The sequence below is a fragment of the Paenibacillus gyeongsangnamensis genome (assembly GCF_027533625.1).
GTDB lineage: Bacteria > Bacillota > Bacilli > Paenibacillales > NBRC-103111 > Paenibacillus_G > Paenibacillus_G gyeongsangnamensis.
Genome location: NZ_JAQAGZ010000002.1, coordinates 1 through 57,671 on the forward strand (window position 1 = coordinate 1; position 57,671 = coordinate 57,671).

Genomic DNA, 57,671 nt, shown 5'->3' on the forward strand with positions numbered 1-57,671 from the left:
TTGTGCTACATGGGTTTCTTTCGCTATATCGATTCCCACAATTAGGTGAGTGGTGGAAATTCGTTCGATCCGTTGATTTTGAGCGTCTGATTGTTTAAACTTCATAAAAGAGCGCCTCCTTGATGGTGTTGGGTTTAACCCGTTGACAGACCCATCATACCGAGGCGCTCCTTTTTTTTCAAAGTCCATTTCTTAGGACTAACAGGAATGTTTAGTTCAACAGATTGCCGATGATCCAGTACCTGGCGATTTCAGTAACTCATTTCACTGGACCGAAGAAGCTCCACACTATTTCCCACTTTGCTAACTTAGAATCTTTACCTGTCATTTACCACATGCACCGCGCGGCGAAATGTGCTTTAATATACCAAAGGAGTGTGATACAGTGGACATCAAATCTTTTCTATATCCCAAGAACGAGGTCTCTTACATCACGACATCCTCCAACCTGAAAGAAGCCTTAGACAAATTGGAGGCATGCCACTATACGGCCATTCCGATATTGGACGACAATGGAGTATATTTCGGAACGCTTTCTGAGGGAGATTTGTTATGGAAGATGAAGGCCACGCCCGGCCTCGATTTCGATTCGATGCACGAAATTCCCGTCGTCTCCATCGAAAAACGAATGAAAATCGAATGCGTCGCGATCGGGGCCGATTTGGACGATATGCTGACGCTGGCGGCGGATCAGAACTTCGTTCCGGTCGTAGACGACGATCGCGTCTTCCTTGGTATTATTCGCCGCAAAGATATAATCGAATATTATACCCGAAATATTACGGATTAGTTGGAGAGACCCAATCATGTGAAAATGATCGGGTCTTTCTTTTGCTGGGCAACGATATTCCTGAGCTTCCACTCTACGGATTTCCCTTAAGGCAGCTTAGATTTAAATATCCAATCGTTTTCGAATGATCTGCCGGGCGGGTCCCACTTATCTAGCTATCCCGCATTTTCAACCGAGCAGCATCGCTCTCGAATAAGTTCGTGACCTTCAACTCTCGGACATCATGATACTTTTCACCTGGATGGGCCCGATGAGTCCGCTTGGTTCCTGCTGCACAAAGGACGACAAAAAGTCACGCTGATCTTTCACCAACGTATTTGTAACTTCAATGACAAGCTTATTTTTACCCTTTTTTATCAGGCCATTGATCTCTACGCGGTATGGAGGACAGATGCGTACCCCTGCTTGCTCGCCGTTTAACCACACTTCATATTCTTTGATGAATTCGTTCAAAGAAGTCCTGATTTGGGACGTATAAAGAGCGGCGAATTCTTGAGAGGAATCCTCAAGCCCCGCTGCCGATTGGTGAAGATGATGGCGCTTACACCAAGCAGGGGAAGGACACAAGCCAGAAGGTAGCCTGCCATTAATTTGTTTTGGAACTTCATGTTTCCTCTTATCATTAAGACTGCCTTTCGTATCCAACTATTGTGCTCCATACCTAGCACTTCCTTTGTCAAACGTCTTCTCTAACTATTGTACATGCCGTGATGCATCGATGCTACCGAAGTATCTTAGGTAGAAGACGGTGATTTCAATTGTTCTCGCGTCAGCCAGTTACTACAGTCTTAAAAGACATGGTAATTGCCCCATCTTTGTATTCGTTTACATGAAAATATACTTTAGGGATATTAATTAATCAAAGGGGCATTTTTAAGTTTATACAAGGGCATTTTTATGATTTAAACTTAAAAACGACCTGTTGAATAATTTTTTTCCAAAAAATAAAAAAAGCCGCGATTTACGCGGTTATTAATGAGATATGTTCTTGTCAGCCGACACGTTAATCTGATTCTTCCATACCACACATCATAATTATTGCAGAAAGCTGAATATTATTTCAGAGAAATGTTATATGAGTGTTTTGGTCATTATAAAATTAAAATAAATAAAATCAGAATTCCGAAGAGATATTAGATAATTCTTTTTCTAATTGCTTTAAGTTAAATGCTCTTTTCAAGTAGGCTTTCATATTTTCAGGTGAATTTTGATTCTTAAATGTCTCATTAAATGTTTCAACACTAATTTCTTGAAGTAAGCCTAGATCTTCAAACGTGCACTTTTTAAGGTTATAGTCATTTTATTTGTCCTCCTTTTAATTCAATAATTTCTCTTGTTTCCCTTTTTTACAAACTCCCAGTCTTTTTCTACATTTTTTCTGACTCTTTGCAGCAGGTTAAAAATGGTTTCTACTTCACTTTCGGAGAATCCGGATAGTGCGACCCTATTGGAATAATCGTTTTCCCTTTTTATTAAAGGGTAACTAGTCTTCCCTCTCTCCGTAGGAAATAGTTTTTTAATTTTTTAGTTATATGGATCATCATTCTTTTCAATAAATCCATTAATCTCAAGTTTCTTTATAGCACGAGCAGCTGTTGTTCGGTCTACCTTTATCATTTCAGCTAACTTTTCTTGTATAATTCCTGGATTTTCACATAAAGAGATCGCCAGCAATCCGAAAAAGATAGACATCCACAGAAAGCGTCCGGCATCCACTCGATTATTCACGAATAACAATTTTAAAGCATTTCTTTATTAATTAATATGTCAATCCATGACCAAGTTTATAGATATTGCCATCGCTATCTTTATAGGCATATTCGAGCCCTTCAGGCATATATTTGTCCTTGTCATAGCCTGGTACATCATTTCTAGACACACATTTACCATTTTCATCAACCGCAATAACCGCTTCACTCGCTGGCAATGTCAATGGTAAAACACCTACTGGCCGGTAATTGCCCGCTATCACTTCAAACTGTGCCCTATAGAATGTATCGTATCCGGCGATCAAGGCATCTGCCAACGGTTCAACATTTCCAAGGATCCACGGCAAAATCACATTCACACTAACAATGACTTTTCCTCCACGAACATGAACAGTGTCAGCAACTTCCTTCAGATGATCTATACCACTCAAAGTCGTTTCTTCGTACGTAGTACCATCCAAAGCAGTTAATGTTTTATTCTCACATAATTCAAGTTCTAAAAGCCCTGGTGTCGCGGTGAAATAAGCACCGGATTTGGGATGTACAATCAAAATTGCAATGTCAGCTTCTTCATACTTCTCGGTCAACGTAAATTGACTAAGCTCTTGACATTCCTTCCTTGCCTTTTCTGTATAAGAAGCTGCACGTTCCGGTTCCTTATGGAAAACCTCCACATAAATCTTCTTACCCGCAAGAGATTCAGAGGTTAAAGGTAATGTCTGATTGGAATTTTTAAGAACGGTTACTGACTTTTTATGTGCTTCATAGGCAGCGTCCCAGTTTGCTTGATTACTTACCACTGCAGCTGCATTTTCTGGTGACACATACGTACGTTCATCAAATAGTCCTAACATAAACATTTCTGTAAGGAGCCGCACATTGGCCTCATCAATACGTTTTTCACTGATCCATCCATTTTTGATAGCTGATTTAAGATTTTCAACATCATTTGTATCAGCAACCAAATCTGTGACTGCATTAATGGCTTTAGCAAAACGTTCAGCCTCGCTCATATGTTCAACACCCCAGCACATCTTATTCGTGATGCCGCTGTCGCTATTGATATAGCCTTTGAACCCTAGTTTTTCTCTAAGAATATGTTGCATGAAATAATGATTAAAGGTAAAACCAACCTCTTCGAAAGGAATTTCTTGCCCTTCAAATTCTTGAACCACACTTTTTTTGATACTTGGGATAGAATAATACGGCATAATGGATGAAGTACCGTGTTCTACCGCTGCCTGAAACGGTGGCAGGTGATATTTTTCTAAGCTTCCTGGTGTTGGGTATAAATTCCACTTTCCTTCTTCATAATGGGGATCAAATCCATTTTCCCTTGCGCCTCCACCAGGAAAATGCTTCGTTGTCATTGCAATACTGTGGTTTCCTAGGGTCTCTCCCTGAAATCCGTCAATGATGCGGCCGATGGCATCAGCTATAAACTCTGGATCTTCCCCAAACGTACCATACGTCCGTTGCCATCTAGGATCTGTGACCACATCGGCCATATACATATAACCCTTTCTTATTCCTGTAGCATCCCACTCATCATGAGCTATTTGGGCAAATTGGCTGATAAGTGATGAATCACCGCCATTTTTTATATCTCCTTTAGCTGCTGCAGCAAGTCCTAAAGTTCCCGGCCAAGTGGAAAAAATCCCAGCTGCATCATTCATCCCAAAGACGGCTTCAGCATTTTCGTTTCTTGAATTCGATGCTATTAAACAGGGAATTCCAAGACGTGTTCCCTCACATACTTCATTCATGGTATTAATCCACTCTGCCATTTGAGCTGGACTCCAATTGTCCCTATGAATGAAGTGGCGCAAATGCATGTTTTCAATGGTATGCTTAGTCCCCCATATTTTTGAAACAGCAAAAATATTTTCACCCTTTTCAACAATAGCTTCATCCAGCACACCATCATGGCTTGTCTTACTCTTATCTTCTTGAGAAAGCCCCATCTTACGGGTATTGATCAGCATCATACCCACCTTTTCATCCAAATTCATCAATGAGACCAGGTTCTCCGCACGTTCTCTTGGACTTAAACGCCAATCTTTATAAGGCTCTAATTTCCCACTATTATTCAGATCTTTAAACTTTAACCCGTCCACTTCAATGATTTTCTTTACTCTAGCTTCTAAATTCGGTTGTTTATGACTATGTTCCATTTGAATGCCTCCTATAAAGAAAGAAATGTCGATAAACTCTTTATGTTATACAATTAATGTGAGTAGGTCTTCTTTTACTTTTATTGTTTCGTTTTTTAAAATTTTAACATCATGGTATTGATTTGAATTAGTGATGACTACAGGTGTTGTTAATGAATATCCAGCTCCTTTAATTTCTTCCATATCAAACTCAAGGAGCAAGTCCCCCTGCTGTACTTTATCACCTTGACGGACATGGGATGTGATATATTCACCGTTCAATTTCATCGTGTTTAACCCGATGAAAATTAATATTTCCGCTCCACCCTCTGACGTGACTCCTATCGCGTGTTTTGTTGGAAACAAAGTTGTTACGACTCCATCTACCGGCGAATAAACCTCACCTTTATCGGGTTCTATGGTTATTCCTTTTCCAACTGTTTCGCTAGCGAAAAGTGGATCACTGAACTTGATTAACGGAATAATTTCCCCGCTTAGCGGACTTGTAATGATTTCTTTTCTGACACTAATCAAGCCTATATTATATTTCTCCATTGAAGGCTTTTTGTTTTTATCTTCATATCCGAGTACATACGTGAGCATGCATCCCAACATTAAAGCTGTCATCGTACCGATTAAATAATATCCCATTGGTGAAAAGGCAGGGATAGATAAAAAACTGGGGAGAGAAAAAACAGTCATTTTCACTCCAAGCGCCCCATTAAATGCCCCCCCAACAGCTCCAGCCACTGCTACATATATCATCGTTTTTTTATATCGCAAAAGGATTCCATAATTAATAATTTCTGTTGTACCTGCCAATACACCAGGTACAATTCCCGAACCAACGAGAGTTCTTAAGTCCTTATCTTTCGTTTTGAATAGAACACCGAACGCCACCCCAATTTGAGCAAATGGTGCTGCTGCAGCCATCCCGATAATCGGATCATGTCCAGACGCAAGATTTGCAATGGCAATGGGGATAACTGCCCAGTGAAGACCCAAAAGAGTAAGAAAGGTCCAAACAGCTCCCAACACGGCTCCTGTCAAAAGTCCGCTTTTTGAACTTAAAAATTCGATCCCTACTCTGATGCCATCTCCGACATACAAACCTATAGGACCGAAAATAAGCACGGTTAATGGCACAATTAAAACTAACGAAATCAGCGGATTGAAAAACATTTGAATGTCTTTATAAATAACTTTTTTCAAAAATTTATCTAATCCTGCATAAATAGAAACGGCAATGAAAATCGGAAAAACGGTAGAAGAATAGCTCATTAATAAAACTGGAATTCCAATGAAATCTGTCTTTGCTACTCCTTTTGCCATTAGATCCGAGAAATGGGGTTCCAAAAGAGCGGCCCCGATGGTACCACCGACATATGCGTTGGCACCGAGTTTTATGGATAAAGTAATACCAAGAAAAACAGGAAGAAAATAAAACACGGCATGACCAGCGGCAGATAAAATGGCGTATGTACCACTTTTCGTAGATACCCATCCCAGCATTGTTAATACAGCTAATAAGGCTGATAACAAGCCTGACCCTGCCAGCACACCTAAGATAGGAGAAAAACTTCCTCCGATTACGTCTAAAATTTTGTTTATCACTGACTCGGTTTCTTCCTCTTTCTTCGCTGTCAGTTGATCATTCATCTAGTGAACTCCTTTTATTCGTTAGATCTGTTTGCATTATAAAATTATACTAAGAATGTTATACTTAAAGTCAGAATAATATTTGCACTACTGGGACGATATTAGCATAATTTAAGGAGGATAAAGATATTGGATCAGCCTCCTTAGCTAACATCATGCATTTATTGAATGACTCCGGTATGAATGATCTTGATAATCGGTAATACTGTCACTTCTGCTTTTTCCCATTCACTCACCCAATGATCCTGAATTTTTTTCCAATTTTTGTACTCGAATGATCGAGCATATGTACCAAATCCTAAGGGATCGGCATGGATTTTTTGGAGTTTTTTAAAAATAGAACTATATTCTTTTTGTAATTCGTTAGCTATCCTTCCCTCTAATTTTTCATTCGAATGGGAAGAAAGGGTGTTATGCGTGATCTCTATATTTAATTTAATGGGGATTTCAAAAGCAAAATGATTATTTTTAAACGAAGTATGAATCGCTGCTTTATTGTTTAGAATATCGAAGGTTAAACTGCGAGTCGATAAAGTCTTGTTTTCTTTTGTTTGTTCCGTCAATGCTTTTAGGGTAATAGAAAGCCCAGATGTTTCGTGCAGCAGTATGTTGAGTAATCCGCTTTGCTCAGGGGATAGTATGCCTTTATATTTTCCGTCTTTATCAAACAGTGCCGTTCCTGTAATTTTGACTAATTTATCTAACTTCACTACGGGCATAAATGGTGTTATTCCTAGGTTAGTTAATTGCCGGTGAAAATTGCGTATGGTTGTTGTAGGCGTAATATGTCTTGTTTCGCCTGTTTTAAGGAGGGTGGATAGGTAGAGCAAAGGATTCGCTCTTGGAGTATAGTGCAATAAATCAGAAACGGAACCGTCAACGAGAATGACTTTGGCATTTGTATCCATCCGAACCTCACGATGTAAACTATCCAGAAATAGATGCCATTGTTCATGCTCTGCCAGTCTTTTGCTGATCAGGATGATTTGGACTTTTCTTATGCTGCTTATTCCAGAAGGTAAAGAATTAAATTTACTTTCAGCTTCAGGAAAATTCAAGGCTTTCACACTGTATTTTATCGTTTTATCTTTGGCTTCTTTGCTAAATTGAGGTGCTTGCGTATAAACCAAAAGCTGTTCGTCCTTACTCATATCATAACCAATGATCAGATCAATCAAAACGTCTTCTAAATTTATCTGGTCCATACATCCTGAGAGTATGGAAAGAGTTAATACCAATGCCATGATTCGTCGCGCGAATGTCACACACGAGTCCTCCTTCGAACATATTGGACCGTCATCATCATCCAGAGATAAATGATTGGAGGCAAACTATAAGCAATCACATATCCGAAATTAGCCCACCAATAATTAATGTTAACTGATTCCGGAAATGAGGGTTTGTAGAAGAAGGAAATAAACAAAATGAGGAGAGTATGAAATAAAGCATGCATTCTCCTAGAGATCCCAGGCATTAACTTCCCCATTCCAAATACGGCACTCCACATAAATGTCATCCAGGTCACCGAAGCCACCATAATATAAGCTGATAAATAAAGGACATCCACTCTTTCAATAAAATTAATCTGAACCGACTTCATTAAACTGACAACGGGAAGTTGATACCGTACAATTTCTTCTGGGCTAAAATAAGCAGAAGTAAGTAACGTCACTTCGAGCAAAACGATAAGTGATAACGTGTTGGCGATGAAAATCCCCTTCATTGCCTGCTCTTTTTGATTCAGAAAGGGATATAGAATAAAAGCCGTTTCAAACCCCAAAAAACACAATAATGTAGGTGTAACCCCGTGAATAACCGGTCCCCAGCCTTCCTTTAAAACTGGAAGAAGCTGATAAAAGTGCACTTCTTTAAGAACCAGTAACAAAAGTAAAGGAAGTACGATTGAAATAAGGAAAATCACTTCGTTAAATCTGCCGAGCATGGCGATCCCGTTTTTAATTACTATATATCCTGGAATTAAGAATAGCCCGGCGACCATATAAGTGGGCGTTGCCAATAGTAACCAAGATTTAATAATGAACAGAAGTGAAAAGAAAGCAGCAAAACCCGCAAAAGAATAGTAAAGGAGTACTAAAATAGCAACTCCCATCCCACCCCATTTTCCAAGATACCTCAGAGCCAAATCGAATAAAGTATCTTCAGGATGCCGCCTCATCACTCGGATCATAAAAAAACTGGAGATCATCGCTAAAACCCAACCTAGAATAACTGAAATCCAGCCATCCGTACCGGCAGTTTCCCCTAATCTGCGAGGCAGAGACAAATTTCCAATGGTTAATTGAGCACCGTGAATTATAAAAATGAATTGAAAAAGTGAGATTTGCTTCACATTATATTTATTCATTTTGGGATATCTCCTAGAAAAACGTGTAATCCATCATTTCATTTTTTTAAAGGAAATCGGACAATGAAGTCCTTCCATTGTAATAATCGTAAGGGGGCCATTGGTTTTCCAAAGGGATTTTCTAAGGATTCTAGTGAAATCAAATGAGCAATCAGTGTTAGAAAAGCAACGATGATTCCTATGAATCCAAATAATGAAGCAACCAGCATGATCGGAAAACGAATATGCCTGAGTACGGAGGCAAAATCAAAATTAGGAATGATGTAGGATGAAATGGCAGTAATGGACACGATGATAACCATTAGGTTGCTCACAATACCAGCTTGAACAGCCGCTTGTCCAATTACAATACCTCCAACAATTCCTATGGTTTGTCCTAGAGGTTGAGGCAGACGTAACCCCGCTTCTCTTAACATTTCCATTGTCATTTCCATGATAAGTGCTTCTATAAAAGGCGGAAATGGTACTTCATTGCGATATATGCCAATGGAGAGCAGTAATTTAACCGGTATAACTTCGTAGCTAAAAGAAATGAGAGCAATGTATACTGCGGGGAGGAATAGTGTAATAAAAAAGGCAATGTATCTAAAAAACCTTAAAAAAGTAGCTACAAACCATCCGCTATTGTAATCGTCTATCGTCTTGAAAAATGTGCTGATATTAATAGGGCCAATCAAAAGGCTTGGGGACAGGTCGATTAATATTGCGTAACGACCTTCCAGAAGATGCTTTGCGGTCACATCCGGTCTTTCCGTCCTTAAAAACTGAGGAATTATGGAATATCGCTGATCTTGAATATACTCCGAAAGCTCTCCTGCGTGGTATATACCGTCCGCTTTTATTAATTTAATTCGTTCTTCCAGAACCGATAATAATTCAGGAGAGGCGACATCAGATAAGTAAAGCAAGCTGATATTTGTTTCCCCTCTTTGACCCACTTGGAATTCCTTAATGCTAAGCTCCCGTTTAGGGATGTAACGGCGAATCAAAGCGATATTTTCACTTACGGTCTCTACAAAACCTTGTTGCGACCCGGTAAGCGAATTTTCCAATTGCGGTTTCTCGATCGATCTTTTGGGCCATCCTTGTGCTTCAATAATCTTAACTTGATCTTGGCCTTCAATGAACAAAATACAATTGCCATGCAGCAAAGCTTCTTCAATCACTTTCCATTGGTCAGCCTCTTGAATTTTGCCTACTGAAATCATGGATTCGGTCCCTTCAGACAATAAAGGGCTTAGTATGTGAGTATTGATAACTTTCTTATCAATTATAGAATCAATGAAAGCAAGGGCAAATTTCGTTGCCGACATTTCGGGGGCAATCTCACGGATTACCAAGTCTGGAGCATTTCTGAACATATTTTTCAGTTCATGCAAATTTGTGGATAAATCTTGAGATGTACGCATTCTTAACCACTTCATCCTATAATTTTTTTCATTAGAGCTATTACTTAATGATTTCCATTTGCAAAAAAATTATGTAATTAGTTTTTGGACACTCCTGGATCACAATTATTCGTAATAGGGAAATCAAAATATTTTTTGTTATATTCTACTGAAGATCTAGGGAAATTATTTTATTCTCTACCAATTTAATAAGCTCGTCCATTTTATGTACCTGCCTTCGTTTATACTGAAGCATCAGAATCTCGTTCTCGATACATCGCGCCGCGAAGGTTGCCAGCTTGGTGCCTTTATCCGGACTGAAGGACTCAATAGCTTTAATTAATCCGATCGACCCGATGGAAATTAAATCCTCTAGGTCTTCTCCTGTATTATCGAATTTTTTGACGATATGAACACGAACTGATGTAAAAAAAGTAGCCCTCTTCTTTTACCGGCTTATGATATTATTGTTGTTTTGCCTTCCACCCCTGGAACAACAAAAATGAGGATGAAGCGTCGCTTCCATCCTCATTTTCATATTACCTGTTAGACCTCTTCGACATGGACTTCTAAAAGCTTAAATTTCAGCAATCACATCGATCTCCACCAGAATGTTCTCCAGCTGGCTTCCTACGGTCGTCCGAACCGGATACGGCTTGCTGAAAAATTGCTGGTAAACAGAGTTGTAAGCATCGAAGTATTTCAAATCTGACAAATGCGCTGTGACTTTAACGACGTGATCCATGGTAGCACCGGCTGCGGTCAATATATTTTGAATATTTTTCAGCACTTGCCGCGTTTGCTCCTCAATCGTTTCCGGAACTGTGCCGGTTTCCGGATTCAGTGGACCCTGGCCTGCGACATATACCCGATTACCAACTTGAATGCCTTGAGAGTAAGGGCCTACCGGTCCTGGAGCAAGCGAGGTTTGGATTTCTTTTTTCATAGTCATTACCTCCAGCGTTGGGATGGATTATGATACTGCCAAGCAAACCAGGTTATGATAGATCGCTCGGATGCTTGCGATGGAATCGTTATCGCGCGAAGGGTGGACACGATTAGTTAGTAGAATGGCAAATCGATCGAGCGAAGGATCCATAAATATACTCGTTCCTGTAAACCCCGTATGACCGTAAGCTTCGTCGGAAAACAGATCCCCTGCCGGAGAATGCCGCGCGTCTTTTCCCTGCCATCCGAGACATCGGGAAAGTAGATTAGGCGGAGTGTGTCTCCTGGACATCAGTTCAACCGTAGCCGCATGCAGCCACGTCCCTTTGGATGTTTCCCCTTTGCACAGCATGGTTCTGGCCAACTGGCTCAAATCCGAGGCAGTACCGAACAGCCCGGCGTGGCCGGCAATTCCCCCGAGGTTGACCGCGTTTTCATCATGAACCTCGCCTTGTATGATTCGATTTCTCCATTGACAGTACTCAGTAGCAGCAATGCTGTCTCGAAGTTCTGCCGGAGGATTAAACAACGTTCGGTTCATTCCGACAGGCTCCAGAACCAACTCCTTCATTGTCCGGTCCAGACGCTGAGATGTAACCGCTTCAATAATATCACCAAGTATCATAAATCCTTGGGAAGTATATTCCACACTCGTCCCAGCCTTAAACCTTAATGGGAGCTGCCTCACCGCTCGCATGAGCTTATCGCGTGTATCCGCAAAATGAAATAAAGGCTGTTGACCAGGTATCCCGCTCGTATGAGTCAGGAGCTGAAACAAGGTAATACCTGCTTTATCCGAATGACAATAGTCCGGCAAAAATCGTGAAATGGTATCATCTAAGCACAGCTCTCCGGCCTCGAACAGCTTCATGATTGCAAGGGAAACAATAGGCTTGGTAACAGATGCCAAATCGAACAAGCTTCCTTCGTGAGCCGCCGGACCATCCCAAGATAATGTTCCGACCACGCCTGAGCCTAGAATGCCTGTGGAATTTCCAAAAGCATAAACAGCGCATGAGAAAGCATGTTGTTCCCGTTTTTTTAGTAAAAAATTGTGAATGACATCCATAAGCTCACTCTCCTAAGAAACGGCGCGCAATTTGTTCATAAATACCGACCGCTTGCTCAAGCTGTGTAGTTTCAACGAACTCGTCGGGAGCATGAGCCTGTGCCAAGCTTCCCGGGCCTAAAATAACGGTTGGGATACCGGCAATGGTCACCAATTTGCTCATATCACAGCCTGCGCTAAAGCCTTTGGCTTCCTTTTTTATACCGGTGACTTCTCCAGCTGCTTCTAAAGCCACATCTACAATACGTTCCGTCGCCTTCGTTTCCGACGGAATGGTTGCGACAACGACCTCGACTGACTCGAGGTGAAAGCCGGACCGACGCTCCTGCAGCCGTTCTATCATGAGCTGCAGTTCGCGGTCAGCCTTCTCGTGAGTCTCTCCCGGGATCAGCCGACGGTCAATGATGATTTCCGCGCTGCCTGGTATCGTATTCTGACGTGTGCCGCCTTGAAAAATCGTCACTGCCGCATTTGCCGGCCCTAGCTGAGGATGGGGGGCTTTCGCCAGTTCATGGCCCAGCTGTTCATATTCCGCACAAAATGCCGCTGCGTGATGAATCGCATTGTTGCCCAAATGCGGACTGCCGGAATGAGCTGATTTTCCTTGAAAGCGCAGGCGTCTCATGTAAGTTCCCTTATGGGCGATCGCTACCTCCAATTGCGTAGGCTCTCCTACAACGGCCCCATCGGCCTGAATACCTTGATTTACAAGAAATAAGCTGCCGATTCCACCCGCTTCTTCCCCCATTACCGCCGTTAATGTCAGCTTTCCTTTCAAGCCCTCCCGCTTAGCGGAAATACGCTCCATGGCGCAGAGCATAGACACCAGACTGCCTTTAGCGTCGCACGCGCCAAGACCGAAGATTTTGCCGTTTTCCACCACGGGTGTATATGGTGAATGCGTCCAGGTTTGCCCTTGTGGATTGTTCACATCCATGTGCGTGTTAAATACAAGACGGGGGCCAGTTCCAAAATCTAGAGTGACGAGGACGTTGTCTTTGCCTGGCTCGACCTCCTGCCGAACAACTTCGGCACCAAACGATTTGGCCCATCCTTCGATCCAATCGGCTACAAGCGCGACCTCTCCCGGCGGCGTAGGCGTAGGGAGCGAAATGCATTCCAATAGTGCTTCTACCACAGTTCGAGATGCTATCATAAAATCACCCCCATAACGATGTCAAAAGCCGCTGCAAATCCTCATACGAAGCTTCCAGCTGCAGATTCGTTTCAGGAATATTTTCCTGAACGAGATAAGCTTGCTTCAAGCCGCTGCCGGTAATAACGCATACCACTCTGTCGTCCTTGCGGATCGTCCCCTGACGAACGGCTTGCCGAACGGCTGCGAGTCCTGCTGCGGAGGCAGGTTCGGCACAAATTCCGTCTTTTCCGAGCAGTTTCATCGCTTCGATGATTTCATCGTCGCTCACGGCCGCAGCAAAACCTCCGGAATCGTAAACAGCCTTGAGCACACGCTTGCCACCTTGAATTTGTGAATCTGCGGCAATGCTCTGCGCAATCGTCTTTGTCGGATCACCATGTCGATCCGCTCTTTGCTTCCCCGCTTGAAAAGCTCTGGGGATCGGGGCCGTAGCCTCCGGCTGAACGGCTACCATTCTCGGCTTTGCCTTCGTCCAACCCAGCTCGTATAGCTCCCTGTACCCTTTCCAGGCGCCCCATATTCCTCCGCCTGTTCCTACCGGATGTACCATCACGTCAGGAGCGCACCAGCCGAGCTCTTCCGCGATTTCGTACGCGTAGCTTTTCATAGCCTCATGCCGAGCAGGATTAATAAAATTAACGAATTGGTAAAGACCAAGCTCTTTGACTGCTTTTTCCAGCATGAATGTAATTTCGTCCATGCTTTTAAAATAAAGCGTGGCCGTATGCGCTCCATAAAAAGCAATCAATGCTTTCTTCAGCGGATTGGCCAAATATTCCACAAGCACCGTTGCATGAATGCCCGCACGGGATGCATATGCAGCAAACGAGGCGCCCGCATTTCCGGAGCTGTAAGTCAGCCCTCGGGTAAGTCCAAGCTGTTTGGCGAAGCTTACAGCCAGACTAAAGCCGCGGTCTTTGAAGCTACCGGTCGGCAGCAGCGTATCATTTTTAAAATACAGCTCCGTAAGCCCCAGTTCCTTGGCCGCATGAACCGACTTGATCAGCGGTGTCCCTCCCTCACCAAGCGTCACAACGCATCCGGGGGCGCTGATGGGGTAGAACTCATGCCAGCGCCAGATGGAACGTTCCCGTCCTGAGAAAAGCGCGGGGCTCAGGTCACGCTTCATACCCGGCATGTCATATTGAATTTCAAGCAGTCCGCCGCAATCCGGACAAGTATTTACCGGCTGAAGCAGCTCGAAATGATGGTGGCAGCCGTCACATTCATACTCCATGGCATAAGACCAAAGCAATTGTCTTCCTCCCTATTCTTTGCGCGTTTTCGGATCCATGTAATCGCGTACCGTATCCCCGAGCAGATTGATGGCCAGTACGACCAGCATAAGTGAAAATCCTGGGAACACGGTAATCCACCAGGCTGTGTTGATATACAATTGCCCTTGACTTAACATGCTGCCCCAGCTCGGAATGTTGGCCGGTATCCCTAGTCCAAGAAAGCTCAGGGACGACTCGGATATAATCGCTGAAGCAATCTGAAAGGTTCCGATCGTAATGATGGGAGCATATATATTAGGCAAAATATGGCGGAATAAAATCCGAGAGTCATTTGCCCCGATCGTTTGGGCGGCTACTACGAAATCGCTGGTGCGAATGCTGAGTACTTCTGAACGGATGACCCTGGCGTAAGGCACCCATCCGGTAATGCCGAGCACCAGTATTAGATTTTTCATCCCACCGCCAACCACCGCCACTATGACGAGCGCCAGCAGTATGGTCGGAAAAGCGAGTTGAATGTCGGCAAATCGCATGGCGATCTGATCTAGAAATCGGTAATACCCCGACAACAACCCGATCATGGTTCCGATCACGCCCGAGAGCACTACGGCACAAATCCCTACCATAATGGATACCCGGCTTCCATAAATCAGGCGGCTTAGCACATCACGTCCCAAGTTGTCCGTGCCCAGCAAATAACCGTCAGCATGATTAGCAAGCCAGATCGGAGCCTTCAGTCGGTACATCAGATCTTGGGCGTTTGGATCATGAGGCGCTAGCAGCGGAGCAAAAATGGCGATGAGCAGGAAGATGGCCAAAAGCAAGCCTGCGATTTGGGTGACCATATGTCCTGAACGTACTAGGCGTAACCGCTTCAATGTAAACGCCTCCTACTTGTATTGAATACGTGGATCAATGAAGACATAGCAAAGATCCACCAAAAGATTAATTAAAACGAATAAGCCTGCGAGCAAAATTACCGCCCCCTGAACAAGCGGGAAATCCCGGTTATAAATGGATTGAACGAGCAGCTGTCCAACCCCCGGCCATGCAAAAATCGTTTCCGTTACGACAGAACCGCCGAGCAGTGCACCGATTTCCAGCCCGACTACCGTGACTACAGGAAGCAGCGAATTTCGAAGCGCATGCTTGCCGATAACTGTTCGCGGAAGCAAGCCTTTGGCCCGAGCCGTGCGAATATAATCGGAATTCACCGATTGAATTAACGAAGATCGAAGCAGCCGGGTAACCAGAGCCATAAGATGCAGTCCCAATGCAACCGCAGGGAGCACAAGATGCTTCGCCCCTCCAATCCCCCCAGTGGGAAACCAGTGCAGCTCTACTGAGAACAGCAAGATGAGCAAAATACCTACCCAGAACACGGGCATCGATTGTCCAATGAGCACAAGAGTCATGATGCCGTACTCTGCGGACGAATTGCGCTTGATGGCTGATATGATCCCTGCAGGGATGGCCACAATCAACGAGAAAAGGAGCGAGGCGGTCGCGAGCTCGATGGTGGCGGGAAGCCGTTCAGCAATCAGCTTGACCGTAGGCTCCCCGTACTTCAGCGACTGACCCAAATTAAATTGCAGTAGATGGTATAAATAAATGCCGAATTGTTCAATTAACGGTTTATCGAAGCCAAGCTGCTTTCGAAGACTTTCGATTTGTGCAACCGATGCATCGGGAGGCAGCATGATCATTACCGGATCCCCAGTTAATCTTGTGATGAAAAAAACGACCGTCGCCACACCGAATAGTACAAAAATTGCGTAAAAGCATCGTCTTAAAATATAGGACAGCACAGCTCATGTCGCCCCCTTTGCAGCGGAATCATTATTTAATGGATGCTCCATACATATTCAGTACGCCAGTCGGAGAAGGAGTCCATTGAATGTTTTTACGCATACCGTAAATGCCATCCAATTGGTACAAGTAAATAAATGGCGCTTCCTCTTTCAGAAGGACTTGCAGCTTGGTGAAGGCTTCTTGGCGCACCTTTGGGTCTACCGATTGCTCTTCAGTGTCGATCAGCTTATCGGCTTCGGCATTTTTCCAGCGGTTGTATCGTCTATCGCTTTTAATGTAGGATTGAAAGTTGCTTAAAGCGTCCATCGTCCAGCCAGTATTGCCGATATAATAAAGCGGCGACGCCTTCTTTGCGGTTATATTGCCTACTAGGGTTGCGCTGTCCAATAAATTGATTTTCACATTGACGCCAACTTTGGCAAGCTGTCCGGCAATCGCCTGAACGTTGTTCGAATCGGCATTCGTCGCATCAAGCGAGATGGAGAAGCCTTGCGGATAGCCGGCCTGTGCCAGCAGCTGCTTTGCTTTGTCCGGATTATACTCATATGGCTTAATCGAAGTATCGATGCCGAAATTTTGTTTTGGAATTAATGTCGACACATGGGCGGCGTGACCGCCAAGCACGGTTTTGATCATCGTATCCACATCGATTGCGTAGTTGAGCGCCTGACGCACTTCTTTTTTGGCCAAGGGTCCGTCCTGTGTCGTATCCAGCGAAATGTAGAACGTGCGGATCCATGGATTGGAGTTCACTTGCACGGAGGATTCATTTTTTAATTGATCGGCTACGTCCGCGGAAAGCGATGCTGCGATATCGATTTCTCCTGTTTTCAAAGCAGCCACCATATCGGCCGGATTGGGGATGATGCGGAACGTGAGCTTCTTAAATTTCGGTACGCCACGCCAGTAGTCGGGATTCGCTTCCATCTCCACCCGATTGTCCTTTTGCCAGGAAACGAATTTATATGGGCCTGTGCCGATCGGATTTTTGGCAAAATTGTCGTCGCCTTTTTCCTGAATATATTTAGGCGGGACTATCACACCACCGAAAAGCGTCGTTTTATTCGGCAAGATCGGATCCGGAGCGCTAGTAACGAAATTGACCGTATAGGGATCGACGATTTCTACCGACTTCACGGTATTTAATTCGACAATCGGGGATTTCGTAGCTGGATTCAGCAGCCGCTCGATGCTGAACTTCACGGCATTCGCGTCAAATGGCTCGCCGTTCTGGAATTTAACGCCTTGCCGCAGCTTGAATTGCCACGTCGTTTCGTTGAGAGTCTTCCATTCTGTTGCCAGTCCCGGCGCCAGCTTATTGTCTGCGTCTCTGGTAACCAGCGTGTCGAACATGTTGCTAAGGATGCTCATGTCAGGAATTTTCCCTTGCTTTTGCGGGTCCATGGTGCCAGCGTCGGTATCTTGGGCAACAATTAATGAATCATTTGCCGGGGAAGTACTTTTCGTATCACTACTTGCAGTAGGTTTACTTGAGCTTGGCTGATCACCCGATGGATTGCCGGAACAGCCCGTAAAGACAAGAAACGTACTCAGTGCGATGAGAAGACTTTTCGCTTTCATTGAAAATCATCCCTCTCTTCATGATAAATTCTACCAACTAATGGCTTCGAGATACGTTAAGATACCTTTGGAAATAAACGCCGCCGGAGTTATCGTCTGATCAGGCTTTCTAATAGCCCCCGTCGAATCTTTATAGATGCGCGTATCGTTCCCCCCATTGTCCAAACGGAATAAGGTTGCCCGTTCCACCGTGTCTTTCAGACTGCACCAGTATTCCAGCCCTAAAACCTCCGCCGGTGAAGCTGTAACGGCCGTGATGACATCCATTAGCGACATGCCGCAATCCAGCAGCTTCGTCATCGTAGTCGGCAAATCGTACACAGGACCGTATACGTTGCGGATATGCGCGTCGGTACTGATGGTATATGGATGAACACCTGCTGCAATCGCCTTAAGCCCAATATCGAAGCTAAAGCTGGCCGCCCCGTGTCCGACATCCAATTTCACCCCCCTATCCAATGCTCTTTGCAGCGCCTTGCGCGGAGTACCGTCCTGATGCCATGGGTGTCCGATTTTTCCGTGATAGCAGTGGGTGACGACATCCCCTTCCCTGAGCAAATCAAGCACATCGTCAATGATCGGCGGCGCTTCTCCGATATGTACCATGACGGGCAGAGATACCTCTCTTGCGGCCAGAAGAGCCAATTGAAGCGGCTGCAAATTCATCTCGCCGACGATCGCACCGCTGGAGCGGACTTTGATTCCGCAAATAAAATCACGGTTCTCCATCACGGTTTTGACCGTACGGTCCACATTAATCAAGCTCAAATCCGCTACTTCCCGAAGATGCACCAATCCAATCGAGCTGATGTTGAGCCAGGCGCGTGTTTCCGTGCGAAACCGAGGCGCGACGTAGTCCCGAAAGCCCGGAAATGTAGCCTCGCCTGCGCTTCCCGCGTCCGCCACCAAAAGAACTCCAGTTTTCAAACCGATCGAATCCGCCGGGACACTTAAAGAAGTGACGCCGTCATACACATGCGCATGGAGATCAATCCATCCGGGACTTAAATACATTTTTGAATCCTGCGCAGGATCTATAAATTCAGTTGGTTGCAGCCTGTAACCTGTTTTGGTATGCTCCAGTAAGGCCGGGTATACCCTACGCTTTACCGGGTCAACGACATGAAGGTGGATCGGTTCATTCATTGTACTGCTCCTCCATTCTTAAAATATTTAATAAAGATGACAGGCTACTGAATGGCCTTCATACATTTCCGTCAATGCAGGACGCTCTGAGCGGCAGCGATCAAATGCTTTCGGGCAACGCGAGTGAAACGGACATCCGAGAGGGGGATTGGATGGACTAGGCAGCTCCCCTTGAAGAATAATTTTTTCGCGGACCGCTCCTCGTTCTATACTTGGCGCCGAGGATAAAAGCGCTTTCGTATACGGATGCAGCGGATTTGTGAATAAAAGACTTTTATCCGCAATTTCAACCATCTGACCCAAATACATAACCCCGACCCGCTTGCTGATATGGCGGACAACCGCCAAGTTATGTGATATAAATAAATAGGCCAGGCCGAACTCCTGCTGCAGCTCCCACAGCAAGTTCAGAATTTGCGCTTGAATCGACACATCGAGCGCCGAAACCGCTTCGTCCGCTACGATCAGCTTGGGACTTAGCGCCAGTGACCTTGCGATACCGATCCGCTGCCGCTGCCCCCCGGAAAACTCATGCGGATAACGCGCCGCATCTTCCGTCCGAAGACCCACACGCTCCAGCAGCTGATGCGCCGTATCCCGTGCAGCTTGGTGTGACGCCATGTTGTTTACAATCAAAGGCTCTGCAATGATGTCTCCGACTTTCATTTTTGTATTTAAGGAAGCGTAGGGATCCTGAAATACCATCTGAAAGTTTTTCCTTATATTGCGCAAGCGGCTTCCCTGATACTGGGTGATCTCTTCTCTGTCAAACAGAATCTTGCCTTCGGTCGGATCGAGCACACGCATAACCATCCTGCCCAGCGTAGATTTCCCACATCCCGATTCACCGACAATGCCAAGCGTTTCGCCCTTCATTATGTAAAACGATACGTCATCAACCGCTTTCACGTGACCGACTGTTTTCCTAAATAATCCGGCTGTTATCGGATAATATTTTTTCAGGCGGTTCACTTCGAGAAGAGGTTCATTCAAGCTTCTCCACTCCCTTCTAGATTAAACCGCAGCGAACGAAATGTCCTTGAGACAGCTCCCGCAGCTCAGGCATGGATTGACGGCAGGATGTCTGAACATGCTCACAGCGATCTGCGAATCTGCAGCCCACCAGGAAATGAGCCGCATTGGGAACCGTGCCGGGGATGGAATAAAGCGTTTGCTTTTCTTCATCCACTGAAGGAACGGAAGCAAGCAGCGCTCTTGTATACGGATGAAGCGGAGTGCGGAACACTTGGTCTCCGCTCCCGTTTTCCACCACTTGCCCGGCATACATGACGACTACCCGATCGGCCATTTCCGCAACGACACCGAGATCATGGGTTATCATCATAATGCTTGTTCCAAATTCGTCGCGCATCCGTTTCATCAATTCCAGCACCTGCGCTTGAATGGTTACGTCCAGTGCCGTAGTCGGCTCATCCGCGATTAATAGCCTTGGCTGGCATATCATGGCCATCGCGATCATGACCCGCTGCCTCATCCCTCCCGATAGCTGATGCGAATAGCTGCGAATGATTTCTGAAGCGCGGGCAACGCCGACGAACTGCAGCACCTCCGTCGCCTTTTTGAGGGCTTCCTTCTTGGGCATTTTCCGATGACGCCGCAGCACTTCCTCCAACTGGTCTCCGATGGTAAGCACCGGATTCAAAGAGGTCATCGGCTCTTGAAATATCATCGAGATGTCTTGTCCCCGGATGTCGCTGATCTGACGCTCGCTCAACGTTAGCAGATCGAGCCCGTTGAACCAAATTTGTCCGTCGACGATCTTGCCTTTGGGCTTCGGAACCAGCCCCATGACCGACAACGAAGTCATGCTTTTGCCACTGCCAGACTCACCGACGATACATACGATTTGGCCGGCATCAATGTCGATATCAACTCCATCAACTGCCCGTACATCCGCCTCACGTCCGCTAAAGTACGTTTTCAAATTCCGAATGGAAAGCACCGACTGCTGCATATCGTCCCCCCTTTACATGATTATCTCATACGCTCTCCACGCACTTCGTCTAAGTAGTTGTATAGCGTGAACTTAGAAATGTCTAAGAATTGGCATACCTTGTCTCCTGCTTTTTTAATAAGAAAGGCGCCTCGTTTATCAAGAAATTGAATGGCTTTGATCTTTTCTTCCTTGCTCATATGAGAAACCGGCTTGCCAATTTCGTTCTGGCACTGCTGCAGCAAATAATCGAGAAGGTCACTCACGTCATTGACAAATACTTCTTCGGTCTCTTGATCTAAGCTGTGCATCGTAATCGATTTCAACGCATTTTCGGCCATGATCAAATCGGAGATGTCCAAGTTCATACATATCGCACCGATGATTTTATCTTCTTTATTTTTGAGGTAAATCGATGTTGACCGCAGTATTTTCCCGTCTTTGGTCTGGGTTACGTAATTGTAGCGATCTCCGTCCTTCACAGATCCCCGTAACACTTCCAGTCCAAGATTGCTGCCACAATCCCCCATTCTTCTGCCGGTAATATGGGCATTTTCGATCGCAACAATTGTATGCTCGTAATCCCCGGTTAAATCGTGCAAAACAACCTCGCATTTTTCCCCGAATTGCGCCGCAATACCTTTAATGATTTGGGTTAGCAGACCCATTTCTTCCCTAATATGTTCCAATTGCGTCACTCACCTAATAAATAATTTTGAATTCATCCTATTTCAAAAAAAAAAAAATTATACTATCTAAAAAATATTTATATATTTACATTGTAAATGTTTCCCTCTAACTTGACAATATATATAATGAATTTTTTAGCAGCAATAATGATCATCTTTTTCTTTGGCAGACAAGCAGAGGGAATTCAAAGAATTAAAAAAAAGTATAGGGGCCTGCTATGCGTTCAATAAAACAGGACTGCCGGAGCAGTCCTTCCAATGCGTGTAGGATATTATTTTTTAGTCATAAACCATCTGTTGGCTGCCAAATCTGAAATAGTTTGAGTGATTTTTTTTGTTGAAAGTGATACAATGGCTGTTTCTTTTTTGTTTTCAATAGTTGTATACGCATAGTCTCCAGTAGGAGAAATCGTAAGTCCACTCAATCTACCGTCGGATGCAATTGGGATAGATTCCAAAAACTTATTGTCATTTGCATCAAATACTTGAATATTCCCACTGAATCCAGCAGCATATACATGTTTACCATTTGGATCAACAGCAAGTTGCATAAATGCAGATTTAACAGAATTCATTGTTTGAGGACTAATATTGGGATCTCCCTCGGACGTTTTAATCACGGTCACAACTTTGTTGTTTGTTGTATCCACAACGGTCATATTTCCTGTAAACCAATCGGCTAACCAAAGAGAATGCAGTTGCTTATCATAAATGGAATCCTCAACTCGACCTGCTTCAATTTTATTTTTTATGCTGCCATCTGCAAGGTTAATGACTAATGTATCTTTTCGATTATTACCAGAGAGGTACGCTACGTTATCGGTTATGGCTAGAGTATTTCCACCTTGATCAAGCTTCCATTTAACCTGTAAATCAGGTAAGGAGTATGCGACAACATTTTTAGGTCCAGTGATCAACAGGATCTTTTCCTGTTCAGATATATCGGCTATACGAGCACCTTGTTCAGTTTGAATAGTTTGTATCGTTTTATTCGTTTTTAAATCAATCACGTATGTCTTCCCCTGAAGGGTGGGTACATATGCTTTATTGTCATATATCCCTATTCGAAAAGCATTGCTTCCCGTTTCCAAAGGAATACTGGTTTTTTCTTGCTTACTCAATTGATAGATAAGAAGATTACCATTTCCATCACCCATGGGCGGACTTGCTGCCGCTCCTATTAAGGAGTAATTATCCTTATTTTCAGTCTTGGTAATTTGAACTGGGGGATTACTTGAAGAGTTTTGTTTTTGTTGTGTTCCACAAGCACTTAATACTCCAATAATTAAAAGACCGGCTATTGACCCTTTAATTAAATTCAAATTTTTCCACTCCCATTGATGTAATTTATTTAATTGTACAGCTTCCTGCCATATAAAAATTGTACACTATAGACGTCGATTCCTCAAGAATCGACAGGATTCATGCAAGTCCTGCGCATATTAAAGCGAATGCAACGCTCGTTCTAATTCTGTTTCTGAGGCATGAACTATAATCGCGATTTTTTTCATCGATGGTTTCTCCCTTTCTTTATAATTATTGCAATTTTTTCTTCAAAATATCCTACTCCGTTTTTAAAAAAAGGATCTGTCGCGAAGCAAGCTCCACCTTATAGTTGTCCTTCAGCAAGCTTCAACTATATTCACTTACCCCAAGTTGCCCATATGTGAAATATCAAAAAGGAAAAAGTAAACCAACGTATAATATAACTAATAGACGAACGTTTAGATTACAGTATGGAACTGGGGGATGGACATGGTTGAAAAACGCGTTATTCTTCGGGCTTTCGAAAAAGAAGACGTGACCGGGCTGCACCGGTGGTTGAACGACCCGGAATCGCTTCTCTTAATAGGAAGAGCTCCTATGTCTTATGATGAGGCATTGCAGCATTTCGAGCAAAAAAAACAAAACGGTGACTTAGTGCTTGCCATTGAAAATGAGGAACAGCAGCTGTTAGGATGGATTTTTTTAAAAAACATTGAGCATGAGCATGGGAGAGCAGGTATCGGAGTTCTTCTCTCGCCTGAACACCGCGGCAAAGGATATGGCAAAATGGCATTAGAACGAATGATTTATCTAGGCTTTCGACAACTGCGACTTCACAAGATTTATTTGACTACTAGAAGTTTAAACGAACGTGCCGTCAACCTGTATGAAAAAATAGGATTTGTTATTGAGGGCCGGCTGCGCCAACACGCCTTCGTGGACGGAGTATATTACGATACCATTTTTATGGGACTACTTTCCGAGGAATGGAAGGCATAGCTTGCGGAGGTGGGTCATGAAGCGAGACGTCTTTGCGCTTTTTTTAAACTATCGCAGATGCATCAGAATCTCGGTTCTAATGTCATTAGTGATCATATCTCTAGAAAAAGCACTTAGAATGTGTAAATCTCTACAGAGTCCTCGTAAACCCTAATTTCCCTCACGACCTGCCGGATTAAATCACGTTTCTCATCAAAAGTAAGCTCCTCTTGACCTTTCGATAAGTAATATTGGACAGCCTCCATCATTACATTCATGTTGTATTCTGTAATATGGGTATTGTTTAATAAGTTCGTCAATTCAAGCAACTGATTGTTTAATGATTCTTCCCTCTGCGTTAACTCCTTCAATTCTTGTCTTATATCCTCTTCTGCAATACCATCTTCACTCGCAGCAAAAAGTTTGATCAATTTTTTTCGAGCGTTCTTAGTCTTCTCAATTTCTTTTTCAATTCTGGCAATTTCTCCTGCTTCAAATGGCTCTTTAGTTTTTTCTTGTTGTAATGCCGCGGCTATCTCATCAGGATTATTTAACCATGATGCAACCTGTTCCCAAACTTGCTCCTCGATTATTTAGGCTTTAACTCTGCGCCCGCAACCTTTTGCTTTTGCACCGGCTGTATTTTTTATATCTGTATATTCAGGCACTTTTTTGCCCCAATTATTTGAAAGCCGTCCAGTCATCGTATTCCCACAGTCACCACATCTTAGCAGACCACTAAGCAAGTATGGGTGTTTGCTTTTCTGTGCCCATCTGCGACGTGATTCAGACAGCAGCCTCTGAGCGTGTTCAAATTGTGATTCGTCGATTATCGCGGGGCAAGGAATTAGAATCCACTCATTCTTCGGCCTTTCCTTCATTGGAACCTTTTCATCATCTTTACGGTGCTTGTTTCCAAGCATACCTTCCGTATTCCAACGATTCTGATAAAACTCACCAATGTAGGCCCTATTCATAATAATCTGTCTAACAACTTGACGATGCCATACGGATGCTCCTCGTTTGGTTGGCACACCCTTGCTCGTTAAATATAATGCGATTCCGTTTAACCCTTGTACCATCGTATTGGGTTGAGTAAATAAATCAAAAATTAAACTGACGATTGCAGCTTCGTCTTCATCAACAATGAATCGCTCTAACTCTTTATCGTACCTGTAACCATATACTTGAAAATCGCGTAACACTTTCCCTTGCCGTGCTTTTTCTCTCCTCCCTCGACTCATACGTTCATTAATTTTCGACTTTTCAAACTCGGCAATTGCCCCCCGCATTGAATAAAATAAATTACCTTCAGGTGTTTTAGAATATTCACCATTTACAAAGATAAGCTCAATTCCTCGTCTATCAAACTCATCCGTGATAATTAATTGATTCATCAGCTTGCGTGACAAGCGGTCGGGGTCTAGACAGATAATTTTTGAGATAATACCTTCTCTTACGTCTTCACGTAGTTTAGTTAACGCTGGTCGATCTAAAAATTCTCCAGAAACTCCGTCATCAATATATTCTTTAACCTTATTGGTCCCCGCCTTCAGTTGGCACTGGCGAACCTGATCGTTCAGGCTGAATCCATGTTTGGCTTGTTCTTCTGTGCTTACCCTGGCGTATATCGCGATCATGTTTCTCCCTCCTGAACTTCTCTAGGAGATAATCATAACAAGCAATGCGGATCTTGTCATTAGACTCACATGAGATAAACTTTACATGCACCCGGCATCCCCTCCTAATGGAGGTTATGCGGATACGGCTTGGACAGTTGATAAAAAAATGAACTTAAACATTTTCTCATGCCAAAGATCACTTAATTTGAGAATGATCACGGTAAAGTTTGAGGTTGGACTTTTATACTTATTCTTTATTCATAATCTATAATTCAGTAACAATTTCGCCGGTTAAACTATCATTTGCTTGTAATTTTTTTATTTCTCCGCGGTAGTTCAAATCACTTGAATACGTGCGTGGATTACCATAGTCTGTAGTGCGAAATACCCTAAAGAGACTTCTTTTCCATGGGAATTTTTCTTTTTGACTTTCGATCTTGTTAGAATAAACAAAGAGCAGCTTCAACCAGTTGGAAGCAACAACCCGATTTCCAATCACACTGAAATAGAAAGGATACGTACACTTATATTTTTCAATAAAATCCATAGACATCTCATTCGTATATTTATTTTTCATAATTCGACTGAAAGCATCACCGATAGGATCAAAATCAAAACGCGTTCTATAACAATTACCTTGCTTAGTTAGAGCGTAGCTATGAACAATTTTTCTAAATGCATTTCGCATTTTGAAGAAAGGAAGTTCAGGAATATAATCGTTTAATCCTCGACATAAATCTTTGAATTCAGATTCAGGAATTTGTTGAAGTAAAGCTATAAGTCGTTTTATGGAGCCACTGTATGAATTCTGATCCAATTGATAAAACATTTGAATAAGCTCAGGATGGCCGAAGTCCTTGATGAGATAGTCAAACCATTTTTCGTTGTGTGTCAATTCGTTGAAAATAGTTTCATAAAATTCTTCTAAGGTCCCTTTGTGTTTCTGCCACAGCCACATATTATGCATCGGTTGCATAATATCTTTGGAATATCTTTTATATTCTTCACTCTCAACAATATTTCGTGCAGCTTCATTCGGATCGATCATTTCAATCTCATACTCTTTGATCCAGTCCATGTGGTCATCATTAATATAAAAAACATGATCAGACAAGAGATCTATATTTTTCATCCACCACGCTAACTTATTTTTACTTTCAACAGAAGTTTCTAAAAGCTTTTTTGCCTCTTGATGGATAGAATTTTTAAAATCTTCATATGAATCTTCAATATCCAACTCACGATCAATAACGAAATTAATGATTGGAAGCAGCTCGCCATCAAAAGCACTAGCTATAAGATACTTATACATGTCTTTATTCTGAAGTTTGTCTGCAGTGAAAACTGGAACATGTTCAAAAGAAGCTCTCTCGCGCATAATAGCATTGTATGCAAGTGTTAAATCGCTGTCAGCCATTACACACATTTCATGATAGTATTGAATAACATAATCAACGCGCTTGCTATACCTTTGAATAATCTCTTTCGTCATCAAAGAATTTTTTGAAGGAATTTGTGGCAGAAAGTCGTTTACATACGTCGCTACAGCAGTATCAAAATTAATAGTATTACTGTCATTACCAGCTTCCTCTAACAAAAAGCAGGTATGCAGCTCCTGATGAATACTGTTTAACCGGTCGACCCGTCCGAATCGTTGCTCAATTCTACTTGGAGACGATGGTACATGATAATTAATTATATAATTATAAGTAGGTAAATCTATCCCTTGCTCACCTATCTGGTAGGTCAAAATTAATACTTTTGGAAAATTAATATTATATGGATCACTAAATTCCTTTAACAAGCTGTTCCGATCAATGTGATCCCCTGTAATTGAATAAAATGTATCAGGCTGTGTATGATCAGAGTTTGAATACATAACAAATTGATTTGCAACCAAAGCTTTTTGTATTTCTACAATATGACTCTTGCGATTCACAAAGATAACATAGCGATTGTGAGGATCGAGTGAAGTTATCATTTCTGAAAGAAAATCATTTTTATTCTTTTGGGCAGGACAACTCCATATTTCAGGAACTAAACGTCTTGGAGGGGTGTTCTGATAGTCCATCTTCCCCTCCACTTTTTCAATGTTTCTTGTTGTCTCCTTAAAGTATCTTGTCACACATAAATTCGGGTTAAATTCGGTGCATAGCTTCTTTTTATCCTCTATATGACTTTTCAACTTATTGGTAAACCTTTTTGTTAATTCATCCAATTGTTCGCTACTGTTTGAAAGTAGGCTTGCTCCCAATAAAGGGTAGGTATCTAAATCCTTCATTGATCCTTTAATGGGGGTTGCCGTCATGAAAATGACCTTTGTTGCCATTAATCTTGAGAGTGCTTCGTAACGTTTGGCTCTTCTATTTAAAAACTCATGGGCTTCGTCTATGATAATCAAATCCCAGTACTGCTGCATTTGTTTCTGAATGTTTCTATAATCAAAGTTAATAACGTTTATCTCATAGTTGAGGTTATCATTAAGCATCTGCTCTTCTACTGTCAGATCAAGAACTGTAGAGAGCTTGTCCCTAAACTGCTCCACAACGGAAGGTGCGGTTATAACCAATATTCGTACGGACTTTCTTTGATAGACTACGTATCTGATACAAAGGCCTGCGCTGATTGTTTTTCCTGCGCCAACTTCATCAAAGATGTAGATAATATCGTTTGTTTTAATTCTTTCTACATTTACCAGTTGTAATGACAAAAGACGCACTTTATCTAAATTCAATGACTCTAGGTATCTATAATTATTCATGAACGTCCTCTTCTAATAGCATAAAGATGGTGTTGTTTAATTAGCATTTCTATAAATTCCTATATAACGAACCGGAATTCAATATTGATTGATTTTTAATAATTTTCGCATCCCCACGCAGAATCGCTCCTCGGACTGGGTCAACCCGTTAACCGAATCCTCTTCGCCTAATTCACCGTTAACCCCATAAAAATAAAGGGTGCTTTGCAGTTGAGACGAAAACCAAGGATTCCCTAATTGATATCGCCGAATTTCAGCATCGTTTTCATCCGGATAAACCAGAACACCCGGAGCCAACCCCTGATCGGAGAAAGCATCCATGTACGCATGAATCTGGTATAAATCATTTCGTTCCAAACCCGTTGGTTTTGATGAAGTTACAAAAGTGTGTTTATATTTCGCATCGACTACCGCTAACACTTGTTTCGAAGATAACCTTCGTATAATAAAATCCGGCTTTAATGCGGCTATCTTCTTCCCGTTCCCGTTTTCAAACAAGTGGCCAACGGCTTCTCTAACTCGTCCAGTATGGATCACCTCTACCCCTACTAGAGCATTTCTTAGAAGATGATAAACATAAAGCTCCCAAATTTCAGCCATATCCAGTAGGGTTCCTGTTACTTCTTGGGCACCATTCGAAGAGACCCCGAATGATTTTTGTTGCAAGATCCTCAAAGTTAAATCTACAACTGGACGATAGGATTCCAGGATGGGGGTATATTTAATTTTGGGAATCTTATAAATGGTCTTATAGCTTCTACATCCTTCGGATTGGAGTAAAAGGTCTATGATTTCCCTACCTCTGTCGGACAACCAGTTATGTGCATTTCGATGCCCCAATTCCTTTTTAATTCTTCGATAACCTTTACTGAGTATGTACGCAATGTCAGGATGAATAACCTTGGACCTGGATAGACTTGCAAGTCGATTCGTTCCCTTGCCTATCTCCAAAGCCGTTTCCATCACTTTCATACGACCGCGCAGAGATGGAGCCTTCAGTGTTTCTTCCATTCGAGTATACGGTAACCCATGCTTGGCTCCACGGATAAGCTGCTCACCCCAAACTCGGGCTATTAGCTCCCACAACCACATATTCGCATTACGATAGGAGCCCTTACTCTGGATCATTCGCACTCCCCATATAGTGCTAATCCAACGATGAAAAGAGCTTTCATAACGTGGTGTTATACGTAGAGTTCTCCCCATATATTGGATCTCTCCAACATACCTTCCCGCATACCAGCGTCCATGGCGAAATTCGATTACCGGCTCATCATCCGATTTGTCAGTGAGACGAATTGTAAACAGTTCTTTATCGAGATAAAGGCACAAATTCTGCAACCATATCTTCTCATCATCATTTATTAATTCGATCTCAGATAAGTCATTTACAATGATATCTGTTCTTCCTTGTGCGGACTTCATACCTTCCCCCACAGGAAAGTACTTTTCGCTTGTTCCATAAATTGCTTTCTATCGTATGAATCGGCCCCGGACAAATACTGCTCCAATAGCGGAGCCAACGAATAATTCCACAAAGCAGTTACAGGCCCACGAGCTTGCTTATTCCGGTTCCATAGTACTTGCTGAACGCCCGGTTGCGAATAAATATACTTCTGGGCAAATGAAACCACGTCACTGAAATAGGTATGACCGATGACATACAGCGGTCCCATATGTTCATGCCCAGCTATTAAATGATTCAACTGGACGCAACGGTCCGCTAAAAGTTCAAATTCATCCTCCACACGGTTCCAATTACGGGGTTTTCCATACTTCTGCGGCCAACGTTCCCATTTTCCCCTCAGTAAAGTGACTAGATCATTACGATCGAACCCTCGGAAAAACCAGAGAAATCTGCGGCGAAGTGCAAAATCGACTTGTTCCAGCGATTGGTCAATCAAATTCATAGTTCCAATAATATAGAGATTCTCGGGTACAGTTAGCGGATATGGTTGGCCATCCTGGCCGGCAAGCAGCACAGCACTTTCACGATCCTCCATTAAGGAAAAGCACTCTCCCAACACCTTGCTGAGATCCGCCCGGTTCATTTCATCGAGAATGAGGACATAAGGCAAGCCTTTACCGATTCCGCCTTCCGCTGCTTCAATTTCCTCTAAGACCTGTAGAAATACGCCTTTTTTATAAACGGTCCGATTCTGTTCAAGCTGCATCCCCCGTATAAAATCTTCGTATCCATAGCCCGGATGGAATTGTACACGGCGAATCCTCTGCTCTACTAGCTTGTTCACATCCTCTTGCTTTTTAAAGAATTCCCCCGCTCCCCACTGGCGTAATGTCTCTTGACGAATAAACTGCCCTGCTAATAGCTTTGCTTCATGGGTTTTCCCGGTTCCCGGAGGTCCATACAAAACAATCTGCTTCTTGATTTGCAGCCCTTGGATGGGTAGCACCTCCGAGTCATGGTCACTATAATCCCAACATTCAACGAGTGGACTTCGATAGAAATCAAGATCCTTTTCTCCAAGAATGTCTTCGAGCTTTGTTCGAATAGCCAGGATGCGATCATCAATATCTTCAGGCACGGAGTTTTCATCCAGAATTTCCAGGAAGGCCTCTACAATCTGTTGCTTATGACCTGCACTCGCCATTCGTTCATATTGATCAGGGTATAGGAGGTGCAAAATAATATGTCGGGATAGCGGGTTCGTGTCCTCCTTTATAGTATCGAGCATATTTCGTACCTTGAAATGGTCGGATAAAAACACAATCCGGTCATTTTCAGGTTTCTGCAGAACCGCATCTGCGAACTTAGCTATATAACGTATTTCATAATAACGTCTTGTATTGTAGGCGATACCCGGTCCGCCTATGCCATGATCCAATGCTGTCAGTGCCTCATTCTGATCGTCCAGAGTAAGTCCAGCAAATGATGCAATAATATTCAAAAGTTCCTTTTTTCTTCGAAATGTAATCGTGGAGGGAAACAGCAAGTAGAGATAGACGAGTTCGCATGCAAGCTGAACAACCTCTGGCTTCTGACCCTTCAGTTGCCCTTGCAGTTTGGTCTCAAAAATCTCTGTTGATTCATCCATGTTCTCTATGAAGCAAGCTTTAAATGCATTCAAATTCGATGTCGTCCAAATCTGCTCAGACGGCCAAAGCAATGATGTGCCATTAATGAGGCTCTTCCCTTTCCATTGATCAGCATGCTGATATACGGAAGTCGTATCCCATTCTTTAAATTGTGCCATGAATTTCATCCTCTCTAATGTTGATTTCCAAATGCCGTACATCGCGATTATATAACTCTTCCAGATCATTGATAATCTGTGGCCGGTGGGTTGGAATCTGGGGGCACGGATGATAGTAGTAATATCCTGACTTTTGTTTGGGGTGCGCCTTTCCAAAGGTTGGGACGCCCGAGGTCTGAATTAACGAGACCCATTTATCTTTAATTTGGACAAAAGGATTCCAATGTAACTTGTGCTTTTTCACTCCCCAACCTAGGAGAATCCATGGATGTTGTTTCAGCTCGGCCAATTCAATCAATGACTCATCGAATTGAAAATCCCCTCTTGTAACAAGTTCCACGAATTGCTCTATTGCATCTTGATCATCTGTATTTTGCAGCCAGAACAAATTATAAATCTTAAACTGCCCCTCTATGGATTGTCCATAAATTCGTTCTAATAACGTGGCCAATTGATTCATGGTTGGATCAGGAATAACTTGGCCATGAGCCTTTCCATCTGCCAATAAACGCGAATATAGTTCAGGAGCAACTTTTTCCAACGTCGCTGACCCCGGGTTAAGCAGTACACAACATCCTAAAGATTTAGTTGAGTCCCCCCACTGAAGATGAGCGGATGTACGATATATATGTTCACCTCGTTTGAAAAAGCGGCCATAAGCCCGGAATTTATCCATATTCCTCACTCCTCCATACCAAGGGGTTAATGTGCCGCAACATAAAATGACTTTAAGCTCCCTTTATCCGAAAGATTTTCGTAAATGGTTGATTACCAGTAAAGCCCCTGCCTTATGTAACGGCTCATTCTGCTTCTCACAATGAAACAGCTGAATGCACGATGGGCAACCGTCTGAACAACCACAGCTGCTAATGATCTGTTGGGCTTTCTCCAAGAGAACCCCGAATTTTTCGGCAACTACCTCGACTATACCCGAACCGCCTCCCGCTTGGCTGTCGTAAAAGAACATTCCGGGCATTCCAAACAAGGCTGAGCCAGAATAAAAAGAGGTGTGCTGGAAATCAGCCATACTACACCTTACAACGGCCGGTATCGCCGAAGCTATGGCATGTTCAACTGCATGAAGGCTTCCCTCAACCAAAGTCTCCAAGTCAATGGATTCGCGATTCTGCACATCCTTGAGCAGACCTCTAAGTTCATCCCTTCCTTGGTGATCCCACATCAGCCAAAACGCCTCGGTTTGGAAACTGACAGGATATGTGTTTGTTAATTGTATAGTTTCGGGAGGCGTTGCGCCGTGATTGTAGATTTTTTTGTAGCCAAATGTGCTTCGTTTTACGATGATGTTTCCAAGATTGGATTTGATCGCCGCGTCACTTCTCAATGGACTGGTTATGTCATGAATTTCAATGCTATCGCGAACAATTCCGCGAGTATGATAATCCGTTCTTACCGGCTCCACAACCACTTTGCGTTGCTTACCATTGACCCACTTGACCTTATAGAAGGTACGATTGTCAGGTCCCAGAAATACGGCGTCTACGTGATAATCTCGAATCAAGGAACGTCCGTCCACACTTTGAAATAAGATGTCCTCATTCCATCCGTTCTTGGTTACAACCGTATAGGTATCGCCCATAGTGAACAAAGTTTGATACCGGGGTGTTTCACCTTGATAGTGTAGTTTCCCTTCAATCTGCTGCCACTGGTCGCTTGTTTCAGCGACTACTTTGCGAATTGCAGATGAGCGGACATAGTTCATTGCATTAATGACCGTTCCACCCTGCTCATGAGCTGCATATGCGAGATGCTCCTTCAACAGCTTTGGATTCGTGGTATTAATCGCTGCTGATTCGGGCGGGAGCTTAAAGAATTCTTCAGGGTTGCGGGCGAAGTATTGCTGCAATGGCTCTTCCTGAACCATCATAATTACCACACCGTCTCTACTGCGCCCCACACGGCCAGCCTGCTGCCAGAAAGATGCCTGAGAACCTGGATATCCAAGCAAAATGCATACATCCAGACACTTCACATCAATTCCAACCTCTAGAGCGCTGGTTGTGACCACTCCAAGGATCTCACCTTGCTCGAGCTTCTGTATGGTTTGCTCCTTAACTTCTTGTGTCAGATAAGCATGATACGGTAAGAAAAGTTCATATGATTCTTCTGAGGAAAGCCCGCCATAATCTTGAAGGTGGCTTCGCATAATGATATTTAGCTCACGACTCAATAGCTGGGCTTGCTGTCGATTGTTTGAGAAGATTATACTTCTGGGCCATCTTCCATCCTTGTAGATCGTACGCAGAATCTCGTAGAGATCAGAAACAACAGCTCTTTTCTTTTGCTCGTCATCTGACAAGCCCGAATTCCACATCAATATAGCTTTCTTCTTTACAGGAGCTTGTGCACCGGATATCTCGCGAAATCCTTTCATTCCCCGTTTCCCCGTTAATTCCTCAACCAAGTACTTAGGATTAGCTATCGTAGCGGAACAGGCAATAAATTGGACATCTTTGTTTCCAAGGCGATCACAAAGCATTCTAAGCCTACGAATGACTAGCGATACTTTTGAACCTAACAATCCTGAGTACTGATGAAGCTCATCAATAACGACAAATCGTAAATTTTGCAAAAAGCGCAATAGCTGGGGACCCTTTCCCGTAGGTGAGCCTGCTCCTTGAAGAATTAAGTGCAGGTAGTGAACGTTGGTCAGCCAATAACGTCCCTCAGAGAACACGAAGCTTGATGCCTGATCTTTTCTCATATGCTCTGGAACGTTACGTTGTCCATGTAGTACCCCAACAGATAGCTGTTGTCCATTAACAGAGAATCTTGAAAATCCATTTAATGAGAAATAATGTGCTTGTTCCTCTGTGTCATCAGCCCATTTTTTCAAATGGGCGTACTGGTCCTCGACCAAAGCTTTGAACGGAGCTAAATAAAGCGCACATGCATTTGGATCAGCAACCAATTTTTCCATAATGGGAACATTATAAGCCAATGATTTTCCCGACGCGGTTTTCGTACAGAGAACGACATTGCGTCCTTCACGGATGTTCTGTATAGCTTCTCCTTGATGCTCATATAGCTTTTCTATTCCCAGAGATTGCAGCTTCCGTTCCAGCCAACTGGGCATAAGGATTTGGTCAGCATAAGCGCCTTGGCTGGCGTCAATTTGATGCACATGCACTTCGCTTCGGATACGAGTTCCGACTTCAAGCAAATTCTGGACGAGCTTATCACTATCGAATGCTTGTTGCAATGGAAGTCTTCGGTCTGTGAGCAATTCCTTTTCTTCAGGTGTCAATATGTCGTCAAAGATTGAACTTCCATCATTAGAACAGTAAAAACCAGCTTGTTTGTTTATATAGGACTCCATATCAGGTTCAAGGGAGCGCCACTCCGAAATTCGAATACCGTTTGCCCGTTGATGGATCTGACGGTAATAACCTTTCGGATCTGCTTTATAACCGATTTGTACAAAGTCCCCATATGGCCGTTGTCCTCCACAGGAAGAGCAGATTACTGGCATTCTTAATCGGTCCCTTCAATCAAAATCTTCAGCAACATTTTGGCTCCAGGTTTGAACAATTCAATATTCCCTTTACCTGGGAGCTGGACGCAACTAGGACATCCTTCGGAACAAGGGCAGCTCTCAATAAGCTCAAGAGCTTTTCGAAGTACATGAGGAAGTTTCTCGTAAATCGCCTCGATGGTTCCGAGACCGGACCCGTTCTCACCATAGAAGCCGATAACAGGCCTATTAGCAAAAGCCGTCATCGCACTCGCCGAAAAACCTGTAAAGTCATTAGCGTCACAAATAATGAGGTCAGGAATAACTGAAGTCATAGCGTGGCCTACTGCGTGAAGAGAGGCTTCGGCCAACAGGTCAAGAATTCTGCCTTCATCTACCATCTCCTGAATGCTATTCTTCAAGTAGCCCCATTGGGAATCCGTTAGAGTAACCCACATTCCTTCCGGAGTAAACCGGGTGACGGACGGATGATCCAATTGAACCTGCTCCGATTCATGCTTTTGTCCGAAGTAAACTTTTTTATAACCGAAGACGCTCCGCTTGATCTCCAGTTCACCATAAGCCATATCGATTCCTTCGATATTTTGCTTCTGATACGTCTGCATAATATCGATCACATCACGATAAGTAGATTGGGTGTAATAGGTCAGTTCTTGAATGGGCAATAGAATGATTTCGCCTTTTCTGCGATTGATAGAGTCTACCCGATAGCCTTTTTCTCCAGGAGTCCAATAGATCGCGCCTTCATGAAAGTCACGAAGAGCACTCCATTCATCCAGACCGTCAACTATCGTTTGATCCTGTCCACGAATAGTGACGCTGTAGTTTTGCCCGGAGATGGATCGAAGACTAAACTTTTTATCAACGACTTCCTCCTGATTCGCTGATGCGGCAACTTGGAGAACAGTCTCGATATAGTCTTCAACTAACCCGGGGAACATGTTCTGCAAGTCTTCCTTCGTAACTTCTCTCCCGAGCTCTTCTCTCAGTAGAGGAATATGCAAAGCCAACAACTTGTAATTTGTTGGATTAATCCTAACTACTTCGGGAGCCTTATGAATAAATTCAAGTGGGTTTCGCATGTAATACTGCTGAAGCGGTTCGTCTTGCAAGATCAATACGGCGACTCCCTCGCCTTTGCGGCCTACGCGCCCAATCTGTTGGGAGAATGCCGCTTTCGATCCGGGATAACCAACAAGAACGGCAAGACTTAAATCACCGATATCAATCCCGACTTCAAGGGCATTGGTCGTAATAATGACATGAATATCGTGAGACTTGAGCCGCTCAATAATCCTTTTCCGGGTATCATTCGGTAGGATTCCAGTATAAAAAGCCGCGAGTTTTTCTCCATCCACTTTCTCTTTAGGTAACCGGAGAGGCTGGCGCAATACGTCTTTGATATAGCGGGTAAAGACCATCGTCTGGCTGCGAGAAGGCTGAAAAATGATGCTCTTTATCACCTTTTGATCCACAGTCATAATTTGTTTCGCCATCGTAATGGCATCAGTAGAAGGCGCGCGGCGGACTTGTTCGTCGGCTGACATGCCAGGATTCCAGAGGACGATCCCCTTCTTCTGATGAGCGGAACCATCTGTATTGATGAGGGTAAATCCGCTAAGACCCGTAAGATCCTCTGCTAATCTAGTAGGATTTTCAATCGTTGCTGAGCTCGTGATAATCTGGATATTGTGTGCATTACCAAGTTCTCGGCAAACCTTAAGCAGACGTCTGAGTACTAATGCGACATGACTACCGAATGTGCCGCGGTACATATGCATCTCATCAAGCACGATAAATTTGAGGTTCCGCAGATAATTCCGAATGTGGTATGCGGTTGCGTACTTCACCTTCTGAACTTGCCCGAGAAAGGAGTAATGAATCATATCCGGATTCGTCATCCATACCTGTGCTTTTTCCATGATTCGCTGCCGCGGCCCATTCTCGGTATCCCCATCCAGCCGACCAATATGAATCAAACGATCCCCTAAGTGCAACCGAGTTTCAAACCAATCATCCAGGGAAGAATGATTCTCCGTTTGTTGCAAGTCAAAACGCCTAATTTGATCCAACTGGTCATTTGCTAACGCTTTTGTTGGAAATATGTATAATGCACGTTCTTCGGGATGATTATATAAACGACTAAGAATTGGCATGTTATAGGACAACGTCTTTCCGGATGACGTTGAAGTAACCAAGACAACATTCGACCCAGAATGGATTGCATCGGCCGTTTCTGCTTGGTGAGAATATAACCTCTCAATCCCCATTCGATGTAAGGCATCCTTAATGGATTCTGGTGTAGATTCAGGAATATCCGCAAAAGTTGCTTCCTTCGCAGGAAGCGTATGTACATAAATCTCGGCGGCTTCTTCCTCGGCCAACTTCTTTAGCTTATCCAGTACATCTTCTGAGGAAAATTCATTACTCACTACGCCTGGAATTCGATTATCCTCACATAGTATAAATTCTTCTTTCTCTAGAGGAACGATAGCAAAACAAGACGGACAGTAAATTCCTTCTATGAACCCTCGGAGGTTTTCAATTATGGGAGCCCAGTCTGAGCATTTCATTCCAGTTGGCGAATATTCAAGTAATCGTTGCTCCCCAACTTGACTGATTTTATTGGAAATTTGAATTGCCTTTAGCATATTGGTGCATTCCGAGCATTTCAGAAATGCCATACCTAATCCCTCCATCGCTAATGTCTGTTGACCATATTTAAACATAATGAATAGACAATAGGTTGTCATCGAATATATGTTCCTATGGAATAAAATCCCTTTACTGATAATTCGACAATATAGGCAGTAAGTCCTGTGAAAATACGAAAAAACCCAAACAAAGAAATAAATAACAACCTTGTTTGGGTAAGTTTCATTGAATATTTTTTATGAGAAAGACTGAATTGATCATGATACCTGCGCTTGAGGAATCTCATTCGCTTCCTCAATGCCCATCATCATTTTGTAATGTGCATGATGGTTTGTAACCTTAAAAATTTTCTCGAATATATTAAGGTACCTTGCATTTGTATCTAGTGGATGTTCAATATATATATCATCACTTGCAAAATGGGACCCATCATTTGCCCAGGATAAAAGCGATTTACATAATACCTTTTCTTCTTCTTCGAATTTATTCAGAATATCATCTTCACTAATATTTCCAAATACTTTAAAATAGTTTTCTATAATTCTACGAATCAAGTTTTGAACCGTTGTTGAAGAACTGCTCTGTGTTGCAGATCTAAGTTCTTGCCACATTAACTCATATGATGTTTTTATTGGATTTGTATCATAGGACTGAGCATCTGTAACATTATTAACTTTTCTTATAATTCAGAAGGTTTCATCGTGTAATTTTCCGCCTTTTGAGCGCTTTTTATGAAAAGTTACTTCCTTATGAAAGTAAACATTATGGGTTAAAACAAATAATTGAACGACATTGTTTCGATTGTTCCTGATATCATCAATAAGTTTCAAAATGAGATTGCTAACGATAAATAGTACATTGCTATCTAAGCTAGAAATTGGATCATCAATCACAACTACTTTATTCTCTGTAATAAGATCTCTGTTATTGCTTCCATTCAACAGATGCATAAAATATAGGAATGTTACGAATGTCTTTTCTCCTTCACTTAAAGTCTGATTTACATCTTCTCCAGTGGATCGTATTAAGCGATAATTACCCTGGTTTTGTGTATGCGCAAATTTAAAATTTGTAAAATTATACGCCTTTAACAGACGATTCATTTCATTTACGGATGGAATTACACTTGTGATTTGTGCTTCTAAACCTTCAATTTCGGAAATTAATCTATTTTTCTCAGATGTTTTTGACGTGATACCATCCTTTATCCCGGTTATTGCATTCTTAATACTAAATTCTTTTCGTACATATTTTTCGTGATTATGCAGATTTTCATTTGCTATGAATCTCCATATCTGATCCTTTAGTAGTTGTTCTTCCTGAGCTCGGTTATCAACCAACCTGTTATGTGCTTGGATCTCCTGATTTACTCTCTCAATTTCCAAATTTATATTTTTTATAAACTCATGAACAGGAACTAATACAATTCCCTTACTTGGCTCTTTTTGTTTTTGTTCAATTAATTCGAGATTGATTTCATTTTTCGATCTTATTAGTTCAAATTGTTGACTAATTTTCTCCTTATCGATATACGATAATTCTTTTAACAATAAGTCCTGGATTGAAGTTTCGAGATTGCTATAAGATTCCATGTATTGATAAACACAATTTGCTAGTTCCTTCATTTCATTCTCATAAGTTTCATTAAAATACTCTTCTAATTGATGTATAAAACCATCCGGCAATGACTGTTGACAAAATGGGCACTTACCTTCTGAATTATGTATATGATCATATCCTCTTTTTACCCAATCGCTTATCGCCAATTTAGAGATGAGTGCGGCAATATCAACCTCCTGCTTGCCAACAATTTGTTTTTGGAATATCTCACTTGAACAAGCAGTATTCAGTTCATCGTTTTTTATTGATTGAAACGTTTGGATTTTCACTAAACTTCCATTGAATAATTTATTTGAACGAGCACGTAAATCCTCTAAATCACATAACTTATTTTCAAGTGAATGCGACTGTTTGCATTTATTCATAAAGTTTCACTAGCGTTGCATTAATTTTCTCTGAATGTTCATAATCTTCTGCCTTTTTATCATCAGGGCATAAAAAAATCCTTTACAATGAAATGGCAGGTAGTTCCTGTCCATAATCCACTGAAAAGGATTAAGCCCATGGACAAGGATACCCTATTTTCTTCATTTGGTAAATGGTTAGCGCCCATTTGTACGAAATCGTTCACGGAAAAAGTGAAGGAAACGAACCAAGATAAGTACGTCAAGAAATTCACTACGCTGTCCTATCTGAAGCTATTCCTTCATGCTCAGATTCAGCAGCGGGACGGACTGCGTGAAATCGCCGATGATGTGCTTTCGAAAGACTTCCAGAAAGAACTTGGGTTGAAATCGATCTCTGCTGCTCAATTGAGTCGGAAACATAACCAAGTCGATCCCGCTTTGCTGGAGCATGTTTTTATGCAGTTGGTTTTACGTATCCCGAGAAAGTGACGATCACCTCGGCAAAAAAGAATGATCGAACTCAGATGGATGCTTTAGTCAACGAACTCGGAGTCACCTATGTGTATGATCGCGGCTACATCGACTACGGGAAGTTCGATGATTACTGTGATCGCGGCATTTTCTTCGTGACCCGAACGAAGAAGAATACGATGATTCGTCCGATAGAATCCTTTAGCTTGCCGCCAGAGAGTGCCGTTCTTACCGATGAAATGGTCTATGTCGGTACCCCGCAAAAGAGAATGGAAAACGTGCTGCGTCTGATTCACACGGTAGATTCCGAGGGCAACCCTGTCGCCATTTTAACCAATCGATTTGATCTGAATGCCGATGAAATTGGACAGATCTACCGGGAACGGTGGGTGATTGAAACCTTTTTCAAATGGATGAAGCAGCACATCCGGATTAAGTCGTTTTACGGAACAAGCGAACAAGCCGTGATGAACCAAGTATGGACAGCACTGATTGCTTTTTGCTTACTGGTATTGGTGAAACTGGAAACAGGAACTCGTCACAGCCTGCTTCAGCTCTACCGATGGTTGAAAATCTTGTTATGGGATTCCGTTCAAGACTGGATGGAACGAATACATCGCTTGCCTCAAAGGATATCCGAGGGTAGACGAAAAAAGCAATAAGTACCGTTGTTGGATGGATAAATTACCATATAATTACCAAATGGACAGAGCTACCTTTCAGGGGTGATCGACCTTTTGGCGATGCGGCTTGAATCATTGTTCAGAATAATTCGACAACTTATCCAAACGATTTTAATGCAACGCTAGTGATAAAGTTTATTTTATTATTTCTGACACCTGAAAAAGCTTGCAAAAACTCGTTATCATATTTTCTTTTTAATTCCCAGCAATCATCTATAAATTCATTTTCATTCGCGTTATATTCCTCTTCTTTATTGGACAAGTTAGTGCGCAATCTACGAATCTCTTCGTCAAATTTATCAACAAGCCTCTTCTTTTCAGTAATTTCATTTTTTATTTCAGTTGACTCCTTACCTAATGTGAATATACCCTTGATGTTCGAATCCTGATGGAAATTTTCCTCAACAAATTTCTGGTTATATACCAATGTTTTTAATGGCTGTGATGCCCAATCAATATTACAATCCGGGAAGTTCTCAATATTTTTCATAGCATTTGATAATGATGTTTTCCCACTTCCATTAGAACCGTAAAAAAAATTAATTTTCTTTAATCCACTAAAGACAACACCTGTATTATTATAAGTCGCAATCTTCTTAATGGAAATCTCTTTAATCATCACTTTTTCACCCCGTAGCAGTTAATTAAAAAAGGCGTAACTAAAATAGATGTCCATTTTAGTTACGCCCAGATGCAAGTAATTAAATTAGTAGTGTCTATAGTCCATAAAAACTAAGCCCCAACAAACTCTGCATTCTTGTTAATGGTATCAATAATTCCAATAATCGCTCGTGCATCGTCGAGATTACTACTGAACAGTTCCGTGATGCTACCAACCGTACGAAACGGCTCCTCTTGAAGAACCGACTTTTCTATAATTCCATTTTTAACTACATAATCGATAATCAGCTTTACAAACCGAAGTTGATTGACATTCAATCGGTTTTCTTGCAAGAATACCACAAATGCTTCATTCGCAGCTTCCTGATCAAGCCCCACGACCGTTCGCACAAGCTTAGTTACCGGTAAATCTTTATATTCCCGTTCATAATCCTCTTTGGTTCCGAGTTCTCCCCACAGTATATGTTCGAGTGTCTCCAAATCCTGTTTTGTGATCGGCTTGTTGTTGCGCAGTTTATAGATTGCTAGTTGATCCTTATTGGTTTGAAAATATTGGCTAACCTTCTTGCTATAATTTTGCAGGTCATTGGTGTTATAAAAGCCGCGGCTCTCCTCTACAGCAAGCCATTCATCTTTGAAATTCGTATAGTAAATTTGCTGCGTTTCCCGTTCCAGGAACTTAATAAGATCTCGTAAAGCTTCACGTACTTTCTCCATTTCGAAGATGTCCGCTTCTTCCCAGAACTCTGCCGTTAGGATTTTCTCTATTACATCTCGCTGAGCGACGATTTGAGGAATCGTACCCAACTTGGAGAGTTTTTCTGCCGTCTCCATGACTTTGCGAATTGGTTTCACCGATTGTGTTCCCTGAAGCTTAGCCAATTCGATGATCAGCATCATATAGTCAAAACGTTTTGCTAATTCGTCATTGTCTAAAGAAACAACAAGAGGAGCTATATACTCTTTCAAATCTCCCATATCGGTATCGGTTAGGGAACGCCATGCAGCGTCATTTTTATACTTATGGACATATTGGATATGCTGCCTGATGCGAAAATGCTCCTCATTTAATGCACTCACGCTATCCTTCAACCGATTCACCAATTCCGTGCGATGGGCGATATACTCTGGTTCTTGATAACGCAGTTGCTGAAGTTCACGTACAATCTGGGTACGAACATTGAATAATTTCTCCGATAAAGTCTCGGCAATATTGGTATCCTTCCCTTTTGGATTTGCCCGAAAAAACTCAAAGTTGCGACAAAAATCAAAGATCAAGAATTCCTTTTTGTCCTCACCAATACCATGAAGATCTTTACATAACCGTGTCCCACGACCAACCATCTGCCAAAACTTTGACTTCGAGCGTACTTTCTTGAAAAATACTAAATTGACAACCTCAGGGATGTCTACGCCCGTATCCAGCATATCTACAGAAACAGCAATTTGAGGAAGCTTGCTCCATATGGAAAAGTCATCAATCAAAGATTGATAATAATTCGTTTTGATATCAATTACCCGTGCAAAATGCCCCTTCAATGTCGGATACAGGCTATCGAATCGCTCCACGATCGCAACCGCGTGCCGATGGTTTTTGGCAAAAATGATGGTCTTGCCCAGTTTGTCTCCGCCTTCAACCTTCAGCCCCCGCTCCATAACTAACTGCAACACCCGGTCTATCGTATCCTGGTTGAACAACCACTCATTGATCGCTGCACTGTCAATATCCCGCGGTTCTTCTTCTTCATCCTCCAGAAGCACTTCTTCGTATTGCTCTTTTTCCTCATCGGGAAGATCATCGTAGCGGATGCCATCGTCCATAATCTTGGTCGTTGTTTCCACGGTACGGTAATCCACCAAATGTCCTTCCTTAACTGCTTGCTCTAGTTCGTATGCAAAAGTCGGAACACCATTTTCCAGACGGAACACGTCGTATGTGTTTTTGTCAACTTCATCTTTAGGAGTTGCTGTTAAACCTAAGAGGATGGCATCAAAGTAATCGAATATGGCCTTAAATTTCTTATAGACGCTTCGATGCGATTCATCGATGATAATCAAGTCAAAATGACCAACCGTAAACAGCTTTTTGCCGTCCTTTCGCTTGGCCTCATCGATTGCGTTCATCATCGTCGGATAAGTAGAGAAAACAATTCTCGCCGTTTCCGGATTGTCCTTGCTGTCCAGCAGGTTGCACAGTGTCATATCGGGCAAATACTGGCTGAAGCTGTTTTTGGCTTGACGAACAAGCGTTGTACGATCAGCAAGAAACAACACATTCTTCACCCAGTTATATCGACTAAGCACATCAACAATGGCACTCGCGGTACGTGTTTTACCGCTGCCTGTCGCCATGACAAGTAAAGCGGTCCTCTGTCCTTTGTTTAATGCATCACAAACCGCGAGGACTGCTTCATGCTGATAAGGACGATTTACAATGGAGTTGTTGATTTGTACATCCTGCAGCTGCCTACGGATCGAGCGCCGGTTCACGAGCAGCTGCAGCTCATCCTGACTGGCGAACCCGGATACTTGCCGACTGGCATAGTGAAGATCATCCCAGAAGTTCGTTATAAAACCGTTCGTATAATAAATGACCGGACGCTGTCCGTACCGTTGCTCCAAACAATCCGCATAAAGCTTCGCTTGCTGCTTGCCTATATTGGGATCAGAACTTGTCCGTTTAGCTTCCACAACGGCAAGCGGCTTCCCGTTCTCGCCGAATAACACATAGTCGGCATAACCGATCCCCTGGCCGTTTGGCATACCTTGGACTTCAAACTCTTCCAATACATTTTGACGGAATGTCCATCCGGCAAGCTTTAGCTCGAGATCAATATAACGTTTGCGGGTCTCATATTCACTGATTTGATCCGGCGCAAAGTCATACTCCTGGGTATTCTGTGCTTTGCGTTCTGTCAGCAGCTTCCGAAGTTCTTCGTTTTCTCTAATAAGATCTTCCAGCTTACGGTCCTTTGAACCTAAACGGTCGTATAAATCCTGCAGCTCCTGAGGTCTTACTTTCTCTTGGTGCTTATTCTCTTCCAATAGGAGTTGCTCATCAAAACTTCTCGCGGTATACTCGACCGAATAGCAATAATCAATCCAGCAGATGAAGTTATGCAGGTTACGAAGTGAAAGAATTGCTTCGCCGCGGCTGATCGTCGCATTCGAATGTACAGCGGCATTGCCTAGCTTCGTGATATATTTCAGCTGGGGTAACATGGATTGATCGATTACGCGGAGAAAAGTTACATCGTGAATCAAGCTTGACAGGTTGTCTTGATAGGGAACCTTCAAGTCACTATCATAGGTAAACAGCCATTTTACAGCAAGCTCCAAAGCCCGCCGGCACAGGATTGCACTGGTCGCTGGGCTGACAACCAGTGCTTTCTCCGCTTCAATACATGCGCCGGCAAAGCTGGAGTATGTTTTATTTGCACTGAGAAATCCAAAATTAGATAACTGCAAATCGCTCATCTGTCACTACACCGTCCTTGACTTTCAGCTCGCCCTTGAAGGCTTTTTGAAGAAGTGCCTGGAAGTTGGATTCTAGGTGTTGGAGTGATTGGTAATAACTTTTTTTCTGTACTTCAATTTTAGAGACAATTATCGCAAATTTCCTTTGTAACTCAATAGGAGGAGTAATAAAATCAATATCTTTCACTTGTTCCATCGGCGGAAAATTTGGAATGCCACTACCACGACTTACACCAAATAGAATGTTTTGAATGCCTTCATGTCTAAATAAATACTTAAAGAAGGTATTATTCATTATGTTTTGATCCAAAGTAATTTTCAAAAGGGCTTGATTTATTATACCTTTCTTCGCATCACGTGGGACTTCTGCTATTCTGCCAAGTGTTACACCCGAGCAACTTACAATTAAATCACCCGGAAAAACTTCAAATGCTTTTAATTCCTCAAACTTATCACCATCAATAAAATATCGGGCCATTGTAAATTCATCATTTATAGCATGATATTGTTCATAAACCAGATAACCATTTTTTACAAACATGTCTTTTTTTAATGCACCACCAAAAGGCCCCCTCTTTATTGCATACTTGTCCTTTGACACAAAATCAGGTAGCTTTTTCTTACAAAAGCTATAATCATTTTTTATTGGGTCTCCAAACATATCCCAAAATACAGCTAGAATTAATTCATCAATTTTGGAAATTGCGTCTTGCCGCTTATCAATTAAAGTTTGGGCTTTGTCTAGAATATATGCAATTTCTTTTTGTTGCTCAAACGAAGGTAGAGGAACTTCAATATCTTCTAAAACTTTTTTTTGAATATGTGGAATTGTCGCCCCAGTACAATTTTCTCTTAGAAATAAACTCTTTGATCGAAGAAACTTTGCTATATAAGGGATATAGTTATTGGAATCCCGTGGTCTTAATACGGCTAATGTACTGCCTATGATCCCTGTAAGATTATAACCAATCGTTCCCGCATTGGCACCGTCCCAAGCAATTAATACATCATTACTTGTTACGTATACGCCATTATCAATTTTGTTTACCATTTTGATGTTGTTGTCATTTCGTAGGTCTTCAATCTGTATATAACGAACCATCTCGTTCGCATCATTTGCTTGAGTCTCTTCATATTTTTTTCCTTTAGCAATTGTAAATAAATCTCCAATCCTTCTAACTCTCACCCTAACAGCGCCTCCAGTTCCTCGAGCCCTTCAACAATTTCTTCCTCTAGTTGCTTGATCGAAGCAAGAATAGCTTTCGGGTCCTCGTACTGAACTTCCTCATACTCTGTTGCCTTGTAGCGATTTATACTGAGATCATAGGCATTGGAGCGAATCTCATCGACCGGAACCAGGAACGATTTCTCCGTGCGTTTACGCTCTTTCTCTGCATCCCAATTACCAAAACGCCCCACAATATCGGGGATATCATTCGCCTCAATCGGATTCCGCTTGTCATCAAGCGAATAACCGTCCGCTTTCATATCATAGAACCATACGTAATCCGTCCCGCCAGCACCTGTCTTGGTGAAGATCATAATGGCTGTCGACACCCCGGCATAGGGCTTAAATACACCGCTTGGCATCGATATAATAGCTTCCAGCTTGTGATTCTCGACGATCTCCTTGCGAATATCTTTATGAGCTGTACTGTTACCGAACAAAACTCCATCGGGCACAATGGAAGCGCAGCGACCACCGACCTTGAGCATTCGAAGGAAGAGGGCAAGGAACAGCAACTCTGTCTTTTTTGTGCGGGTCACACGCAGTAGATCCGCTGCTACCGCATCCGTATCAAGCGACCCTTTAAACGGCGGATTGGCTAAGATTAGTGTATATTTGTCTTTGTCGGTATTATTTTCATTCAGGGAATCGCGATATTCGATATTCGGGTTATCCACTCCATGAAGCAGCATATTCATAGCCCCGATGCGCAACATCGTACGGTCCATATCGAAACCGTAGAACATATGATTGTTGAAATGCTCCTTCAAGCCCTGAATCAGAAATAGATCGGCATGATGGTCACGCAAATATTCTCCTGCAGCAACCAGAAAACCCGCCGATCCTGCAGCCGGGTCACAAATGATATCTTCCGGTGTCGGCTTCATCAAAGCAACCATCATATCGATAATGTGTCTTGGCGTACGGAATTGGCCGTTCGTTCCAGCTGTAGCTACCTTGGATAATAGATACTCATATAAATCCCCTTTGGTATCCCTATCCTTCATATCAATCGATTCAATGCCCTCGACAATGCGTACAAGCATATTGGGAGTCGGAATCATAAAGATGGCATCGCCCATATATTTGGCATAGGCTGAATCCTTGTCTCCATGAAGTGACTTAATGAACGGAAATACTTCATTGGAAACAACATCATACATACGCTGCGGATCAAGATTCTTAAAGTGATTCCAACGCAAATACTTCTTATCATTTGGAAATAGTCCGGTAAACGGTACCGATAGCAGCATGGACTCATTTTCCTTACGTGTCTCCGCTTCATCAAGACCTTTAATGAACAACAAATATGTAAACTGTTCGATTACGCTTAATGGATTGGTAATGCCGCCGGTCCAGAAAGTCTCCCAAATCCGGTCTACTTTTTGCCTTAATTCACCTGTAATCATAACGTTCTCCTCTATATGTAGATTCTTGTCTAATTATACAACAGACTGCCCTAATATGACATATTTCTGCGGACTAACAAAATATAATCCAGCTTCCTTCACCCGATAACCGAACGTCTCAGACCAGGCCTTAGCATAAGCCTGCACCTGTGGCGAATAGAACCGGACAAACTGCTGCAATTTGCCCTCAAGCTGATCGGTCTTGAAGTCGACAATCACCCAGCCATCCTCTTCTTCAAAGGCGAAGTCAATTACACCCTTCACTAAGAGATAAAAGTAGCTATTGGATTGTTTCGTTAATGCCGCGGCAGCTGTTTCGGACATCGTCTGCTCGGTTGCGGGAAAAGGCGTTGCCTCCCCATTTCTCTGATGCATCATGATCGGGATCTCAAACAACCTCTGCTTAGCTCGTTGACTACGTTGCCAGAGTTCACTGTCTAGAACTTCTCGGAGTATTGGCAGAGCATCTCCCGCATTCTTCTCTGCAACCCCCTCGATCTGGCAGAGATATTGAACGTACGCAGGCAATTCACTCATCGGAAGGCCTTTTCCAACCGCCTCAAGCCCCTTATGTATTACGCTGCCGAATGATTGTCCTCGCCCATTGGCTGACCATTCCGGCGTGTCGGCCATCCCCTTCGTCAGTCCGGTTACGGTTGCTTCCGTGTAAGTAGGATGGCGCAGCTGATGAAACACTTGCTCCCTCTGAGCCAAGTAAGCCTCCAAATCAACAGATGCGACATCTCGTTCCATTTCCCCATCACACTCGAGAGTCCCGACATCCGTTTCCGGAACATCCAACTCCCGGATAAGCTCCATCCCATCCATGAGCGGACTCCAAGGGCACTTAGCTGGCTGCTCAGGGTAGAGACTGACTACTAGCACTTGTTTCGCCCGCGTCGCCGCGACATAGAGAAGCCGATCCCGCTCCGCCTGCATGAATGCTCGCTCTCGCACACTCATCGCGTCCCAGCCAACCGGCTGGGCAATCGTTTCCTTCTGAAATCCTTTCGCTTGCTGCATCAGGAAATAGCCCGCAGCCGTGGCCTCCGAACGATCAACGAACTGATCAGCGTCATGATCCTTGTCTCCGCAAGGACAAGCGAGAAACACGACAGGCGCTTCCAGTCCTTTTGCCTTATGCACGTTCATGATCCGTACCGCTTGACCCTTGCCCGCGTAGAGACTGGCGGTTTCTATACCCTGGCTCTCCCGAATGGCCGAAATTGCCTGCGTCAGTTCATGCCAATCCGATGCAAGCAAGGCGTCACGCTGCAAGAGCTCCATCATCTTGAGCAATGTTCCCGACCGGTTGGCACCTGCTTCTTGCACGGTAGAATAAGGTAGAAGACCAGTGTCCTCGATGATGCGGTGCAAAGCGGCCCATGCTGGCAATTCTTTGACCCAGTCGGCATATTCACGCATTTTCCAAAATGCAGCGGCAACTAGATTGCCTTGTTCTGCTTCTTCCTCCGGCAGCCGATAGATCGACCACGAATTCCCTTGGGAGCGATACACCATCAGATCCTTGTCGCTAATACCGAATAGGGGTCCGCGCAGGACGCTCAGCATCGCCACCTGGTCGGACGGATCGGCCAGATAAAGGGCCAATTGTCCCAACGTATGAAGCTCGGGATATAAGGCAGAGCTTCCTATCGTTTCCGCGGCTACGCCCCTCTTCTCTAGCTCTTCCGCGTATAGGTGCAAATAATGCCTTGTTCTTGTCAATATCAGAAAATCACTGGGCCGCGCCTCTCTATACACCCAAGTTGCGCCATCCCGTTCCTGAATGTGCATATTAGCATCTCGGCAAGCCCACGCGATGGTTGCGGCAATACGCTCTGCGTCAACTTCCGCTACTGCATCCTTGCCTCCCGGAATTTTCGGATACGTAAGCGCATAGATCCCGTGGTTCGCTTTCTTGCTTGCTTGGGGATTGGGTATATTCGTTTCCATCTGGACATACGCCGCTTGAACATCGCTTTCCCGAACGGGAAGCTTGCCGACAAATTGCCCGTTCACAAAAGCGCCGATCGCATCGACGGAGCGGAAATTGCTGTTCAAGTGAAGCACATCTCCACATGCCTGAATCCGTGACTTTACCTCGTTATAGATGGAAATATCCGCGCGGCGGAAACGATAGATGGACTGTTTCGGGTCGCCCACAACGAACAAGGAGCCTGGCTTGGGCGTAAGCTTTCGCCAATTCCGTTCTTTCGGGACATCGCTCTCTCCCGTTAAGAGAAACATCATTTCCGCTTGGACCGGGTCGGTGTCCTGGAACTCATCGACCATGAGACGTTGGTAACGCCCGGCGAAAAACGTACGAACCTCCGGGTAATCACGCAGCAGACAGCATGCATACATCAAAAGATCCTGGAAGTTCAGCTTTCCAGCCTGCAATCGCCGTTTCCTGCAATAATCCAACGCTGGTAAGACAAATTGAATGACCTTCGGATACAAGTATTCCCGCCACAATTGAAGAAAAGGGTAGAGGACCGTGATCTGCCAATCGTGAAATTGTTCGGAGATGGCTTTGGCTTGCTTCTTCTCCGTCCACTTGTACTGCTTCACATCTAGTTTGAAGTCAAACATCTTCGCTAGCGTAAGCATCAGCCTATCGTCCTGATCCTTCGACAAGCGCAGCATGCGATTCGCAGCACGCAGTTTAGCCTGAAGATTATCCCAACCCTTCTCCGGTTCAGCCGTCGGCATAAACCTGCTTGCTTCTTCAATCATGGGAAGCAGGGAGAGCCGGATCAGGTTGAACTCAGGACGTTGAACCGGTTCACAAGGGATCTGGAGGTCCGTAAAAAGAGATACCCGATCATAGACATTTTTCAGAATGCTGACATCGATGTCCACCTCGCCAAAGGAAGCAAGAGCCTCACTATCTTCCTCCTGTAACCGAATCAGATATTCATCCCAGCATTGATCGTGGAACGCACGATTCATCTCTTCGTCCATTTCTTCAAAAGTAGGGTCCAATCCGGCCTCAATCGGACGCCCGCGAAGCATGGAGGAGCAGAACGCATGGATCGTTCCGATGAAGATTTGGTCTAAATTGGATAAAGCTTCTTCCAATCGATCTCTAGTTTCGCCTTCAACATCAGCCGCTTTCCGTTCCAAAGCAATGCGGAAACGCTCCTTCATCTCATCCGCCGCTTTATTCGTAAAGGTGATCGCCGCAATCTGCTCGATTTTAGCCGTACCGGTCTCGATGAGCGCCAGCAATCGGCCTACCAAGCTGGTTGTCTTGCCCGATCCTGCACCAGCTTCTACCAGAAAAGTACTATCAAGCTCTTCCAATATCCTCGTTCTAGCGTGTTGATCGGACGGTTCATTCAAGGTTCTCCACCTCCAGCAGCGTGAGCAGCAGCTCCGTATTCACTTCATCCTCTCGTTTATGGACCATCATCTCTGCGTGATCCCCGCATACAGCCGCATAGTCGCAATAGCGACAGGCCCCCGTACCCGATGCAGGAATAAACACTCCTTGTTCCATCGACGAAAGAATTCTCCGGATCACCTCGGTAACCCGGTGACGTTCACTTTGTGACCGTGCAATCACTTGCCCTTGTCCCCGTTCGCTCGGAAAGACATAAGCCGCTTCAATCACTTTTGCATCAGAATCCAAACCCGTTTGCTGCATCCAAAGCTCTGTACCCCAAGCATAAAGCGCGTGCTGAAGCTGTGTGCCGCCGACGAACACACCATTTTCCTTGTAAGGGCGGGGGCTGCCGGTCTTGTAATCGATAATGCGATATTGATGCGGCGCGACTTGATCGATTCGGTCGACGATGCCGCGCAGCGAAATGGTCATGCCGTCTTCAAGCTCAAGGCGCAGCGGCTGTCCGTCCACGATGAGCTCTTGTTCGAAAAACCGCGGAGTTGTCTTACCCTGCACTTCCATTCGAAAGAACACTTCCACATCCCGGAGCATCGCTTGCCGCTCCTTCTCAAACACATGAGGGCTCGGTGCCGGAATCCGCTCAGCATACGCATGAATGGTTGCCTCCGCGATCCGAAGCAGTAGGGTATAATCGTGCGTAATCGGCATGACATGACTTGCACAGACTTCTGTCATATAACGCCGATAAACCTCGTGCAGCAGCGAGCCTCTTTCATTCGGCTTCAGCCAGGAGGTACGATCAAATGTCACCTGATCTTTCACGCGAATCCCCAATACATATTGGAAAAAATAACGCATCGGACATTCCGCATACTTTTCCAACTGACTGGCACTAAGCGTCCGTTCGGACAGGCCTCTCCAATAAGCAGTCCATTCTTCCCCCGCTATATATCCGTCATGCTCCGTCACTTGTGTGCAACCGCGTGCTTCAAGGGCCGTTCTGCCTCGATGGAGCACAGGATAGACCGATTCAATGACGGCCTGCCGGTCCCTCTGAAGGCTTGCATGCGAATGGATATGCCCAAAAACGGCTCCGTCCAATGGCAATTTATTTGGTTCAGCAGAGGAAGACTTTTCTACATCCAAATATCCGACCGGTTCCCCTAAGCTATGGTGCAGCGTCTCATAGTCCGCATTTGGCTCCCCCGTTGCTTTTCGGAATACCTGTAGAAGCTGAAAAGCCGGACTTATAGTCGTTCCTTCGGCCAGGTCATACGACGAGAAGCTCAATGTAAGCTCGCCGCTCATCATCCCAAGCCGTCCATCGCGATGGCGCTGCCGTTCCCTTTGTCTCTGCACCGCTGTTTGCAGCTCAGGGCCGATCCGTCTGCATTCCTCATCGAGCAGCATGGGATTTTGCCGGATATTCCCGGACCACAAACGTTCATCCATCCCGAGCAGAAACGAGTGTTTTCTCCCGCTGATCCCCCCATTTACCAAACTCGATACGTACAAGGAGCCGGGCTTGGGCAGCGGTTGCACCCCGACTCGAAGCTCCTGCAGCATTTCCCTGACATATAAGAACCCTTGTTGTATTGGCATCGAGTCCGGCACGGGACATTCCTGCAACTCCTTGCCCATATCTTTCATCTCCTGCCGAACGATCGCATCCTCTTCCACTCTGCACACGCCGAATCGATCCAGGATTTTAACGAGCCATCCCCAAATGCTTGCAGGAGAGCAGAGCGCCGCTTCGTCTGGAAACAAATCTCCTAAAAGGTTAGCAAGATACGCTTTTATCTCTTCTTCCCGCTGTAGATGTTCTGTCCGCTCCTGTTCTACAGGTCTTTCATCTGAATCCTCCTGGGAGCGAACATACTCTGCCCCCAGCAATTTGATATACCGTTCTTTCCCCCAGCCGATTCCACTTTTCTCCAGGGTTCGAATGCAATCTACATTCGAAATCCCTTGATCACGATCGGACAAAGTAATCAATTGCTGCTGTAGCATCGATACGAGCAGCCGCACCTGGTAACCAGACTCCAACCAGTTCAGCAGGAAATGTGCGGCTCTTCCCATTCCGGATGTGATCACAGGCAGCCCATTTGCAAAGGAACAGGAAAGATCAAGAGAAGCACACATGGTTGAAATAGCCACCGCATATTCTTCATCCGGGACGATCATCTCTACTTCATCCAATGGAATCCGACCCTGAATGATTCGTCTAAATGCTTCACGAACCTCAGCCAGCTTCCCTGTCGCATGATAGAACTGAACCTCGCCGAACGGCAATGCGGAGTTGACGTCAGTGAAGGAGGCATCCGTTTTAATTCTCGTCATCCGGCTATTGGACAACCGCTCCAGCATCCGGGCGGAAACCAGTGGAAGCGGCATAGGGTCTGGGAGGATAAGCTCCACGTTATCCGGCAATTGGGCTGGTAGATACGGCAAAAGGCCAGGAAAATCGGTCCAGTTTCGCTGTTTCAGGAAACCCTCATACGCTGACAGTACCTTTCGCACATAGCAGCCTTTTTGCTGACTCAAAAAATGATTGTCTCGAAGCTCCTCCGCTCTCACTCCAGCACGACGCAGATCCATAATCGCTTTGTGAACATGCATAGCAATACCGGGCTTAACTTGATCCATGGAGATGTAGGAATCCCGCTCAGAAGCCATTTGTTCCATGACATAATGGATGATCCAAAAAGACCGCTGCTCCCCGATTAACGTCAGCCCTTGTTTATACAGCGAGAACTCAACTTGACTTCTTACAAAGGACTGAACCGTATGGACCTCGACGTTCATAACGGGCCCTAATTCCCGGCATATTCGCATAAGCCAGGACTGCCCTTCCATATAGGAAGGAGCGATCACAATCTTGCGGCGAAACGGCTCTTTACGGATTTCATCAAACAAGCGTCCTAGAAACGTGCCTTCTATTTTCACCAGGAACACCTTCCTTTTGTTTATCGCACAGCATTCGCACCTTACAACCCGTACAACTGTCCCCAACGCTGCAGCTGTTCCTTAAACTTTTCCCGCACAAATGCAGGCTCCAAAATCTCCGCCGAAGGTCCGTACTGAACTACCCAATTCATAAATTCCCGCTCATGGTTAACGGTGACCTCGAATAATAAGCTGCCGTCCGGCAGATCGGTCATCTTCGGTCTCACGAACAATTCTTCTTCCTTCACATACCGTACGACGTCCGGATGAAATTTGATCTTGAAGGTGATTAAGGAATCCCCGCGTTCAATGGACCAGGTGTGCTTCATATAATGAGCGATGTTAAAATCACCTTTATCGAAACGATTACCTGTCAACTCTACATGGCGGAAACGGCTGATCCGAAACGTGCGAATTTCCCGCTTGGCACGACAATAGCCGATCAGATAAAACTGTTGATCACGTGGAACTAGGCAATACGGATCAATTTCGCGCTCCGTCAATTCATTCCGGCTTTGTGTATGGTAAACAGCCCTGATCGTTTTGCTGGCGATGATCGCTTCCATGATGAGTAGCAAGAAGTTGGTATGGTTCTCCCGATAAGCTGGAGTCCCCTTTTGAATCATATCCGCGACATTTTCCAATGTATCGTAGTGTTTCCGGGTTTCTTTTACATGGGTCGCCATCACCTTGTCATAGGCGGATTCAAATCCTGGAGGCAATTTGCTGGTGTCGAGCACGGAGGGCAAGACAGAAAACACCAACGCTTCCTGCTCCGTGAAATTAAGCGGGTACATGGCGAAATTCCCAACAAAACGGTATCCTTTTCCATAACCTTCATTCGTAATTGGTGCAATCAAATCCAAAATTCTCATATCTCTGTAAATCGTTCGATCCGTGGTCTCGCATTTATCCGCCAGCTCCTTGGCCGAAATTCCCGGATTAGCTTGTATAGCAAGCAGCATTTTATGGAGCCGTATCACTTTATCTGACATATCGCGTCTCCTGTCATGGCATATGTAATGTAAATCCTTATCATAAATGGAAATTCGACATTCTTCCTAGTTCTTCCTGCCTATATAGGCAGGGGGAAAACGAAACATCCTCAGTCGTTTTGATGATGTACACTTCCTCTAGGCCCGGCGTAAGTTCAACAATTGCCGTTTCCTTCACGACAAATCGCACCATGCCACAAACATGATGCTCAAACGTATCATAAATACGCCCGGCACTGCGGCATCCTTTCGGTACGGTATGCGGACTGTTGGCGACATAGCCGATTTTGCCTAGTGGGATCATATCTACTTTTATCGCCTCATGGTCATGGGGATTATCAGGATCTTTGATTAAGTGAACAATCTGCCCCGGTTTCAGAAATGCAGCCCCAAAATAGTGCTGTGTGCCTGTTATGGCTATGTATATTGGTTGATCCAATGTAATCACTCCCGTATGTCTTTCCTTCATTATGACGGATCACAACGACCATAGATTGTCAGCGAATATACGTTCTGCCAATTAAAAAAGCACTGCGGTATCTCAGATGGAGATCGCAGTGCTGCATTCATTTTAGAAAATGGGCAAATTTATCCGGGGCATCTCGAATGTCTTGAGCCAGCTTCTCGTATTCAATGGATAATTTGACCGAACGAACTCTTTTGGCGTCTTGGTCGCGCGGCTCAATGAATCCTTCTTCTCTCCAATGACTTACCTTTTCCCTTATTGAACGATCCGACAAACGAAGCAGGTCCCTCATTTCGCTTATCGTTAGGGTGTCTTGTTTGAAGGTTAATTGAGCGAACACCATTCTTTGCTGGGGATCTAACTTGCGAATCAGATCGGGTTCGATTTTCGTCATTTGGGTGGATTTCTCTGTTACGATGGCTGCGGCTTCTTGAAATACCTCCGCCAAGCCATCAATAAAGAATTCCAACCAGGGCGTTAAGTCAGCCTCATTCCGCCCAAAATAATAGTTGTGATGGAGACCCAACTGGAGTCGGCGATAATATTCAGCCAAGTTGCGGTCATAGAAATTCTCGAGTACAAATAACCCCTTTAAGCCATATCCGCCGCGGCGTAAAAGATATGTCGTGATCATCCGGGCCGTTCGGCCATTCCCGTCCATATACGGATGGATCGTCAGAAATTGCCACATGAAAATCCCCGCTTTAATAGGAACCGGAACCGAATAGGTTTCCGGCGAATTCACCCAAGCCACCATAACCTCCATTAATACAGGGACATCTTTCCATTCCGGCGGCAAATAAAAACCGGAAGCATTGCGGCTGCCTGCTTGATTTTGTTCTTCGCGATAGTCGCTATTACGCGGTCTTCGTCCGTGCGATATTCGGATAATGGCATGCAGCTTTTTAATAAATTCCTCTGTGACCGGAAGCTGCCTTTTTTCGGCTTCATCCAGGTATTCCAAAGCTTTCATTAAGTTATAAACTTCCTGCTCTTCATTGTCATTGCTGGTTTGGTACAAGACTTTTCTCTTCGTCGCCTCGTCAAGCGTGTTTCCTTCAATTTTCGTTGAAAGAATGACCGTCTTTTCCATTGATTCTTTCTTAAGCAAATCCAGAATAGATGCGGGCAATGGAAGCAAATCCACTACAACACTGGCGCGTTGTATATCCATTAGTCTGCGGGCAATAGCGTCCGTTATTGAATATTTGGGTGTGAACATAACATCACCTTCCTCAATAACATACAAAGTCATTGTTTGAATGAGTCATGCGACTTTTATTGGCTACTGTTTTTTTCTCTAAGGATTAAATCGATCCATTCCTTATGTTCACGCCAACCATTCAAGACACGGATGCCTTGATATGCAAGCTTTTTTACCCATTCGGTTTCTGAACGCAGGGAATCTGCTTTTGTTGGCTGGGTATCAACGATCTGGAATTCCGGTTCGAGGCCATCCTTCCGAATACTTGCAATCCACTTTTTGTAGGCTCTATGTTTGTAAGAATCACGTAAATGGCTGGTTTTTCGATGTTCCATATCATGGGTTTGTCCAACATAAAAGGGCATCTGTGTTCGAGGATCAATAATTACGTAGGTGGAATAAGGCCCTTGTTCTTCCTCTACCTCAGTAGGCTGAATCTCCGAGGCAACCTCTTTTTGATCAAAATGATACTTAGGGTTTTGTTGATCTGGCGACATCTGCTTCCACCAAATTTCTGCCAGTTCTAACGTTGAGAACGATTTATACACAGCCCCTTTATATCCTTCAACGTTTTGTTTGGCTCCTCCATCCCATTTGTTATATATTCCTGGATTTTCACCCTTTACTACGACGTAGAATTTACTTTTCATGGAGTCTCCTCCCCACTGGTCTTTATTCCAGGTCTCTTCGACTTTTTCTCGAGTAGGGCGCGGTTGAACTCCTCATCGGTAATTTCTTCATTAAGCCGCTTCCATAGGAGTTCTTTTTCTTTGTCATTCAGTTCAGCATCTTCGTAGGACCAGGAAGCATTTGTCCTCCTAAAGATCTTCTCAAATTCTTGCCGTGTTATTTTCATAGGAGTGGCGTCCGATACAACGCTTTATTCTCCAGCCCTCGGATCGGTTGTGTCCATAACTCTTTGTCCGAAGTGGCTCTCAACGCGTCCTCCGCCATCTGCAGCTTAGCATCCATTGCGTCGATATGATGTAGAGCTACCGCTTCCGCCGTTTGCGGTTGTACCGGGCTTCCCCATTCCCCGAGATTATGGTGGGAAAGAATAAGATGCTGCAATCCGATCACTTGTTCCGAATCGAGCGGAAGCTCCAGCCGCAATGCGGCTTCTGTAATCCAACTAGCTGCCATTGCAATATGACCGATCAACTTTCCCTGGATGCTGTAGTCTGACACGACTCCGAGATGAG

At 43.8% G+C, this 57,671-nt stretch carries 39 protein-coding genes and 6 pseudogenes (1 of these 45 running past the window's edge); 4 read left to right on the forward strand and 41 right to left on the reverse strand.

The window, feature by feature from the left end; genetic code table 11:
• The first annotated feature begins 385 nt into the window (after nt 1-385).
• Entirely contained in the window at nt 386-790 is a 405-nt protein-coding gene (locus O9H85_RS03090; RefSeq protein ID WP_269879835.1) for a CBS domain-containing protein, read from the forward strand.
• 207 nt (nt 791-997) lie between these two features.
• Here the strand turns inward: O9H85_RS03090 and O9H85_RS37430 are convergent.
• The 21 genes and pseudogenes from O9H85_RS37430 to O9H85_RS03195 form a co-directional block, all read right to left on the reverse strand.
• A pseudogene (locus tag O9H85_RS37430) lies at nt 998-1,449 on the reverse strand (hypothetical protein).
• Between the two features lie 439 nt (nt 1,450-1,888).
• Nucleotides 1,889-2,036: pseudogene (locus O9H85_RS03100) on the reverse strand (GNAT family N-acetyltransferase); the annotation flags it as partial.
• 74 nt (nt 2,037-2,110) lie between these two features.
• Nucleotides 2,111-2,449 (reverse strand): annotated as a pseudogene (locus O9H85_RS03105) (MarR family winged helix-turn-helix transcriptional regulator); the annotation flags it as partial.
• A 100-nt stretch (nt 2,450-2,549) separates the two neighbouring features.
• The gene (locus O9H85_RS03110) at nt 2,550-4,673 is read right to left on the reverse strand and encodes a glycoside hydrolase family 3 protein (protein WP_269879836.1); all 2,124 of its coding nucleotides are present in this window, start codon (nt 4,671-4,673) and stop codon (nt 2,550-2,552) included.
• 45 nt (nt 4,674-4,718) lie between these two features.
• On the reverse strand, nt 4,719-6,311 hold the full coding sequence (locus tag O9H85_RS03115; RefSeq protein WP_269879837.1) for a glucose PTS transporter subunit IIA: 1,593 nt from the start codon (nt 6,309-6,311) through the stop codon (nt 4,719-4,721).
• A 161-nt stretch (nt 6,312-6,472) separates the two neighbouring features.
• Entirely contained in the window at nt 6,473-7,576 is a 1,104-nt protein-coding gene (locus O9H85_RS03120; RefSeq protein ID WP_269879838.1) for a Ger(x)C family spore germination protein, read from the reverse strand.
• Nucleotides 7,573-8,676: a GerAB/ArcD/ProY family transporter gene (locus O9H85_RS03125; RefSeq protein ID WP_269879839.1), complete on the reverse strand. Its 1,104-nt coding sequence runs from the start codon at nt 8,674-8,676 to the stop codon at nt 7,573-7,575. Before O9H85_RS03125 ends, O9H85_RS03120 begins: the two co-directional genes overlap by 4 nt.
• A 38-nt stretch (nt 8,677-8,714) precedes the next feature.
• Nucleotides 8,715-10,085 (reverse strand): spore germination protein, encoded by a 1,371-nt coding sequence (locus O9H85_RS03130; protein ID WP_269879840.1) that lies wholly within the window; start codon nt 10,083-10,085, stop codon nt 8,715-8,717.
• A 232-nt stretch (nt 10,086-10,317) separates the two neighbouring features.
• Nucleotides 10,318-10,473: pseudogene (locus O9H85_RS03135) on the reverse strand (sigma factor); the annotation flags it as partial.
• 168 nt (nt 10,474-10,641) lie between these two features.
• Nucleotides 10,642-11,010 carry a RidA family protein gene (locus tag O9H85_RS03140; RefSeq protein ID WP_269879841.1) on the reverse strand — a complete coding sequence of 123 codons (369 nt, stop codon included), beginning with the start codon at nt 11,008-11,010 and terminating at the stop codon, nt 10,642-10,644.
• 27 nt (nt 11,011-11,037) lie between these two features.
• Nucleotides 11,038-12,081 carry a serine hydrolase domain-containing protein gene (locus O9H85_RS03145; protein ID WP_269879842.1) on the reverse strand — a complete coding sequence of 348 codons (1,044 nt, stop codon included), beginning with the start codon at nt 12,079-12,081 and terminating at the stop codon, nt 11,038-11,040.
• 4 nt (nt 12,082-12,085) lie between these two features.
• Nucleotides 12,086-13,237, reverse strand: coding sequence for a M20 family metallopeptidase (locus O9H85_RS03150; RefSeq protein ID WP_269879843.1), 1,152 nt, complete (start codon nt 13,235-13,237; stop codon nt 12,086-12,088).
• Nucleotides 13,238-13,241: 4 nt separating this feature from the next.
• A complete protein-coding gene (locus O9H85_RS03155) occupies nt 13,242-14,495 on the reverse strand; it encodes a threonine synthase (RefSeq protein WP_269879844.1) in 1,254 nt (417 codons plus the stop codon).
• 12 nt (nt 14,496-14,507) lie between these two features.
• Nucleotides 14,508-15,356 carry an ABC transporter permease gene (locus tag O9H85_RS03160; protein WP_269879845.1) on the reverse strand — a complete coding sequence of 283 codons (849 nt, stop codon included), beginning with the start codon at nt 15,354-15,356 and terminating at the stop codon, nt 14,508-14,510.
• A 12-nt stretch (nt 15,357-15,368) separates the two neighbouring features.
• Nucleotides 15,369-16,286: an ABC transporter permease gene (locus O9H85_RS03165; protein ID WP_269879846.1), complete on the reverse strand. Its 918-nt coding sequence runs from the start codon at nt 16,284-16,286 to the stop codon at nt 15,369-15,371.
• A gap of 31 nt (nt 16,287-16,317) precedes the next feature.
• Nucleotides 16,318-17,661, reverse strand: coding sequence for an ABC transporter substrate-binding protein (locus O9H85_RS03170; RefSeq protein WP_269879847.1), 1,344 nt, complete (start codon nt 17,659-17,661; stop codon nt 16,318-16,320).
• A 240-nt stretch (nt 17,662-17,901) separates the two neighbouring features.
• Entirely contained in the window at nt 17,902-19,017 is a 1,116-nt protein-coding gene (locus tag O9H85_RS03175) for an amidohydrolase/deacetylase family metallohydrolase (RefSeq protein ID WP_269879848.1), read from the reverse strand.
• Between the two features lie 27 nt (nt 19,018-19,044).
• A complete protein-coding gene (locus O9H85_RS03180) occupies nt 19,045-20,010 on the reverse strand; it encodes an ABC transporter ATP-binding protein (protein WP_269879849.1) in 966 nt (321 codons plus the stop codon).
• A 16-nt stretch (nt 20,011-20,026) separates the two neighbouring features.
• Complete coding sequence (locus O9H85_RS03185; protein ID WP_269879850.1) at nt 20,027-20,992, reverse strand: ABC transporter ATP-binding protein; 966 nt, start codon at nt 20,990-20,992, stop codon at nt 20,027-20,029.
• Nucleotides 20,993-21,012: 20 nt separating this feature from the next.
• Nucleotides 21,013-21,660: a helix-turn-helix transcriptional regulator gene (locus O9H85_RS03190; protein ID WP_269879851.1), complete on the reverse strand. Its 648-nt coding sequence runs from the start codon at nt 21,658-21,660 to the stop codon at nt 21,013-21,015.
• 272 nt (nt 21,661-21,932) lie between these two features.
• Nucleotides 21,933-22,982 (reverse strand): YncE family protein, encoded by a 1,050-nt coding sequence (locus tag O9H85_RS03195; RefSeq protein WP_269879853.1) that lies wholly within the window; start codon nt 22,980-22,982, stop codon nt 21,933-21,935.
• A gap of 433 nt (nt 22,983-23,415) precedes the next feature.
• Here O9H85_RS03195 and O9H85_RS03200 point away from each other — a divergent pair, with 433 nt between their 5' ends.
• Nucleotides 23,416-23,925: a GNAT family N-acetyltransferase gene (locus O9H85_RS03200; protein ID WP_269879854.1), complete on the forward strand. Its 510-nt coding sequence runs from the start codon at nt 23,416-23,418 to the stop codon at nt 23,923-23,925.
• A 113-nt stretch (nt 23,926-24,038) separates the two neighbouring features.
• Here the strand turns inward: O9H85_RS03200 and O9H85_RS03205 are convergent.
• The 8 genes and pseudogenes from O9H85_RS03205 to O9H85_RS03240 all read right to left on the reverse strand — a co-directional run bounded on the left by O9H85_RS03205 (nt 24,039) and on the right by O9H85_RS03240 (nt 39,635).
• Nucleotides 24,039-25,544 (reverse strand): annotated as a pseudogene (locus O9H85_RS03205) (recombinase family protein).
• 247 nt (nt 25,545-25,791) lie between these two features.
• Nucleotides 25,792-28,287 carry a helicase-related protein gene (locus O9H85_RS03210; protein WP_269879855.1) on the reverse strand — a complete coding sequence of 832 codons (2,496 nt, stop codon included), beginning with the start codon at nt 28,285-28,287 and terminating at the stop codon, nt 25,792-25,794.
• Nucleotides 28,288-28,365: 78 nt separating this feature from the next.
• Nucleotides 28,366-29,712 carry a 5-methylcytosine restriction system specificity protein McrC gene (locus O9H85_RS03215; protein WP_269879856.1) on the reverse strand — a complete coding sequence of 449 codons (1,347 nt, stop codon included), beginning with the start codon at nt 29,710-29,712 and terminating at the stop codon, nt 28,366-28,368.
• Nucleotides 29,709-31,502 (reverse strand): McrB family protein, encoded by a 1,794-nt coding sequence (locus O9H85_RS03220; RefSeq protein WP_269879857.1) that lies wholly within the window; start codon nt 31,500-31,502, stop codon nt 29,709-29,711. Before O9H85_RS03220 ends, O9H85_RS03215 begins: the two co-directional genes overlap by 4 nt.
• Nucleotides 31,489-32,178 (reverse strand): hypothetical protein, encoded by a 690-nt coding sequence (locus tag O9H85_RS03225; RefSeq protein WP_269879858.1) that lies wholly within the window; start codon nt 32,176-32,178, stop codon nt 31,489-31,491. The genes O9H85_RS03220 and O9H85_RS03225 overlap by 14 nt, the downstream gene beginning before the upstream one ends.
• Before the next feature lie 63 nt (nt 32,179-32,241).
• Nucleotides 32,242-34,992 carry a DEAD/DEAH box helicase gene (locus O9H85_RS03230; RefSeq protein ID WP_269879859.1) on the reverse strand — a complete coding sequence of 917 codons (2,751 nt, stop codon included), beginning with the start codon at nt 34,990-34,992 and terminating at the stop codon, nt 32,242-32,244.
• Nucleotides 34,993-34,994: 2 nt separating this feature from the next.
• The gene (locus O9H85_RS03235) at nt 34,995-37,679 is read right to left on the reverse strand and encodes a DEAD/DEAH box helicase (RefSeq protein WP_269879860.1); all 2,685 of its coding nucleotides are present in this window, start codon (nt 37,677-37,679) and stop codon (nt 34,995-34,997) included.
• A 228-nt stretch (nt 37,680-37,907) separates the two neighbouring features.
• A pseudogene (locus tag O9H85_RS03240) lies at nt 37,908-39,635 on the reverse strand (AAA family ATPase).
• 138 nt (nt 39,636-39,773) lie between these two features.
• On the opposite strand from O9H85_RS03240, the gene O9H85_RS03245 reads away from it, so the two are divergent.
• On the forward strand, nt 39,774-40,106 hold the full coding sequence (locus tag O9H85_RS03245) for a DUF4372 domain-containing protein (protein ID WP_269879861.1): 333 nt from the start codon (nt 39,774-39,776) through the stop codon (nt 40,104-40,106).
• Nucleotides 40,103-40,750, forward strand: coding sequence for an IS4 family transposase (locus O9H85_RS03250; RefSeq protein WP_269879862.1), 648 nt, complete (start codon nt 40,103-40,105; stop codon nt 40,748-40,750). The genes O9H85_RS03245 and O9H85_RS03250 overlap by 4 nt, the downstream gene beginning before the upstream one ends.
• A 118-nt stretch (nt 40,751-40,868) precedes the next feature.
• On the opposite strand, the gene O9H85_RS03255 is transcribed toward O9H85_RS03250, so the two are convergent.
• The 12 genes from O9H85_RS03255 to O9H85_RS03310 form a co-directional block, all read right to left on the reverse strand.
• Nucleotides 40,869-41,390 carry an AAA family ATPase gene (locus O9H85_RS03255; protein ID WP_269879863.1) on the reverse strand — a complete coding sequence of 174 codons (522 nt, stop codon included), beginning with the start codon at nt 41,388-41,390 and terminating at the stop codon, nt 40,869-40,871.
• Nucleotides 41,391-41,503: 113 nt separating this feature from the next.
• Nucleotides 41,504-44,869, reverse strand: coding sequence for a DEAD/DEAH box helicase family protein (locus O9H85_RS03260; RefSeq protein ID WP_269879864.1), 3,366 nt, complete (start codon nt 44,867-44,869; stop codon nt 41,504-41,506).
• Nucleotides 44,847-46,055 carry a restriction endonuclease subunit S gene (locus O9H85_RS03265; RefSeq protein WP_269879865.1) on the reverse strand — a complete coding sequence of 403 codons (1,209 nt, stop codon included), beginning with the start codon at nt 46,053-46,055 and terminating at the stop codon, nt 44,847-44,849. The genes O9H85_RS03260 and O9H85_RS03265 overlap by 23 nt, the downstream gene beginning before the upstream one ends.
• Nucleotides 46,052-47,506: a type I restriction-modification system subunit M gene (locus O9H85_RS03270; protein WP_269879866.1), complete on the reverse strand. Its 1,455-nt coding sequence runs from the start codon at nt 47,504-47,506 to the stop codon at nt 46,052-46,054. Before O9H85_RS03270 ends, O9H85_RS03265 begins: the two co-directional genes overlap by 4 nt.
• A 33-nt stretch (nt 47,507-47,539) precedes the next feature.
• Nucleotides 47,540-50,854, reverse strand: a complete 3,315-nt coding sequence (locus tag O9H85_RS03275) for a UvrD-helicase domain-containing protein (protein WP_269879867.1) — start codon at nt 50,852-50,854, stop codon at nt 47,540-47,542.
• Entirely contained in the window at nt 50,847-53,804 is a 2,958-nt protein-coding gene (locus tag O9H85_RS03280; protein WP_269879868.1) for a PD-(D/E)XK nuclease family protein, read from the reverse strand. Before O9H85_RS03280 ends, O9H85_RS03275 begins: the two co-directional genes overlap by 8 nt.
• Before the next feature lie 41 nt (nt 53,805-53,845).
• Nucleotides 53,846-54,799, reverse strand: coding sequence for a helix-turn-helix transcriptional regulator (locus O9H85_RS03285; RefSeq protein ID WP_269879869.1), 954 nt, complete (start codon nt 54,797-54,799; stop codon nt 53,846-53,848).
• Between the two features lie 40 nt (nt 54,800-54,839).
• Nucleotides 54,840-55,238, reverse strand: coding sequence for an HIRAN domain-containing protein (locus O9H85_RS03290; protein ID WP_269879870.1), 399 nt, complete (start codon nt 55,236-55,238; stop codon nt 54,840-54,842).
• 127 nt (nt 55,239-55,365) lie between these two features.
• The gene (locus O9H85_RS03295; protein ID WP_269879871.1) at nt 55,366-56,487 is read right to left on the reverse strand and encodes a Fic family protein; all 1,122 of its coding nucleotides are present in this window, start codon (nt 56,485-56,487) and stop codon (nt 55,366-55,368) included.
• Nucleotides 56,488-56,543: 56 nt separating this feature from the next.
• Complete coding sequence (locus O9H85_RS03300; protein WP_269879872.1) at nt 56,544-57,119, reverse strand: ribonuclease H1 domain-containing protein; 576 nt, start codon at nt 57,117-57,119, stop codon at nt 56,544-56,546.
• A complete protein-coding gene (locus O9H85_RS03305) occupies nt 57,116-57,325 on the reverse strand; it encodes a hypothetical protein (RefSeq protein ID WP_269879873.1) in 210 nt (69 codons plus the stop codon). The genes O9H85_RS03300 and O9H85_RS03305 overlap by 4 nt, the downstream gene beginning before the upstream one ends.
• Nucleotides 57,322-57,671, reverse strand: the 3' end of a protein-coding gene (locus O9H85_RS03310) for a 3'-5' exoribonuclease YhaM family protein (protein WP_269879875.1). The gene runs 610 nt beyond the window's last position; the window shows 350 of its 960 coding nt (coding positions 611-960); its start codon lies beyond the right edge, outside the window; its stop codon occupies nt 57,322-57,324. Before O9H85_RS03310 ends, O9H85_RS03305 begins: the two co-directional genes overlap by 4 nt.

Excerpts from the sequence above, each read along its gene's own strand:
- O9H85_RS03110 (WP_269879836.1), bottom strand. The coding sequence starts at position 4,673 with ATGGAACATAGTCATAAACAACCGAATTTAGAAGCTAGAGTAAAGAAA.
- O9H85_RS03115 (WP_269879837.1), bottom strand. The coding sequence starts at position 6,311 with ATGAATGATCAACTGACAGCGAAGAAAGAGGAAGAAACCGAGTCAGTG.
- O9H85_RS03125 (WP_269879839.1), bottom strand. The coding sequence starts at position 8,676 with ATGAATAAATATAATGTGAAGCAAATCTCACTTTTTCAATTCATTTTT.
- O9H85_RS03130 (WP_269879840.1), bottom strand. The coding sequence starts at position 10,085 with ATGCGTACATCTCAAGATTTATCCACAAATTTGCATGAACTGAAAAAT.
- O9H85_RS03140 (WP_269879841.1), bottom strand. The coding sequence starts at position 11,010 with ATGAAAAAAGAAATCCAAACCTCGCTTGCTCCAGGACCGGTAGGCCCT.
- O9H85_RS03145 (WP_269879842.1), bottom strand. The coding sequence starts at position 12,081 with ATGGATGTCATTCACAATTTTTTACTAAAAAAACGGGAACAACATGCT.
- O9H85_RS03150 (WP_269879843.1), bottom strand. The coding sequence starts at position 13,237 with ATGATAGCATCTCGAACTGTGGTAGAAGCACTATTGGAATGCATTTCG.
- O9H85_RS03170 (WP_269879847.1), bottom strand. The coding sequence starts at position 17,661 with ATGAGCATCCTTAGCAACATGTTCGACACGCTGGTTACCAGAGACGCA.
- O9H85_RS03175 (WP_269879848.1), bottom strand. The coding sequence starts at position 19,017 with ATGAATGAACCGATCCACCTTCATGTCGTTGACCCGGTAAAGCGTAGG.
- O9H85_RS03185 (WP_269879850.1), bottom strand. The coding sequence starts at position 20,992 with ATGCAGCAGTCGGTGCTTTCCATTCGGAATTTGAAAACGTACTTTAGC.
- O9H85_RS03200 (WP_269879854.1), top strand. The coding sequence starts at position 23,416 with ATGGTTGAAAAACGCGTTATTCTTCGGGCTTTCGAAAAAGAAGACGTG.
- O9H85_RS03210 (WP_269879855.1), bottom strand. The coding sequence starts at position 28,287 with ATGAATAATTATAGATACCTAGAGTCATTGAATTTAGATAAAGTGCGT.
- O9H85_RS03215 (WP_269879856.1), bottom strand. The coding sequence starts at position 29,712 with ATGAAGTCCGCACAAGGAAGAACAGATATCATTGTAAATGACTTATCT.
- O9H85_RS03220 (WP_269879857.1), bottom strand. The coding sequence starts at position 31,502 with ATGGCACAATTTAAAGAATGGGATACGACTTCCGTATATCAGCATGCT.
- O9H85_RS03225 (WP_269879858.1), bottom strand. The coding sequence starts at position 32,178 with ATGGATAAATTCCGGGCTTATGGCCGCTTTTTCAAACGAGGTGAACAT.
- O9H85_RS03230 (WP_269879859.1), bottom strand. The coding sequence starts at position 34,992 with ATGCCAGTAATCTGCTCTTCCTGTGGAGGACAACGGCCATATGGGGAC.
- O9H85_RS03235 (WP_269879860.1), bottom strand. The coding sequence starts at position 37,679 with ATGGCATTTCTGAAATGCTCGGAATGCACCAATATGCTAAAGGCAATT.
- O9H85_RS03245 (WP_269879861.1), top strand. The coding sequence starts at position 39,774 with ATGGACAAGGATACCCTATTTTCTTCATTTGGTAAATGGTTAGCGCCC.
- O9H85_RS03255 (WP_269879863.1), bottom strand. The coding sequence starts at position 41,390 with ATGATTAAAGAGATTTCCATTAAGAAGATTGCGACTTATAATAATACA.
- O9H85_RS03260 (WP_269879864.1), bottom strand. The coding sequence starts at position 44,869 with ATGAGCGATTTGCAGTTATCTAATTTTGGATTTCTCAGTGCAAATAAA.
- O9H85_RS03270 (WP_269879866.1), bottom strand. The coding sequence starts at position 47,506 with ATGATTACAGGTGAATTAAGGCAAAAAGTAGACCGGATTTGGGAGACT.
- O9H85_RS03285 (WP_269879869.1), bottom strand. The coding sequence starts at position 54,799 with ATGTCAGATAAAGTGATACGGCTCCATAAAATGCTGCTTGCTATACAA.
- O9H85_RS03295 (WP_269879871.1), bottom strand. The coding sequence starts at position 56,487 with ATGTTCACACCCAAATATTCAATAACGGACGCTATTGCCCGCAGACTA.
- O9H85_RS03300 (WP_269879872.1), bottom strand. The coding sequence starts at position 57,119 with ATGAAAAGTAAATTCTACGTCGTAGTAAAGGGTGAAAATCCAGGAATA.
- O9H85_RS03305 (WP_269879873.1), bottom strand. The coding sequence starts at position 57,325 with ATGAAAATAACACGGCAAGAATTTGAGAAGATCTTTAGGAGGACAAAT.